Source organism: Sphingobium abikonense NBRC 16140, from assembly GCF_001598335.1.
Taxonomy (GTDB): Bacteria; Pseudomonadota; Alphaproteobacteria; order Sphingomonadales; family Sphingomonadaceae; genus Sphingobium; species Sphingobium abikonense.
Genome location: NZ_BCYT01000004.1, coordinates 1 through 57016, shown reverse-complemented (window position 1 = coordinate 57016; position 57016 = coordinate 1). Strand labels below are relative to the sequence as shown.

The 57016-nt window shown below is 64.5% G+C and carries 53 protein-coding genes and 1 riboswitch (1 of these 54 cut by a window edge); of the genes, 18 read left to right on the top strand and 35 right to left on the bottom strand.

Features of this window, described 5'->3' with window-relative positions; genetic code table 11:
- The 6 genes from SAB01S_RS05830 to SAB01S_RS05805 form a co-directional block, all read left to right on the top strand.
- On the top strand, positions 1-184 hold the 3' portion of the coding sequence (locus SAB01S_RS05830) for a CpaD family pilus assembly protein (protein ID WP_062732168.1). The gene continues 464 nt to the left of window position 1, outside the view; 184 of the gene's 648 nt are visible here — the last part of the coding sequence; the start codon falls outside the window, past its left edge; its stop codon occupies positions 182-184.
- A 1-nt stretch (position 185) separates the two neighbouring features.
- Positions 186-1460, top strand: coding sequence for a pilus assembly protein CpaE (locus tag SAB01S_RS05825; protein WP_062732167.1), 1275 nt, complete (start codon positions 186-188; stop codon positions 1458-1460).
- Between the two features lie 53 nt (positions 1461-1513).
- Positions 1514-2512 carry a type II secretion system F family protein gene (locus SAB01S_RS05820; RefSeq protein WP_062732166.1) on the top strand — a complete coding sequence of 333 codons (999 nt, stop codon included), beginning with the start codon at positions 1514-1516 and terminating at the stop codon, positions 2510-2512.
- A 17-nt stretch (positions 2513-2529) separates the two neighbouring features.
- A complete protein-coding gene (locus SAB01S_RS05815) occupies positions 2530-3519 on the top strand; it encodes a type II secretion system F family protein (RefSeq protein WP_021227026.1) in 990 nt (329 codons plus the stop codon).
- Between the two features lie 130 nt (positions 3520-3649).
- Positions 3650-4078 carry a DUF2147 domain-containing protein gene (locus SAB01S_RS05810; protein ID WP_062732165.1) on the top strand — a complete coding sequence of 143 codons (429 nt, stop codon included), beginning with the start codon at positions 3650-3652 and terminating at the stop codon, positions 4076-4078.
- An 86-nt stretch (positions 4079-4164) separates the two neighbouring features.
- A complete protein-coding gene (locus SAB01S_RS05805; protein ID WP_062732164.1) occupies positions 4165-5070 on the top strand; it encodes a DMT family transporter in 906 nt (301 codons plus the stop codon).
- 34 nt (positions 5071-5104) lie between these two features.
- Here the strand turns inward: SAB01S_RS05805 and SAB01S_RS05800 are convergent, their stop codons facing one another.
- Positions 5105-5383 carry a chorismate mutase gene (locus tag SAB01S_RS05800; protein WP_021227030.1) on the bottom strand — a complete coding sequence of 93 codons (279 nt, stop codon included), beginning with the start codon at positions 5381-5383 and terminating at the stop codon, positions 5105-5107.
- A gap of 106 nt (positions 5384-5489) precedes the next feature.
- On the opposite strand from SAB01S_RS05800, the gene SAB01S_RS05795 reads away from it, so the two are divergent.
- Both SAB01S_RS05795 and SAB01S_RS05790 read left to right on the top strand, forming a co-directional pair.
- On the top strand, positions 5490-6518 hold the full coding sequence (locus tag SAB01S_RS05795) for a polyprenyl synthetase family protein (RefSeq protein WP_062732356.1): 1029 nt from the start codon (positions 5490-5492) through the stop codon (positions 6516-6518).
- Positions 6519-6646: 128 nt separating this feature from the next.
- Positions 6647-7426 (top strand): TSUP family transporter, encoded by a 780-nt coding sequence (locus SAB01S_RS05790; RefSeq protein ID WP_062732163.1) that lies wholly within the window; start codon positions 6647-6649, stop codon positions 7424-7426.
- Positions 7427-7435: 9 nt separating this feature from the next.
- Here SAB01S_RS05790 and SAB01S_RS05785 read toward each other — a convergent pair whose 3' ends face one another.
- Positions 7436-9046 (bottom strand): ATP-binding protein, encoded by a 1611-nt coding sequence (locus SAB01S_RS05785; RefSeq protein WP_062732355.1) that lies wholly within the window; start codon positions 9044-9046, stop codon positions 7436-7438.
- 154 nt (positions 9047-9200) lie between these two features.
- Between SAB01S_RS05785 and hrpB the strand changes: the two genes are divergently transcribed.
- From hrpB to SAB01S_RS05760, 5 genes are all read left to right on the top strand, one after another.
- Positions 9201-11693: an ATP-dependent helicase HrpB gene (gene hrpB, locus SAB01S_RS05780; RefSeq protein WP_062732162.1), complete on the top strand. Its 2493-nt coding sequence runs from the start codon at positions 9201-9203 to the stop codon at positions 11691-11693.
- Between the two features lie 55 nt (positions 11694-11748).
- Positions 11749-12027 (top strand): ETC complex I subunit, encoded by a 279-nt coding sequence (locus SAB01S_RS05775; RefSeq protein ID WP_021227035.1) that lies wholly within the window; start codon positions 11749-11751, stop codon positions 12025-12027.
- Between the two features lie 119 nt (positions 12028-12146).
- Positions 12147-12392 (top strand): acyl carrier protein, encoded by a 246-nt coding sequence (locus tag SAB01S_RS05770; RefSeq protein WP_021227036.1) that lies wholly within the window; start codon positions 12147-12149, stop codon positions 12390-12392.
- 160 nt (positions 12393-12552) lie between these two features.
- Positions 12553-13815 carry a serine palmitoyltransferase gene (spt, locus tag SAB01S_RS05765; protein WP_062732161.1) on the top strand — a complete coding sequence of 421 codons (1263 nt, stop codon included), beginning with the start codon at positions 12553-12555 and terminating at the stop codon, positions 13813-13815.
- Positions 13816-13926: 111 nt separating this feature from the next.
- Positions 13927-15930 (top strand): ATP-binding protein, encoded by a 2004-nt coding sequence (locus SAB01S_RS05760; protein WP_062732160.1) that lies wholly within the window; start codon positions 13927-13929, stop codon positions 15928-15930.
- On the opposite strand, the gene SAB01S_RS05755 is transcribed toward SAB01S_RS05760, so the two are convergent.
- From SAB01S_RS05755 to SAB01S_RS05615, 29 genes are all read right to left on the bottom strand, one after another.
- Complete coding sequence (locus SAB01S_RS05755; RefSeq protein WP_062732159.1) at positions 15887-16765, bottom strand: hypothetical protein; 879 nt, start codon at positions 16763-16765, stop codon at positions 15887-15889. The genes SAB01S_RS05760 and SAB01S_RS05755 overlap by 44 nt on opposite strands.
- Positions 16766-16807: 42 nt before the next feature.
- Positions 16808-18010 carry a cytochrome P450 gene (locus SAB01S_RS05750; protein ID WP_062732158.1) on the bottom strand — a complete coding sequence of 401 codons (1203 nt, stop codon included), beginning with the start codon at positions 18008-18010 and terminating at the stop codon, positions 16808-16810.
- 62 nt (positions 18011-18072) lie between these two features.
- Positions 18073-18744 (bottom strand): DUF938 domain-containing protein, encoded by a 672-nt coding sequence (locus SAB01S_RS05745; protein ID WP_062732157.1) that lies wholly within the window; start codon positions 18742-18744, stop codon positions 18073-18075.
- On the bottom strand, positions 18741-20315 hold the full coding sequence (gene gcvPB / locus SAB01S_RS05740; RefSeq protein WP_062732156.1) for an aminomethyl-transferring glycine dehydrogenase subunit GcvPB: 1575 nt from the start codon (positions 20313-20315) through the stop codon (positions 18741-18743). Before gcvPB ends, SAB01S_RS05745 begins: the two co-directional genes overlap by 4 nt.
- Entirely contained in the window at positions 20312-21670 is a 1359-nt protein-coding gene (gene gcvPA / locus SAB01S_RS05735; RefSeq protein ID WP_062732155.1) for an aminomethyl-transferring glycine dehydrogenase subunit GcvPA, read from the bottom strand. The genes gcvPB and gcvPA overlap by 4 nt, the downstream gene beginning before the upstream one ends.
- Positions 21671-21827: 157 nt before the next feature.
- Positions 21828-22199: a glycine cleavage system protein GcvH gene (gcvH, locus tag SAB01S_RS05730; protein ID WP_037543450.1), complete on the bottom strand. Its 372-nt coding sequence runs from the start codon at positions 22197-22199 to the stop codon at positions 21828-21830.
- A gap of 31 nt (positions 22200-22230) precedes the next feature.
- Positions 22231-23379, bottom strand: coding sequence for a glycine cleavage system aminomethyltransferase GcvT (gcvT, locus tag SAB01S_RS05725; protein WP_062732154.1), 1149 nt, complete (start codon positions 23377-23379; stop codon positions 22231-22233).
- 175 nt (positions 23380-23554) lie between these two features.
- A riboswitch (glycine riboswitch) is annotated at positions 23555-23655 on the bottom strand.
- A gap of 54 nt (positions 23656-23709) precedes the next feature.
- Positions 23710-24870 carry a deoxyguanosinetriphosphate triphosphohydrolase gene (locus SAB01S_RS05720; protein ID WP_062732153.1) on the bottom strand — a complete coding sequence of 387 codons (1161 nt, stop codon included), beginning with the start codon at positions 24868-24870 and terminating at the stop codon, positions 23710-23712.
- Between the two features lie 10 nt (positions 24871-24880).
- Positions 24881-26761 (bottom strand): SPOR domain-containing protein, encoded by a 1881-nt coding sequence (locus SAB01S_RS05715; protein ID WP_062732152.1) that lies wholly within the window; start codon positions 26759-26761, stop codon positions 24881-24883.
- A 124-nt stretch (positions 26762-26885) separates the two neighbouring features.
- Positions 26886-28358 carry a cell division protein FtsZ gene (gene ftsZ / locus SAB01S_RS05710; protein ID WP_062732354.1) on the bottom strand — a complete coding sequence of 491 codons (1473 nt, stop codon included), beginning with the start codon at positions 28356-28358 and terminating at the stop codon, positions 26886-26888.
- A gap of 106 nt (positions 28359-28464) precedes the next feature.
- Positions 28465-29748 (bottom strand): cell division protein FtsA, encoded by a 1284-nt coding sequence (gene ftsA / locus SAB01S_RS05705; protein ID WP_021227049.1) that lies wholly within the window; start codon positions 29746-29748, stop codon positions 28465-28467.
- Positions 29749-29753: 5 nt separating this feature from the next.
- Entirely contained in the window at positions 29754-30695 is a 942-nt protein-coding gene (locus SAB01S_RS05700; protein WP_062732151.1) for a cell division protein FtsQ/DivIB, read from the bottom strand.
- Positions 30688-31653, bottom strand: coding sequence for a D-alanine--D-alanine ligase (locus SAB01S_RS05695; RefSeq protein ID WP_062732150.1), 966 nt, complete (start codon positions 31651-31653; stop codon positions 30688-30690). Before SAB01S_RS05695 ends, SAB01S_RS05700 begins: the two co-directional genes overlap by 8 nt.
- On the bottom strand, positions 31650-32546 hold the full coding sequence (murB, locus tag SAB01S_RS05690; RefSeq protein ID WP_174525623.1) for a UDP-N-acetylmuramate dehydrogenase: 897 nt from the start codon (positions 32544-32546) through the stop codon (positions 31650-31652). The genes SAB01S_RS05695 and murB overlap by 4 nt, the downstream gene beginning before the upstream one ends.
- Positions 32546-32743 (bottom strand): hypothetical protein, encoded by a 198-nt coding sequence (locus SAB01S_RS05685; protein WP_062732148.1) that lies wholly within the window; start codon positions 32741-32743, stop codon positions 32546-32548. Before SAB01S_RS05685 ends, murB begins: the two co-directional genes overlap by 1 nt.
- Positions 32743-34170 carry a UDP-N-acetylmuramate--L-alanine ligase gene (gene murC / locus SAB01S_RS05680; protein ID WP_062732147.1) on the bottom strand — a complete coding sequence of 476 codons (1428 nt, stop codon included), beginning with the start codon at positions 34168-34170 and terminating at the stop codon, positions 32743-32745. The genes SAB01S_RS05685 and murC overlap by 1 nt, the downstream gene beginning before the upstream one ends.
- Entirely contained in the window at positions 34167-35333 is a 1167-nt protein-coding gene (gene murG / locus SAB01S_RS05675; RefSeq protein WP_062732146.1) for an undecaprenyldiphospho-muramoylpentapeptide beta-N-acetylglucosaminyltransferase, read from the bottom strand. Before murG ends, murC begins: the two co-directional genes overlap by 4 nt.
- Positions 35330-36532, bottom strand: a complete 1203-nt coding sequence (locus tag SAB01S_RS05670) for an FtsW/RodA/SpoVE family cell cycle protein (protein WP_062732145.1) — start codon at positions 36530-36532, stop codon at positions 35330-35332. Before SAB01S_RS05670 ends, murG begins: the two co-directional genes overlap by 4 nt.
- A 39-nt stretch (positions 36533-36571) precedes the next feature.
- Positions 36572-37906 (bottom strand): UDP-N-acetylmuramoyl-L-alanine--D-glutamate ligase, encoded by a 1335-nt coding sequence (gene murD / locus SAB01S_RS05665; protein ID WP_062732144.1) that lies wholly within the window; start codon positions 37904-37906, stop codon positions 36572-36574.
- 4 nt (positions 37907-37910) lie between these two features.
- Positions 37911-38984: a phospho-N-acetylmuramoyl-pentapeptide-transferase gene (gene mraY / locus SAB01S_RS05660; RefSeq protein ID WP_062732143.1), complete on the bottom strand. Its 1074-nt coding sequence runs from the start codon at positions 38982-38984 to the stop codon at positions 37911-37913.
- A complete protein-coding gene (locus SAB01S_RS05655; RefSeq protein WP_062732142.1) occupies positions 38984-40375 on the bottom strand; it encodes a UDP-N-acetylmuramoyl-tripeptide--D-alanyl-D-alanine ligase in 1392 nt (463 codons plus the stop codon). Before SAB01S_RS05655 ends, mraY begins: the two co-directional genes overlap by 1 nt.
- Positions 40372-41826, bottom strand: a complete 1455-nt coding sequence (locus tag SAB01S_RS05650) for a UDP-N-acetylmuramoyl-L-alanyl-D-glutamate--2,6-diaminopimelate ligase (RefSeq protein ID WP_062732141.1) — start codon at positions 41824-41826, stop codon at positions 40372-40374. Before SAB01S_RS05650 ends, SAB01S_RS05655 begins: the two co-directional genes overlap by 4 nt.
- Positions 41826-43529 carry a peptidoglycan D,D-transpeptidase FtsI family protein gene (locus SAB01S_RS05645; RefSeq protein ID WP_062732140.1) on the bottom strand — a complete coding sequence of 568 codons (1704 nt, stop codon included), beginning with the start codon at positions 43527-43529 and terminating at the stop codon, positions 41826-41828. Before SAB01S_RS05645 ends, SAB01S_RS05650 begins: the two co-directional genes overlap by 1 nt.
- Positions 43529-44179, bottom strand: coding sequence for a hypothetical protein (locus SAB01S_RS05640; protein WP_062732139.1), 651 nt, complete (start codon positions 44177-44179; stop codon positions 43529-43531). The genes SAB01S_RS05645 and SAB01S_RS05640 overlap by 1 nt, the downstream gene beginning before the upstream one ends.
- Complete coding sequence (gene rsmH / locus SAB01S_RS05635; protein ID WP_062732138.1) at positions 44176-45138, bottom strand: 16S rRNA (cytosine(1402)-N(4))-methyltransferase RsmH; 963 nt, start codon at positions 45136-45138, stop codon at positions 44176-44178. Before rsmH ends, SAB01S_RS05640 begins: the two co-directional genes overlap by 4 nt.
- Complete coding sequence (locus tag SAB01S_RS05630) at positions 45135-45632, bottom strand: division/cell wall cluster transcriptional repressor MraZ (RefSeq protein WP_062732137.1); 498 nt, start codon at positions 45630-45632, stop codon at positions 45135-45137. The genes rsmH and SAB01S_RS05630 overlap by 4 nt, the downstream gene beginning before the upstream one ends.
- A gap of 183 nt (positions 45633-45815) precedes the next feature.
- Positions 45816-46985, bottom strand: coding sequence for a Gldg family protein (locus tag SAB01S_RS05625; RefSeq protein WP_245646417.1), 1170 nt, complete (start codon positions 46983-46985; stop codon positions 45816-45818).
- Between the two features lie 76 nt (positions 46986-47061).
- Positions 47062-47391: a hypothetical protein gene (locus tag SAB01S_RS05620; protein WP_052034156.1), complete on the bottom strand. Its 330-nt coding sequence runs from the start codon at positions 47389-47391 to the stop codon at positions 47062-47064.
- A 44-nt stretch (positions 47392-47435) separates the two neighbouring features.
- Positions 47436-48431, bottom strand: coding sequence for a cysteine synthase A (locus tag SAB01S_RS05615; protein ID WP_062732135.1), 996 nt, complete (start codon positions 48429-48431; stop codon positions 47436-47438).
- A 215-nt stretch (positions 48432-48646) separates the two neighbouring features.
- Between SAB01S_RS05615 and SAB01S_RS05610 the strand changes: the two genes are divergently transcribed.
- A complete protein-coding gene (locus SAB01S_RS05610; protein ID WP_245646416.1) occupies positions 48647-49594 on the top strand; it encodes a cell wall hydrolase in 948 nt (315 codons plus the stop codon).
- Positions 49595-49930: 336 nt separating this feature from the next.
- Positions 49931-50059, top strand: a complete 129-nt coding sequence (locus SAB01S_RS05605; RefSeq protein ID WP_009822535.1) for an entericidin A/B family lipoprotein — start codon at positions 49931-49933, stop codon at positions 50057-50059.
- Positions 50060-50204: 145 nt separating this feature from the next.
- On the opposite strand, the gene SAB01S_RS05600 is transcribed toward SAB01S_RS05605, so the two are convergent.
- The gene (locus tag SAB01S_RS05600; protein ID WP_062732133.1) at positions 50205-50846 is read right to left on the bottom strand and encodes a DUF4136 domain-containing protein; all 642 of its coding nucleotides are present in this window, start codon (positions 50844-50846) and stop codon (positions 50205-50207) included.
- A 197-nt stretch (positions 50847-51043) separates the two neighbouring features.
- Here SAB01S_RS05600 and SAB01S_RS05595 point away from each other — a divergent pair, with 197 nt between their 5' ends.
- Positions 51044-51646: an energy transducer TonB gene (locus SAB01S_RS05595; RefSeq protein ID WP_062732132.1), complete on the top strand. Its 603-nt coding sequence runs from the start codon at positions 51044-51046 to the stop codon at positions 51644-51646.
- Between the two features lie 28 nt (positions 51647-51674).
- Here SAB01S_RS05595 and trpS read toward each other — a convergent pair whose 3' ends face one another.
- From trpS to secB, 3 genes are all read right to left on the bottom strand, one after another.
- Positions 51675-52679: a tryptophan--tRNA ligase gene (gene trpS / locus SAB01S_RS05590; protein ID WP_062732131.1), complete on the bottom strand. Its 1005-nt coding sequence runs from the start codon at positions 52677-52679 to the stop codon at positions 51675-51677.
- 19 nt (positions 52680-52698) lie between these two features.
- The gene (gene murJ / locus SAB01S_RS05585; RefSeq protein WP_062732130.1) at positions 52699-54273 is read right to left on the bottom strand and encodes a murein biosynthesis integral membrane protein MurJ; all 1575 of its coding nucleotides are present in this window, start codon (positions 54271-54273) and stop codon (positions 52699-52701) included.
- A gap of 120 nt (positions 54274-54393) precedes the next feature.
- Positions 54394-54900: a protein-export chaperone SecB gene (gene secB, locus SAB01S_RS05580; RefSeq protein WP_021227074.1), complete on the bottom strand. Its 507-nt coding sequence runs from the start codon at positions 54898-54900 to the stop codon at positions 54394-54396.
- A gap of 181 nt (positions 54901-55081) precedes the next feature.
- On the opposite strand from secB, the gene SAB01S_RS05575 reads away from it, so the two are divergent.
- Both SAB01S_RS05575 and mltA read left to right on the top strand, forming a co-directional pair.
- A complete protein-coding gene (locus SAB01S_RS05575; RefSeq protein ID WP_062732129.1) occupies positions 55082-55735 on the top strand; it encodes a Tim44/TimA family putative adaptor protein in 654 nt (217 codons plus the stop codon).
- A 19-nt stretch (positions 55736-55754) separates the two neighbouring features.
- On the top strand, positions 55755-57016 hold a 1262-nt coding region (gene mltA / locus SAB01S_RS05570), incomplete at its 3' end, for a murein transglycosylase A (RefSeq protein ID WP_062732128.1).

Here is a 57016-nt window from a genome sequence, read left to right as displayed (position 1 = left end):
CGGCTGCGGCGTGAACAGCAATCTGGCCGCCATGGTCGCCAATCCGGAAGATCTGGTGCGCGGCCAGTCGAGCGACAGCGATCTGCGGACCGCGACGTCCAACCGCGCCATTTCCACCTATCGCGAAAAGGCGCCCACGGGCGCGGGTGATCTCAAGCAGCTTCAGGCGGGAGGCCAGCAATAACATGAACGCACCCTGGAAACCGGGCGGCGCCCTGCGCGATCCGTTTCATGCCTTTGTCTGCGACGATCACAGCTTCGACGTGCTGCGCGCTGTCGCCGCCGAAATGGGCTGGGCGCCTGAAAAGGTGAACAAGGGCGGCATGCGCAATGCCGTCCAGACATTGTCCATCACCGCCTCGCCGCAAATCCTGTTCGTCGACATGTCAGAGAGCGGCGATCCGCTCAATGACATCAACAGCCTGGCGGAAGTATGTGAACCCGGCACCGTAGTGATCGCGGCCGGTCAGGTGAACGACGTCCGCCTCTATCGCGATCTCGTCGCCAGCGGCATTCAGGATTATCTGCTGAAACCCTTTGGCGCTGACCAGCTGCGCGATGCGCTGGCACAAGCACAGGCCGTCTTCATGGCGCCGCGTGACACTGGCCCGGAACGGCCGCACTGCACCATGGCGGTCATCGGCACGCGCGGCGGCGTCGGCGCGTCCAGCATCGCCACCTCGCTCGCCTGGATGCTGTCGGACAAGAAGAAGCGGGCGACCGCCCTCTTGGACCTGGACGTGCATTTCGGCACCAACGCGCTGGCGCTGGACCTGGAACCGGGTCGCGGGCTGACCGACGCGATCGAAAATCCCAGCCGCATCGACGGCCTGTTCATTGAACGCGCGATGGTCCGTGCCAGCGACACGCTGGCGATCCTGTCCGCCGAGGCGCCGATCAGCCAGCCGATGCTGACCGATGGCGGCGCTTTCTATCAATTGCTGGAAGAATTCCACACCGCTTTTGAATGCAGCGTCATCGACCTGCCACGCGGCATGCTCATTCAGCATCCGCACCTGATGGGTGATGTGAACACCGCGCTGGTCGTGACCGAACTGACGCTGGCGGCCGCGCGCGATACTATTCGCATCCTGTCCTGGCTCAAGACCAATGCGCCCCAGGCGCGCGCGGTCGTCGTCGCCAACAAAGTGCAGACCGGATCGCCGGAAATCAGCCGCAAGGATTTCGAGCAGTCGATCGAGCGCAAGGTCGATATCCTGATCCCGTTCGACCTGCGCGTCGCATCGCAGGCGGCAAAGCTGGGCAAGACGCTGGCCGAAGTCGCCAAGGGTAGCAAGGTGGGCGCGGCCTGCACCGCATTGCTCAACGAAGCGCTGGGTTCCGAAGACAAGGACGGCGATGCGCGTCCGTCGGGCAAGGGCGAATCCCTGCTGAACAAGATCGACCTCAAGGGCATGTTGGCTGCGCGCCGCAAGGACAAGGTCGCGAGCGAAAACTGAGGAATGCGCGCCGCCCTTAGCCAAGGGCGGCCGATAGCGGACGGGGCGAATGCATGGACGGCAATGTCATCTTGATCGCGGTGCTGCTGGCAGCGATGCTGGGGATGGTGGCGATGGCCTTTGCCGGTCCGTCGCCCGAAAAGGCGCGCAAGCGCCGCGTCGCGACGATCCGCGGCCGCTATGGCGAATCAGCGGAAGCCTTGCTGGAGGCGCGCATGCGCCGGGCGATTTCCAATCGCCCTACCGGCGGCGAGGCCAAGATGCTGGTGTCCCTGGTTCCGAACCCGGACAATCTGGCCAAGCGCATCAAGATGACCGGCAAGAAGTGGACGCTCAGTCAGTATATGACGGCGTGCGCGATCATCTTCCTGCTGATTACCGCCCTGCTGGCACTGCGCGGATTTCCGTTTTTCTTCGCCCTGCTGGTGGGCGCGGCGGCTGGCCTGGGCTTGCCGCACTGGTGGGTCGGACGGCTGATCACCAAGCGAGTCAGCCAGTTCAATGCGAAATTTCCCGATGCGCTGGAATTGCTCACGCGCGGTCTGCGCTCGGGCCTGCCGATCGCCGAGACGCTGGGCGTGGTGTCGAATGAAATTCCCGGCCCGGTGGGCGAGGAATTCAAGCTTATCACCGAACGCATCAAGATCGGCCGGACAATGGAGCAGGCGCTTCAGGAAACCGCCGATCGGCTGGGCACGGCGGAATTCCAGTTTTTCGTCATCACCTTGTCGATCCAGCGCGAAACGGGCGGCAACCTGGCCGAAACCCTGTCGAACTTGGCCACCGTGCTGCGCCAGCGGTCGCAGATGAAGCTGAAGATCCGCGCCATGTCATCGGAGTCCAAGGCGTCGGCCTATATTATCGGCGTGCTGCCATTCCTGGTGTTCGGCATGATCTGCTACATCAACTTTGAATATATGAAGCCCTTTTTCACGCCTGATCCGGCAGGGATTTTCGGGCTGAGCACGATGCAGGTCATTGGCATCGGCGGCATGTGCTGGATGGGCATCGGCGCATTCATCATGGCCCAGATGATCAATTTCGAAATTTGATGGCGAGGCATTAGGATATGGAAGCCCCGACCCCCGCCGGCACATTGTTCGGCATGACCGCCACCGATTTCGGAACGCTGCTGGCTGGCCTGGCGACGCTCGCGGTATTGTTCGCGCTCTATGCCGTGATGACGGTGCGCGATCCCATGGCCAAGCGCGTCAAGGCGCTGAACGAACGGCGCGAACAGCTGAAGGCCGGCATCACAGCCTCAACCGCCAAGCGCCGCGCCAAGCTGGTCAAGACCAACCAGACGACGGACCATATGCGGTCCTTCCTCTCCAGCCTCAAGGTGCTGCAGGACGACCAGCTCAAGGATGTGCAGGTGCGCCTGGCGCAGGCCGGCATCCGGTCGAAGGATCTGGCGGTCGCGGTGATTTTCGGCCGGATGATCCTGCCGATCGTGATTGGCGGCATGGCGGCGATCCTGCTCTATGGCGTGGGCATCCTGCCTGAATGGGGCCCGATGAAGCGCTTCTTCGCCTTCGCGGTCGCGCTTCTCCTGTCTTACAAGGCGCCGGACCTGTTCATCGACAACAAGGTGCAGAAACGGTCGGCCGCCATCCGCAAGGGGCTGCCCGACGCGCTCGACCTGCTGGTCATCTGCGCCGAAGCGGGCCTGACCGTGGACGCCGCCTTCGCCCGCGTCGCCCGCGAACTGGGCAAGGCATACCCGGAACTGGGCGACGAATTTCACCTGACGGCGATTGAGCTCAGTTTCCTGACCGAACGGCGCATGGCGTTCGAAAATCTGGCGTCGCGCGTGAAGCTTGACGCCGTGAAGGGCGTCGTCACGACGATGATCCAGACGGAAAAATACGGGACGCCGCTTGCATCTGCGCTGCGCGTGCTGTCGGCCGAATTCCGCCATGAACGCATGATGCGGGCGGAGGAAAAGGCCGCGCGCCTGCCGGCCATCATGACCGTCCCGCTGATTCTCTTCATTCTGCCGACCCTGTTCGTCGTCATCCTGGGCCCGGCCGCCTGCTCGATCAGCGCCGCCTTCTAAGGCGCGCCGGTCGTGGCCGGATTGCCGTAGCGTCAGGCCGCGCCGTCGCCGGCTCACGGATAAAGCGCTGGCGCGACGCGATTTCCTCCCCTATTTTCCGCTAACGTAAAAGGAAAGAAGAGAGGATCGCATGTCCATCATTCGCACCATTGCCCCCCTCGCCGCACTGACGCTGGGCGCCTTCGCCGCGCTGCCCGCCCAGGCGGCGCAGCCGATCACGGGCCGCTGGTCCACCGTGGATGGCAAGGCGATCGTGGCCATCGCACCCTGCGGCAAGCAGATGTGCGGCCGGATCGAAAAGATCGTAAAGCCAACGCCCGGCCGCCCGCAAACCGATATCAAGAATCCCGACCCGGCGCTCCGGTCGAAGCCATTGGTGGGTCTGGCGCTGTTGTCCGGCTTTACGGATGAGGGCGACCTTTGGAAGGGTACGATCTACGACCCGGAAAGCGGCAAGAGCTACAGCAGCAAGGTCAGCCGCAACAAGGACGGCACGCTCAAGGTGCAGGGTTGCATCGCCTTCTTCTGCAAGACGCAGACCTGGACGCCCGTGCGCTGACAGCAGCGATCAGGAAAAGACGTTAGGCGCGATCAGCTGAGCCGGTCCGCCTCGACAGGAACGGTCTGTTGCGTCAAGGGCGACGGATGATCGGCCTTGTCGCTTCGCTTCTGTTCGTCCTCATCTGGTCCACCGGATTCATCGTCGCGCGGGCGGTCGTGCCCCATGGCGCGCCCGAACTGGTGCTGGCGATCCGGCTTGCCGCGACGACACTGCTGCTCGCCGGAGCGGCCGCCCTTGCCGGGCAAAGCTGGCCGCGCGGCCGGCGGCTGGGCCTGCATCTGGCCGCTGGCGCGATGCTGCACGGCCTCTATCTGACCGTCAGCTGGTGGGCGGTCAGCCGGGGTATGCCGGCCGGGATCATGTCGCTTCTTGGCGCGACCCAGCCGCTGATGGTCGCGGTAGCGAGCGTCGCGTTGCTGGGCGATCGCCTGCCGATGCGCAGCTGGCTTGGCCTTTTCATTGCCATCGTCGGTGTAGCCTGCGTCCTGATGCCCGCGATCGAGCGCAGCGGCGCGACCGCCGTTCCAGTGATTCCCGTGCTGGCCGGGCTGTTCGCCATCATCGCCATGACCGGGGGCACGCTCATCCAGCGCGGCCAGATTGCGGGGGACCCGATCCTGATGTCGGGTGCTGCGCAAAATCTGGGCGGGGCTATCGTCGCGGCCGCGGCAACGCTGATCGTTGGCGAATGGCGATGGGATAATGACCCGGTTCTGTGGATCGGCCTGGGGTGGTCCATATTCGGTCTGTCCGCCGCGGGCCTGAGCCTGCTGGTCTGGCTGGTCCGGCATCAGGGACCGACCGCCATGTCCATGCTCCTCCTCCTCGTTCCGCCGCTCGCCGCGATCGAGGCATGGGCCTTATTCGGCGAAAGACTCGGTCCCGTGCAGCTAGTCGGGTTCGTGCTGGCGCTGGGCGGCGTGCTACTCGGTCGATCACGCGCTCGGTCCAAGCCGAAAACGCCTGCCGCCTTGGTTGAACCGGCCTGACCGTCAACTTTGCGGTCGGGCTGGGAGCGGCTCATCAGCCTTCGCGCAGGCGTTCGTGATGGCGGATCACTTCGTCGATGATGAAACGCAGGAATTTCTCGGTGAAATCAGGATCCAGATTGGCGTCCGCCGCCAATTGCCGCAACCGCGCAATCTGCCGCTCCTCCCGGCCCGGATCGGCCGGCGGCAGGTCATGGGTCGCCTTATACTCGCCTACCGCCTGCGTCACCTTGAACCGTTCGGCGAGCATGAACACCAGCGCCGCGTCGATATTATCGATGCTTTCGCGATAGCGTTTCAACGTCTCGTCCATCTGGCGGCTCCTCCTGTCGGTCGCGGCGCTTTTTGCCGCTTGCGGGCCGGCGTGCAAGCTATTCCCGCTTGCCTTTGCGCTTTTGCACCGCCACATGATCGCGGTCATGACAGCACCTGCCCCCGGTAACGTCCATCCGATCGGCCGCGCGTCCAGCGCGCCGTCGCTCGACCCCATCATGAATCTGGTCGCCGATGGCATGAACCAGGTCAATGCCGTGATCCTGGATCGGATGCAGTCCCGCATCCCGTTGATCCCGGAACTGGCGGGGCATCTGATCGCCGGTGGCGGCAAGCGGCTGCGGCCGATGCTGACGCTCGCCTGCGCCGACCTTGTCGGCTATGCCGGTGCGCGTCATTACAAGCTGGCCGCCGCCGTCGAGTTCATTCACACCGCCACGCTTCTCCACGACGATGTCGTCGATGGGTCTGGTATGCGCCGGGGCCGCAAGACCGCCAATATCATCTGGGGCAACAGCGCCAGCGTGCTGGTCGGCGACTTTCTCTTTTCCCGTTCCTTCGAGCTGATGGTCGAAGCGGAATCGCTCAAGGTGCTCAAGATCCTGTCCGGCGCATCGGCCGTGATCGCCGAGGGAGAAGTCAATCAGCTGACGGCACAGCGCAAGATCGACACGAGCGAAGAGCAATATCTCGACATTATCGGCGCCAAGACCGCGGCCTTGTTCGCTGCCGCCTGTCGCATTTCCGCTGTCGTTGCCGACCGCAGCGAAGCCGAGGAGCAGGCGCTGGACGTCTATGGCCGTAACCTTGGCATCGCCTTCCAGCTGATCGACGATGCGATCGACTATGAATCGGACGAAGCGACGATGGGCAAGGATGCCGGCGACGATTTCCGCGACGGCAAGGTGACGTTGCCCGTCATCCTCGCCTATGCGCGGGGCAGCGAGGAGGATCGCACTTTCTGGAAAGCGGCGATCGCCGGGCATCGCGTCAGCGACGCCGATCTCGCTCACGCCACCGGCTTGCTGCGCCAGACCGGCGCTATTGCCGACACGCTGGCGCGCGCCCGTCACTATGGCCAGCGGGCGATCGACGCGCTGGGGATGTTCGATGCCGGCCGGGCCAAAGCGGCCCTTACCGAAGCCGTGGAATTTGCGATAGCAAGGGCCTATTGAACGGGCGCATTGCCGTTCGTTTCTTCCACCCTTCACGCGGATTCGTCCATCCATTTGGCCTGTCCGTCCCCGACAATCCCGTGCGACATGCTTGGCCCCTCCGAGCAATTTGCTGAACCGGACATGCCATGATCCTCTCCCCCGAAACGATAGCCTTCCTGGTCGCGGCCGCGTCGATGGCAGGGTGTATTGACGCCATGGCGGGCGGCGGAGGGCTCATCACCCTGCCCGCGCTGATGGCGGCCGGCATCCCACCGGTGCAGGCCGTGGCGACCAACAAGCTGCAAAGCTGCTTTGGCACGTTCGGCGCCTGCGTCGCCTATGCCCGGCGCGGGCATATGGACCTCAAAAGCTTCAAGGGGCCGGTGATCGCCGCATTCATCGGGTCGGTAGGCGGCGCGTGGCTGTTGCAACGGGTCGATCCGTCCATATTGGCCGGGCTGATGCCTGCACTGCTGGTCGCGATGGCGGCCTATTTCACCTTTTCGCCCAAACTGGGCGACGCCGACCGCCACGCCCGGATCGGCATAGCGGGATTGTCCGGCCTGATCGGCGTAATCGGCTTTTACGACGGCTTTTTCGGTCCCGGCGCTGGGGCGTTCTACACAACCATTTTCCTGGCGCTGGGCGGCCTGTCGATATTGCGCGCCACCGCGCAGACGAAGGCGGCGAATTTCGCCAGCAATATTGCTGGCCTGCTGACGATGCTGGCGGGCGGCCATGTCATCTGGATCGCCGGCCTTGCCATGGCATGCGGCAGCATCGTCGGCGGGCAGATCGGATCGCATCTGGCGATGCGCTTCGGATCGCGCCTCATCAAGCCGCTGCTTGTCCTGATGTCGCTCGCCCTGACGGCCAAGATGCTGCTCGACCCCAAAAACCCGATCCATCTCTATCTGTTCAGCTAAGCCTGCGCCTCACTGCACCTGCAATAGCGTAGCGACGCGCCGGCGAAGGTCGTCCACCGCGAAGGGCTTGGTCAGCACTTCCATGCCCGGCTCGATATGGCCGTGGTTCAGCACGGCATTTTCGGCATAGCCCGTGATGAACAGGATGCGCAGGTCGCCGCGCAATCGCCGCGCGGCGTCCGCCACCTGACGCCCATTGAGGCCGCCAGGAAGCCCGACGTCCGTCACCAACAGGTCGATCCGCGTCTCCGATTCCAGCAAGCGCAGGCCCGCCGGGCCATCGCCCGCCTCCAGGCAGCAAAAGCCCAACTCCGTCAGCGCATCGCTGACCAGCATCCGCACCGATGGCTCGTCATCGATAATGAGTACCGTTTCCCCGGCATCGACGGTCGCCGGCATATCCGCCGGCAGGATGACCTCTGCCTCTTCATCACCCAGATGGCGGGGCAAGTAGATGCACACCATCGTGCCCTGCCCGACTTCGGAATAGATGCGGACATGGCCATTGCTCTGGCGCGCGAAGCCATACACCATGGACAGGCCAAGGCCCGTCCCCTGTCCGATCGGCTTGGTGGTGAAGAAGGGGTCGAACACCCGGTCCAGCAGAGCTTTGTCGATGCCGGTGCCCGTATCGCTGACGCAGACCGTCACATATTGGCCGGCGGTCAGATTATGCTCCCGCGCGGTGCGGTCATCCAGCCAGCGGTTAGCGGTTTCGATCGTGATCTTGCCGCCATCGGGCATCGCGTCGCGCGCGTTGATGCACAGGTTAAGCAGCGCATTTTCGAGCTGATTGACGTCCACCATCGCCGGCCACAGGCCGCCGGCGGCAATCGTCTGCACCTCGATCTGCGGGCCGACCGTGCGCCGCACCAGTTCGGACAGGTCGCCCAGCATCCGGTTCACGACAATCGGCTTGGGTGACAATGTCTGCCGCCGCGAAAAGGCGAGTAGCCGATGGGTCAGTGCGGCCGCGCGCCGGGCCGCCCCCTGTCCCGCCGCCAGATATTTTTCGACGTCGCCCACCCGCCCCTGCGCCAGGCGCACGCTGATCATTTCGAACGCGCCGGTGATGCCGGCTAACAAATTGTTGAAATCATGGGCCAGCCCGCCGGTCAATTGACCCACCGCCTCCATTTTCTGCGCCTGCCGCAAGGCGAGTTCCACTTCTTCGCGCTCGGCCAGCGCCTCGGCGATGCGCGCTTCCAACGTCTCCTGCAATTCGCGCTGCGCGCGCTCCACTTGGATGCGATCGGTTATGTCCTTGAACAGCACGGCCACCTGCCGGCTTTCGAAAGGGCCAATGCGATAGCTGTGCACCTCCAGATGATGACCGGTCGCGACCAGCTCACGCTGAAACCGGATCGGCTTTCCGCTGTGGAGAACGCCGCCATAAAGCTCCACCCAGCCATCCGCCTCGTCCGGCACCATGTCGCGGACTTTCTGGCCCACGACATTGGCGATGCCGGCATGCCGTTCATAGGCGGCGTTGGCTTCGACATGAATATAGTCGCTCAAGGGACCATGTGGCCCGTCCAGAAATTCGATGATGCAAAAACCTTCATCCATCGATTCGAACAGGGTGCGATAGCGTTCCGCATTCCCCGTCAAATTGGGCATCGTCTCCACCACCTGTTCACTATCATATGCCGACTGATCGCGCGTTCAATTGAACCCGTGCCGCTGCAACGTTCCCGCACGCAACTCTTTCCTTGGCCTCCGGATTTTTTGCGCCGCTTGCGCTGACGCCATTTCGGCGCGAGAGGCTGAAGCGATGACGATGCTGCCCATCCACGCCGTGCTGCCCGACCTGCTCGCCGCCCTGCGGGCCGGCAGCAGCGCGGTGCTGGTGGCGCCGCCTGGCGCGGGCAAGACGACGGCCGTTGCACCGGCCCTGTTGACCGAAACATGGTGCTCGGGCCAGGTTCTGCTATTGTCGCCGCGCCGGCTGGCGGCGCGGGCAGCGGCAGAGCGCATTGCCGAGATGATGGGCGAGCAGCCTGGCGGCACGGTCGGCTATGCCACGCGCATGGACAGCCGGCAGTCGGCCCGCACCCGCCTGCTGGTACTGACCGAAGGCATATTCGTCCGCCGCATTCAGGATGACCCGGAACTGACGGGCATATCCGCGGTCTTGTTCGACGAGGTGCACGAGCGTAGTCTCGATAGTGATTTCGGCCTTGCCCTCGCGCTCGACGCGCAGGCTGCGTTGCGACCCGACCTGCGCATCGTGCCGATGTCGGCGACGTTGGACGGCGCGCGCTTCGCCGACATGTTGGGCGGCGCGCCGGTGATCGAGAGCGAAGGCCGCATCCAGCCGCTTGATCTGCGCCATATCGGCCGCTCGTCTGAGAAACGGATCGAGGACGATATGGCCGCCGCCATTCGCCGCGCTTTGGCGGAGGAGGAAGAAGGCGATCTGCTCGCCTTTCTGCCGGGCGTTGCGGAAATCGAACGCACGGCCGAGCGGGTGGAGGGCGTGCCGGCGGAGGTGCACAAGCTGCATGGTTCGCTTGATCCGGCAGCCCAGCGCGCCGCCATCCGTCCATCGCGCGAGGGACGGCGCAAGGTGATCCTGTCGACGTCCATCGCTGAAACCAGCCTGACCATCGACGGAGTCCGCATTGTCGTGGACAGCGGCCTGGCCCGCCGCCCGCGTTACGATCGGGCAGCGGGCGTGACACGCCTTGTCACCGAACGGGCCAGCCAGGCGTCAGCGACCCAGCGCGCTGGCCGCGCGGCGCGGCAGCGGCCGGGGGTCGCCTATCGCCTGTGGGAAGCGGCCGCGACTGCCGGCATGCCGCCATTCGATCCGCCCGAAATCCTGGAAAGCGACCTCTCCAGTCTGATACTCGATTGCGCGCTCTGGGGCGTGACCGATCCCGCCTCGCTCCGCTGGCTCGATCCGCCGCCGACTGCAGCGGTTGGCGAAGCCCGCCGGCGGCTCTTCACGCTCGATGCGCTGGATGGCGATGGCCGCATCACCGCACATGGCAAGACGCTGGCGAAATTGCCGCTGTCGCCCCGCATCGCGCATATGCTCGTGCGCGCGGGCGACATGGGGCTGGCCGACATCGCCGCCGATGTGGCCGTGCTTCTGGGCGAGCGCGGCATTGGCGGGCAGGACATCGACCTGACGCTTCGGCGGCAACGCTGGCGACGGGAAAGCGGCAAACGGGCGGACGCCGCCCGCGCGATGGCGCGCCGCTGGGCCAGGCTCGTCCCGGCCGACGAGGACGAAAGAGGTTCCAACACGCGTGTTTCGGACGGTCACCGCCCATCCTTTCCCGCCGCATCCGACCATCAGGTCGGTCTGTGTCTCGCCCTCGCCTTCCCCGATCGCGTGGCACGACGCCGCTCCGCCGACGGCGCGGACTGGGCCAGTGTAGGCGGGCGCGGCTTTCGGCTCGATCCGCTCTCCCCGCTTGCACGTGAGGAATGGCTGGCGGTGGGCGAAGTGCAGGGCAGCGCCGCGGGCGCACGCATCCTGTCGGCAGCGCCGATCGCGGAAGCCGATATCCTGACGCTGTTCGGCCAACGCGTGCAAGAACATCGCACCGTGCGCTTCCGCAGCGCCAATGGCGGTATCGAGGCGCTCCGGGAACGGCGGCTGGGCTCCGTGCGCCTGTCTTCGGGGTCGGATGATCGGCCCGATCCTGACGCTGTTGCCGCCGCCTTGACTGATGGCGTCCGGCAAGGCGGCCTGTCGCTGCTCCCCTGGTCCGATGCGGCAATATCCCTGCGGACGCGCGCCGCCTTTGCCGGCATCGAGGCGCTGTCGGACGCGGCGCTGATGGCGACGCTGGATGACTGGTTGCCGCCACTGCTCCAGGGCAAGCGCCGCCTGTCGGACATAGACCGGTCTTCATTGTCCGGCGTGCTCGACGGGCTGATCGGCTGGGACGGCAAGCAACAGCTGGACCGGCTTGCCCCCGCCGACTTTCGCTCTCCTGCCGGTTCGACCCATGCCATCGACTATGCGGCCGACGGCGGCCCGCGCGTCGAATTGCGCGTGCAGGCGCTATTCGGCCTGGCGACGCATCCGACGATCGGCAGCCAGCATATTCCGCTTGTCCTCTCGCTCACCTCGCCTGCCGGACGACCGATCCAGACGACCCGCGACCTGCCCGGTTTCTGGGCGGGCAACTGGCGCGACGTGGCCAAGGAAATGCGCGGCCGCTACCCCCGCCACCCCTGGCCCGACGATCCCGCCGCCGCCAGTGCGACTTTGCGCACCAAAAGGGCCGATGCCCGCGCCAAGTCTTGACTTGAACCGCGCGGCTGGTGCAACGCAGCACGGTCTTGAACGGAGTTTCCACGCGATGAGCGCGCGCATTTATCAGATCCAGAAAAACGCCATGCAGTCGGGCAAGGCGCTGACCCATAAATGGGTGCTGGAATTCGCGCAGGCCGAAGCCAAGACGCCCGATCCGCTGACCGGCTGGGCAGGGTCTGGCGATACGCAAAGCCAGGTCAAGCTGACCTTCGCCACGCAGGACGCCGCCATCGCCTATGCCGACAAATATGGCATTGCCTACACGCTCATCCCCACCCCGCCCAAGACGCTGAAAATTCAGGCCTACGCCGACAATTTCCGCTGAGCCATCGCATTTTGCTTGCACAATCGGGCGCGATGCTGCCCGATTGACGCCTTATTCGCTTGCCAAGGGGCGGACATAGGCGGCACAAGCCGCGTTTTGACGGAAAGATTTTCACGATAATGACGGATCGCACCGCAATTTTCGACAGCGTCGCTGCGCAGATCGAACCCTTCAACAAAAAGGGTATCGCGCTGACCGAGACAACCAGCTTTGCCGGCGATCTGGAATGGGACAGCCTGACCGTAATGGATTTCGTCGCGGCGATCGAAGATGAATTCGACATCATCATCACCATGAACATGCAGGCCGAGATCGAAACCGTGGGCCAGTTGGTCGACGCGGTGCAGAAACTCAAGGCCGCCTGAAACTTTGAACCTCCGTTCGTCCTGAGTAGTCGTTGAAAGTCCTGAGCTTGCCGAAGGACGAAACGGCGTATCGAAGGATCGGGCACAGCGGGATGCTTCGATATGGGCCTTCGACTGCGCTCAGTCCCTACTCAGCACGAACGGATTGAGGGATAGACATATGACCGACGCAGCCGCAACCGCGAACGACGCGCGCACTCCGGTGGAAACACCCGCCGCGCGCGACCTGTTTTCCAAATTCGATCCCCTAATTGCGGAGCGCGAGGCGCTGCTGGCAACCGGCGTGCGCGATCCCTTCGCCATCGTAATGGACGAGGTGAAATCCCCGACGCAAGCGGTCATCAAGGGCAAGGACACGATCCTGCTTGGCACCTATAACTATATGGGCATGACCTTCGATCCCGATGTGGTTGCAGCGGGCAAGAAGGCGCTCGATGAATTCGGCGCAGGCACGACCGGCAGCCGTGTACTGAACGGCACCTATCAGGGGCACAAGCAGGTCGAGGACGCGCTCAAGGACTTTTACGGCACCAGCGGCGCCATGGTTTTTTCGACCGGCTATCAGGCGAATCTTGGCATCATTTCTACGCTCGCGGGCAAGGGCGACTATGTCGTGCTCGATGCCGACAGCCATGCGTCCATCTATGACGGTTGTTTCCTGGGTGACGCAGACATCGTCCGGTTCCGGCACAACAGCGTCGAGGATCTGGACAAGCGGCTGGGCCGCCTGCCCGCCGATGCGCTGAAGCTCGTGGTGCTGGAGGGCGTCTATTCCATGCTGGGCGACGTCGCACCCCTGCCCGACATGGTCGCTGCGATCCGCAAGCATCCCAACTGCATGATCCTGGTCGACGAAGCCCATGGCATGGGCTTTTTTGGCGCCAATGGCCGCGGGGTCTATGAGGAACAGGGTGTCGAGCAGGACGTCGATTTCGTCGTCGGCACCTTTTCCAAGTCGGTCGGCACAGTGGGCGGCTTCTGCGTGTCCAATCACCCCAAGTTCGAAGTGCTGCGCCTCGTTTGCCGACCCTATGTCTTCACCGCGTCGCTGCCGCCCAGCGTCGTCGCCACCGCCGCGACCAGCATCCGCAAGCTGATGCATGCGGGCGAAAAGCGCGCGCATCTGTGGAAGAACAGCCAGCGCCTGCACAAGGGGCTGACCGACCTTGGCTTTACGCTGGGGACCAAGACGCCCCAATCGGCGATCATCGCGGTCATCCTGACCGATCAGGCCCAGGCCGTCTCCATGTGGCAAGCGCTGCTGGAGCTGGGCCTCTACGTCAACATGGCCCGTCCGCCGGCCACGCCCGCCGGCACCTTCCTGCTGCGCTGCTCGCTGTGCGCCGACCATAGCGACGATCAGGTTGAACAGATCATCGCCATGTTCGATGCCGCGGGCAAGGCGACGGGCGCGATCGGCTGACCCGGCCCGGCACCTGACACTGCGCCTCCGGCCAATAGGTGAGACGCTAACGGCCGGAAATGCAGCGCAGGATATTTCGCCTTCGATTCTGTTGGGCTAAGGTCGGCAGCCATGGCGGACGGCATTTTCGACAACCAGCAACCCGATCAGCGCGGCATGGACTGGCCTGCCGCGCTGCGTCGCATCGTGCCGTGGCTGCTCGTCATCCTGCTTGTCGGCTCGCTGGGCGCGCTGCTCTATACCGCCCGGACGGCCTCGCGCGATCACGCGCTGGCGCTGGCGGAGCAACAGCGTAGTTTCGAGGTCATCGCGCTGGCGCGTGGGTTCGAAGCGCGCATCGCACGGGCGGAAGTGACGCTGGCCCGCTATGTCATCAGCCTTGAACCCGACACCGGCCGCCTGTTCCAGGAACAATGGCGCAACGCCAACAGCCAGCTTCGCGCGCTGTTTTACGCGACCCGGGGCGCCGACTGGCAAAGGGGCAATGTCGAAGCGCTGCGGCGCGCCTTTGCGGACCGGGGCAAAAGGCTGAGCGAGATCGGCCTTCGCACCACCTACGACCAGAAGATGACGGCGCTCGCCAAATTTCACGAAGCGGGCAAGAGCGAGGATTTGCAGCGCATCACCAGCCTGCTCGACCGGGTGATTGCGGCGGAGAATGCACGATTGCGCGAACGCAGCCTAGCCGTGTCGCTGGCCGGCGATCGCACCGAATGGATCGGCAAGACGTGGCGGCTGTTCGGCCTTGTGCTGCTGGTCTGCGTGCTGTTCGCCGCCTGGTTCGCGCATATCGCCATCACCGACAGGCGCAAGGCCAGGCGACAGGCCGAACTGGAATCCGAACGCGCCGATTCACTCGACGCGGCGGTGCGCGCGCGCACCGCCGAACTGTCCGCCGCCTATGAGCAGCTGAAACGCGAGGCGAGCGAGCGCGCAGCCGCTGAGGACAGCCTGCGCCAGATGCAGAAAATGGACGCCATCGGCCAGCTTACAGGCGGCATCGCCCATGATTTCAACAATATGCTGGCGGTTGTCGTGGGCGGTCTGGAACTGGCGCGGCGCAAGATGCAGGCGCAGCCCGAGGAAGCGCTACGCCATCTCGACAATGCGACCGAAGGCGCCAACCGCGCCGCTGCGCTGACCCGCCGGTTGCTGGCTTTCGCCCGGTCAGAACCGCTGCTGCCCAGCGCCGTGGACCCTGACGCCCTGATCGCGGGCATGGCGGACCTCATCGACCGCACGATCGGCGATCAGATCACCGTTACCTTTCAACATGAAGCACAGGGCTGGCAGATTTTCGTCGATCAGCATCAGATGGAAAATGCGATCCTCAACCTGTGCGTCAATGCCCGTGACGCCATGGAAGGGCGCGGCCGCCTGATGCTCGCCACCAGGCGCAGCTCTCTGGCGCAAGGCGACGTCGGCGAATGCGCGGCGGGCGACTATGTCTGCCTGAGCGTGACGGACGACGGCTGTGGGATGACGCCCGAAATCATGGCGCGTGTGTTCGAACCCTTTTTCACGACCAAGCCCGTAGGCAAAGGCACTGGACTTGGCCTCAGCCAGATTTTCGGCCTGGTTCGACAAAGCGATGGCGACATTCGCATCGAATCCGAACCGGGACGCGGCAGTACCGTGACCCTCTATCTGCCGCGTTGCATCACGCAGGCAGAGCCTCTGGCGGACGATAGCCTGTCACTGGCGCGCGCGCCCGTCGAGCATCCGCCCACGCGCATCCTGGTGGTGGAGGATGATCCACGCGTTCTGCGGCAGACGATGGCGGCGCTCAGCGAATTGGGCCATCTGCCCATCGCCTGCGACCACCCGACCAAGGCGGCCCGGCTGCTCGGCAACAATAGTGACATTGGCCTGATCCTGAGCGATGTCCTGATGCCGGAGATGACCGGGCCGGAAATGGTCCGCGCGCTGCCGGCGGCATTCCATCATCTGCCGGTTCTGTTCGTCACCGGCTTCACCGGCGATGGCAATGACCAGGCCGACTTCGGCGGCCATGCCGTGCTCCGCAAGCCCTATACCCTCGCTGCCCTCGCACAGGCCGTTGGCACCGCGCTCAACGGATCGCACCGCCCCGTAACAGCCGCGGCAGCAGAGTGATCGCGCCCAAAAGCGGCCAGCGCCGTTGCCAGGGCTTGATCATGATCTTCGTGCCGGCATGGCGGTTGATCTTCCAGGCGAGATAATCGATCCCGCCGGCATAGGTGAAACTCGCCTTGACCAGGCGGATGACGGACAGGCGCTTTCCTCGGCGTTGCAGGTGCTTCCAGCGGTCAGGCGCATCGGCCGGCGCTGGCGGGAGTCCATCGGCAAGCGCGGCTTCGCCAAAGCGCCGATAGCGTTCGGGGTCGGCGTCCACGATGGACAGGGACCGCCCTTTCCTCTCGGCTCTCAGTTCCGCACCATAGGTCAGGGCAAAACCGGTACGCCACAGGCCCAATATGCCTTCCCCGGCTGACGCGATCGGCTGCGCCAGCGACAGCAAGGTCGGCGCCGCCTGCGCAACCGCCGCGACGGTGCGCTGCCGCGCCAGATCGTCCGATGCCCAGAGCAGCCGCGCGGGCTGGGCAAAGCGCGCCCATACCGACACATTGTCGGCGGCCGGACTATTCAGGCGCGCGAAATCCGCTTCCGACAGCACGGCATATTTGGCGACCAGACCATGATGTTCGAAGGGAAAGACATTAGGCGGCACCAGGGAATTTGCATGCGCGAGCCAACCTTTCCCATAGGCCGCCCGATAGTCGGATACGATCAGATAGAAATCGAGCATCAGCCCATCGAGATTGGCCTCCCGCAAACAGGAGCCGTAAAAGAGCACGGCGCGAGACGCGTCGGGATAGCGCGCAGCCAGTGCACCCGCCATCGCAGCGGCGCGCGGATCGGCGGGCTGGAGCAATTCGTCACGCACAAGGTCGATAAGGCGGCGGGTCATGATGCCGGCCCTATCGCGGCCGATGCGGAAAATGAAGCGCGTTCAGTCCCACTGGAGCGGCAGATGGGTACAGGCCCCGACATTGCCGCCCTTCATCCGCACAGGATGCGCCGGGTCCAAGCGGAAGGACGGAATGCCCGCCAGCCATTCCTCCAGAAAGACGATCATTTCCATGCGCGCCAGCCCCGCGCCGACGCAGCGATGCGCACCCGCGCCCATCGTGCTGTGGCGGGTGGCGTTCAAGCGCCGGTCGAACCGCACCTCATCGGGCGCATCGAACGCCGTCGCATCCAGATTATGGAACAGGCTGGGCAGATAGATGATGTCGCCTTGTTTGAGCGTCACGCCGTCCACGTCGACATCTTCGACCAGATTGCGGCTGACCGACACCGTGGGATAGCGGCGCAGCAATTCGTCAGCGGCGTCGGGAATCAGCGCGGGATCGGCACGCAACGCCGCCTGATCGTCAGGATGGCGTGCCAGATGTAGTGCCGCCATGCCGACGGCGGCGACCACCGTGTCCAGCCCGCCGAAGAGCAGGTTGCGGCACATCCGCTGCGCCTCGTCCAGCGTCCAGGGACGACCCGCGACCGGCTCTGACAGGATGCGGCTGAACAGGTCTTCGCCCGGCGCAGCCATGCGCTCGGCGATATAGGGGGCCAGATAGGCGTCGGCCGCGTCGCGCAGTTGCTCGACGCTCATCGACCCGTCCGGGCGAGTCAGCTGCGCACCCAGCGCGCGCAGGCGGGGGCGATCCTCCAGCGGCACGTCGATCAATGTCAGAAAGATATGGAGCGGGAGGATTTCGGCAAATTGCTCGGTAAATTCGCATTGTCCCAGCGGCGCGAGATCGCGCACCAATTCGCGCGCGACCGCGCGCACCTGGGGTTCCAGCGCGACAATATGGCGGGATGCAAACCCCTTCATCACGGCCATGCGGAATGGCTGATGCTCGGGCGGGTCCTGCTGCAACGGGATGAAGCGCATGACATCCCCCAAGCCCGGCGTCACGGCCAGCACCGCGCTCGACAAGCGTCGATTATCGGCCCAGAGGTCACGAACGATGGGTCCAGCCGTCGCGATCCAGTGGCCGCCATTGGCGATCGTCCAGACGATGCCCGGCCAACCCGGGCGCGCCAGCGCCTGCCAGGCGGCGAAATAATCCTCCTCCGCGCCCGGCGGATTGAAAATGTCGAAATCGACCACTCGATCCGCTGGCACATGCGCCGGTATCGCAGCGTCCATGCTCCTCTCCCTCGCGACGAAGGCAGAGCCTATCGCCCGCCCAGCCACGCGGAAGCTGCGACTTATGGCAGGTCGTTGGCGCTGGCAGTCGTCCGGCGATAGAGCAGCATGACATTATTGGCGGGCATGGCAGACAGCTGACATGCGCCAAAGCCGTGGCGCTGCGCGAGAAGGTCGGCATCCTCGACCCTGCGCAGCCCCCAGCGGGAATCACGCGCGCGCAAGTCGGCATCGAACGCCAGATTGCTGGGCGCGGTCGGCGCGTCGGTGCGGACCCAGGGGCCGTACAGGATTAACGCCGCGCCGGGCGGCAACAGACGCGCGGCGTGCGTGAACAGCCCGACCGTCGCGTCCCACGGGCTGATATGCGCCATGTTGATGCACAGGACCGCGTCCGCCCTGTCGATTGGCCAGTTGGCCCCGCTTGCATCCAGTTGCAGAGGCAGGCGTAGATTGGGAAGCGCCGCGTCCGCTCGCCAGGCCGCGATGGACGCCAGCGCGGTGGGATCAGGGTCTGTCGGTTGCCAGTCAAGATCGGGAAAGGTGGCAGCGAAGTGGACAGCATGCTCGCCACTACCGCTGGCGACTTCCAGCACAAGGCCGGAGGGCGGCAGCATATCGCGCAATTTCGTTACGATATCGTTACGGTTCCGCAGCGTGGCGGGGGCATGACGGCGAGGATCGGGTGGTTCAGCGCCCCCCGCCCCCGCCTCACCGGGAACCCAGATCGTCACTCGGCGGCAGCCGCCAAATCCGGCTCGCTCCAGCTCAGCACCGGTTTGCGCGCGGCCAGCGTCTCGTCCAGGCGACGGCGCGGCGCATGATAGGGCGCGCCCTTCAGCGCCTCGTCCCCCGCCTTCGCCCGCTCTGCCAGGCTGCGCAGCGCCAGGATGAACTGGTCGAGCGCCGCCTTGCTCTCCGTCTCGGTCGGTTCGACCAGCATCGCGCCATGGACGACCAGCGGGAAATACATGGTCATCGGATGGAAGCCTTCGTCGATCAGCCCCTTGGCAATGTCGAGCGTGGTGAAACCCTCTGCCAGCCCCTTGTCGCTGAACAACGCCTCATGCATGCACGGGCCGCTGCCACCGAAGGGCGCGTCGAGCACATCGTCGAGGCTGCGGAGCACATAGTTGGCGTTGAGCACCGCGTCCTCCGCCACTTGGCGCAGACCGTCGGCACCGTGGGACAGGATATAGGCCAGCGCGCGGGTGAACATGCCCATCTGGCCGTGGAAGGCGGACATGCGACCGAAGCTCTGCGGCATTTCCTCGCCGACATTCTCCTCCTCGATAAGGTGGATCGAGCCGTCTTCCATGCGCGCAGTGTATGGGAGCGGGCCGAAGGGCGCGAGCGCTTCGGAGAGCACGACCGGGCCGGACCCCGGACCGCCACCGCCATGCGGGGTGGAAAAGGTCTTGTGCAGGTTTATGTGCATCGCGTCGACGCCAAGGTCGCCGGGGCGGACGCGGCCGACGATGGCGTTGAAGTTCGCGCCGTCGCAATAGACGAACGCACCGGCGGCATGGACCGCATCGGAAATCACCTTCATGTCGCGCTCGAACAGGCCGCAGGTGTTGGGGTTGGTGATCATCACCGCCGCAACATCGGGGCCGAGCCGGGCTTTCAACGCTTCAAGGTCGACGCGGCCATCGGGGGTCGCGGGAATATCCTCAACCTTGTAGCCGCAGAAAGCAGCCGTGGCGGGATTGGTGCCATGCGCGCTTTCGGGCACGAGTACGACTTGGCGCGCATCGCCGCGCGCTTCGAGCGCGGCGCGGATGCATAGCAGCCCGCACAATTCGCCATGCGCACCGGCCTTGGGCGTCATGGCGACGCCGTGCATGCCGGTGAGCTTGATGAGCCAGACGGCGAGTTCATTGATGACACCGAGCGCGCCCTGCACCGTCGATTGCGGCTGGAGCGGATGAATGTCGGCAAAACCGGGCATCCGCGCGACCTTTTCATTGAGGCGCGGGTTGTGCTTCATCGTGCAGGAGCCGAGCGGGAACAGGCCGAGGTCGATGGCGTAATTCTGGCGGCTGAGGCGCGTATAATGGCGCACCGTTTCCTGTTCGGAAAGGCCCGGCAGGCCGATCGCATCTGCGCGGGCAAGGTCGCCCAGGCGATTTTCGCCCGTGGGAGCGACAGCGAAGTCGACGCCTGTGGTGTCAGTCGAGCCGATCTCGAAGATCAGCTTTTCCTCCAGCATCAGCGCGCGGTTTCCGGTGGCGGTGGCGGGGGCCATATGGGCTTCCTCAACGGGCGTGGGGGCGGTGGGGCGGCCTTCCTTGAGCATGGTCATGCCAGTTCCTCCTCAAGCGCCTTGGCAAAGATGTCGATATCCTCCGCCGTGACGGTTTCGGTCACGGCGACGACCAGACCGTTCCCGATCTGTGGCGCGGTCGGGAAAAGACGGCCGAGCGATACGCCGCCCAGCACGCCCCGGTCGGCCAGACGGCGGACAACATCCCGGGCATCCTTGGGCAGGACAAGTGTGAATTCGTTGAAAAAACTGTCGTTCATCAGCGTCACACCGGGCAGCGCGGCAAGGCGGCCGGCAGCCTGAACCGCCATCGCGTGATTAAGGCCGGCCAAGGCACGCAGCCCCTTTTCGCCGAGCAGCGTCATATGGATGCTGAACGCCAAGGCACAGAGGCCTGAATTAGTGCAGATGTTCGATGTCGCCTTTTCGCGGCGAATATGCTGTTCGCGGGTGGAGAGCGTCAGCACGAAGCCGCGCTTGCCGGCCGCATCGACCGTCTCGCCGCACAGGCGGCCGGGCATCTGGCGCACATATTTCTGCTTGCACGCGAACAGGCCAAGATAGGGCCCGCCAAATTGCAGCCCGACGCCGATCGACTGGCCTTCGCCAACGACGATGTCCGCGCCCATGGCACCGGGCGCCTTGATCGCGCCAAGAGCGACCGGTTCGGTGACGACGGCAACCAACAGCGCGCCGGTGGCGTGCGCCGCGTCCGCCAATGCGGTAAGATCCTCAATTCGGCCGAGAATATCGGGATATTGGACAACAACGCAGCTTGTGTCCTTGTCGATCGCCGCGATCAACTTCTGGCTGTCGGTTTTGCTGTCGAGTTCGGGCGTTTCATAGGCCAGATGGTCGCCCGTGAACTTGGCCATCGTCTGTGCGACCGAGACATAATGGGGGTGGAGCCCGGACGAGAGCAGAGCCTTGCCCCGCCTCGTGATGCGCCGCGCCATGACGATCGCCTCCCAGCAGGCGGTCGATCCATCATACATGGACGCATTGGCAACGTCGCAGCCCAGCAGTCGCGCGACCTGCGTCTGGAATTCGAACAGCACCTGGAGCGTGCCCTGCGCAATTTCCGGCTGATAGGGGGTGTAGGCGGTCAGGAACTCGCCGCGCTGGATCAGATGATCGACGCTGGCGGGCACATGATGCTTATACGCGCCCGCGCCCAGAAAGAAGGGCGCTTCCCCGGCCGACAGATTTTTCCGGGCCAGGGCGGCCATGTGCCGCTCGACCGCCATTTCGCTGGCATGGTCGGGAAGGTCGGGAATCGTGCCGGACAAGCGCGCTTCGGCGGGTACATCGACGAAGAGATCGTCAATGGACGCGGCGCCGATCGTCGCCAGCATCGCCTGCCGGTCGCTGTCGGTAAGGGGTAGGTAGCGCATGTCATTCTCCACTCCCCTCCCTTTTTCGGGGAGGGGCCGGGGGTGGGTGCGATTGCCCGGCAATCGCTGGCATTGCCTGTAAGGTCAAGTCGCAAGGCTTGCCTCGCTTGCCACCCACCCCTTCCCCCTCCCTGACAGGGAGGGGCTTATCCAGGCATCAAAGGCTGGCCACGAACTTCTTGTAGGCGGCTTCGTTCATCAGGCCTTCCAGCTCGCTGGCGTCGGTCAGCCGCAGCTTGAAGAACCAGCCATCTTCTTCGGCGTCGCTGTTGACCAGCGCGGGTTCGTCCTCCAGCGCGCTGTTGGTTTCCACGACTTCGCCCGAGATCGGCGCATAGACGTCCGACGCGGCCTTCACCGATTCGACGACGGCGGCATCATCGCCCTTCTCGAACGTCGTGCCTTCGGCGGGCAGTTCGACGAAGACGATGTCGCCCAGCTGTTCCTGCGCATAGTCGGTGATGCCGACCGTGGCGATTTCGCCCTCTACGTCGATCCATTCATGTTCGTCGGTAAAATAACGGCTCATATGCATGTTCCCCTTCGCAAAGGTGATGAAATCAGGGCTTGCGGCGATACCGGTGCGGAACGAACGGCATCGGTGCGACCACAGCGGCAATACGCTTGCCGCGCACATCTATTTCCAACGCCGTGTCGATTGCCGAATAAGGCGTACTGACCCAGCCCATGGCAATCGGCGCGCCGATCGTAGGGGCAAAACCGCCCGACGTGACTTCGCCGACCTCGACCGACCCGGCAAATATCCTGGCGCCTTCGCGCGCGGGTAGACGACCATCGATCCGCAGCCCCACCCGGCGCGCGCCCGGTCCATCGGCCAGTTCCTTCATCACGCGGGCATGGCCGATAAAGCCGCCTTCCTCACGCCTGCGCTTCTGGATGGCAAAGCCCAGATCCGCCGCGATCGTGCTGACGGCGGGCGTCAGATCATGGCCGTATAGCGGCAGACCCGCCTCCAGCCTCAGCGAATCGCGCGCGCCAAGACCGATCGGCTTGACCTGGGGCAGCGCGCAGAGCGCGTCGGCCAGCAACCTGGCATCCTCGCCCGGTATGCTGATTTCAAAGCCGTCCTCGCCGGTATAGCCGGACCGGCTGATCCACAGCGACACGCCGCGCCAGGTGAACAGGCCCGATTGCATGAACAGCAGGTCGGCCGTTTCCGGGATCAGGCTGGCCAGCGCTTCGCCGGCTTGCGGCCCCTGAAGCGCCAGCAAGGCCTGCTCGTCCATATGGTTCATGGTGACTTCGTCAGGCAGATGCTCGATCATCCAGCCGATATCGTCATATTTGGTCGCACCATTGACGACCATGTAGATGTCCGCCCCGTCGAACGCGCCGTCACCCAGGCGCGACACCATCAGGTCGTCCAATATGCCGCCTTCGTCGTCCAGCAGCATCGAGTAACGCTGGCGAAAGGGCTTCAATCCCTTGATGTCGCTGGGCAGCAGATGCTCCAGCGCGGCATCGACGCCCTCGCCGGTAAAGGTTAGCTGGCCCATGTGGCTGACATCGAACAGGCCGGCATGTTCACGGGTCCAGCCATGTTCGGCCATGATGCCTTCATACTGGATCGGCATGTGATAGCCGGCAAAGCCGACCATGCGCGCGCCCTTGTCGCGATGCCAGGCATCGAGCGGCAATGTCTGCAACGGCAGCTCTTCGATATGGGTGACGTCGTCAGTGCCGGACATGGATGCGGCCTCCGTGCATGAGGATATGGCGACAGCGTCATCCTGCCCGATAGGCCGGATTGCTGCCACCCCCTCTGTCACGGAACCTGAGAGCTTTGACCAGCGGCCTTGTGGCCGACCAGCTTACCCCTTCGGTGGGACGGGCGAGAAGCGCGTCCGCTTTCCAGAGTGCCTTGCGCGCGATGCGGTCCTTTGGCCTGAGAGATTCCGGGGCGGTTGCTCCTTCGGCGACGGGCTATGCCTCAAAGGCCGCCCATGCTCTCCCGCATCATGCCCGGCGGACGAATCCGCCGGAGACAAACAGCGCATTGCGACAAAGGAGGGGGCGCGTCAATCGGCGAGCGCGAGCGCCCCGAAGATTTCCCGATGCCGCTTTTCCGCATAGCGATCCGTCATGCCCGCGATGAAATCGGCGATATGGCGGCTGCGGGTCGGTTCTTCCAGCGCGCACTCGTCGCGCCATTCGGCCGGCATCAGCGCAGGATCATCCTGATAGGCCCGGAACAGGTCGGTGACGATCACCCGCGCCCGATCAGCGGCGGCCAATTGGTCGGGATGATGATAGAGCGTTGCATACATGAACCGCTTGAGCGCGCGTTCCTGCGCGGCGAGGTCAGGCGAAAAACCAACGAGCGTGCGGTCGAGCGCGCGCACATCGTCGACGGTTTCAACCCGCGACTCCGCGATGTTCCGCCGGGTCGTTTCCAGCAGATCATTGGCCATCACGCCAATCTGTTCGCGCACCAGTTCGCGCAGCAACCGGTCCTGCGGCACGTCGGGATAGCGGGCGCGGACACGGTCCCAGCAAAGCTGGACGAACGGCACCTCCAGCAACTGCTCCAGCGTCAAAAGCCCGGCGCGCAGGCCGTCGTCGATATCGTGATTGTCATAGGCGATGTCGTCGGAAATCGCCGCAAGCTGCGCCTCCAAGGAGGCGTGGCTTGTGAGGTCAAGTGGAAAAAGCGCAGTCAATTCCCGCATCGCCCAGCCTGGATGCATAACCGGCCCATTATGCTTGGCCAGGCCCTCCAGCATTTCCCAGCTGAGGTTCAGCCCGCGAAAGCGCGGATAGGGACTTTCCAGCAGCACCAGCGTGCGCAGTGTATGGGCATTATGGTCGAACCCGCCATGCTGCTCCAGCGCAGCCTCCAGCGCATCCTCGCCGGCGTGGCCGAAGGGCGGATGGCCGATGTCATGCGCCAGGCACAACGCCTCCGTCAGATCCTCGTTAAGGCCCAATGTCCGCGCGGTGGTGCGCCCGATCTGCGCGACCTCCAGACTGTGAGTCAGGCGGACCCGATAATGGTCACCATCGGGCGACACGAACACTTGGGTCTTATGGCGCAGGCGGCGAAAAGCGATCGAATGAATGATGCGGTCGCGGTCGCGCTGGAAAATGTCGCGCGGCCCGCGCATCTCCCCGCCCGGCTCGGCGTGAAGGCGGCCGCGACTGGCGGCGGGGTGGCAGGCATAGGGGGCGAGCATCGTCATGCCCTGCGCCTTACTCGCCCGCCAGCTTCTCGACTACCTCTCCCGCATCGCTTTTCCACGCGAACACGTCGGCACCTGCGGCCTTGAGCTTGGTTTCCAGTTCCTTGGCGCGAGCAAAACTGGGGAATGGCCCGACGAGCAGCCGGTTAGTCTGGCCCCAGCCGGCCGTCCACGCATCCTGCGGTGCGATGCTATCATATTTGCCGCGCAGCCGCTTCATCGTGAAGGCGAGCGCGGACTTGCTCTGCCCTACCCCCACCTGCAACCAGTTGCGCGACGGATTGGCGGCAAGGCGCTTTTTCTCCTCGGCCTCTTTCTTGGCCTTGGCGTCGGCTTCGGCTTTTGCCTTGGCGGCCGCTTCCTTCTTCGCCTTGGCCGCGGCAGCCGCGGCTGCAGCCTGTCGTTCGGCGCGCTGGGCCGCCTGCATGGCCGCGATCTCGTTCAGATCCACCGCCGCCACGGTCGGCTGCCGTTCCGCATCGGGCACATCGATCGCGCGAATGATGTCAGCAAGCGTGCGCGTGGCTTGCGGGTCGGGCGCGGGAGGCGCGGACGGCGTGGATGCCGCAGCAGGCGGCGGCGACGCCTGGGCGAGTGCGGCGGAATCGCCTTGCGCGCCGGTTGCGGGGGGCAGCGTTGCGGCAGCGGGCGTTCTGCCGTCGATCGTGTCCAAGCCCGGCGCAGGCGGCCCCTGCACCGCCGAAGCAGCAACGCGCGCCGTCGGCTGCGGCGGCGGCGGCGTGGATGCGGATGCGGATGCGGATTTTTGCGCCTGAGGCAAGGGCTGCACCAGGGGCTGCGCGGCGCGGGTCGGCAAGGGCTGGACAGTCTGCGCCTGCGCAACTTGCGTCGGCGCGTCAGGTGCAGGGGCGTTGTTCGTCGCGCTGGCGACAGCGGTAGAGGCTGGTTGGGTGGCGGTTGAGAAGCCGGGCGTCGGCGCAGGCGTCAGCGTTCTCTGTCCTCCGGCGCGCGCCAGACGCGCCGCCTCCCGGCGCTGCCGCCGCTGCTCGGCCCGGCTGAGCGGACGAGAGCGCGTCGGCGCGGTCTGCGCGGGCGCTTGCGCGACTTGGGTGGCGGGCTTGGTCGCGGGTACTACCGATGCCGTCGCGGGTGGCGGCGCAGTCGGCGTGACGGCTGCGACAGCGGTGCCGACCTGCGAGGGGAACTGCCCGAAATGCACCGCCGCCGCCTTCTGCTGCGCGGTCAGATAGGGCATTTTCTGCATATAGGGGGTGATCGCTGCGGCAAGTTGCGCGGGCATGGCCTGCTCAGCCACTTTCTGGGCATCGGCCTGACGATTGTTCATGGCATAGATGAACGCGCGGTATCGCCATGCGGCGCGGTCGCTCTTGTAGAGCAGCGGCTCCAGCATCTTTTCCGCCGCATCCACCTGCCCGGAAATGCCGAGGGAGGCGGCATAACGGCGGCGCAATTCGGCATTGTCGGGCGACCGCGCCAGGGCGGCCTGATAATCCCGCTGCGCGCCCGCCTGATCGCCAGTCAGATCGCGCGCAAGGCCGCGTTCCGTCAAAATACTCGCCTCAGGAAAGCCGAGCCGCTGCGCCTGATCGAACAAGCGGACGGCTTCTGTCGGATTTTGGAGCTTAAGCATGACCCGCGCCAGCCCTGCCTTGATGCGGCCGTTTCCGCTCGCAATCGCATCGGCGCGGGCAAAGAAACCGGCGGCCCCGTGCGGATCATCCAGCGCGAGCGCGGCCTCGCCCGCGCCGATCAGCGCATCGACATCGCGCGGGTTGGAGGCCAGCCGCGCAAGATTGCTGTTGAGGTCGGCAGCGCCCAACGGCCGGACGAGGTCGGCCTGATCGGTCTGAGCAATGGCGGAGGGCGCAAACAGAAGCGCGCAGAGAATCCAGGGAAGAGACTTAGTCACATCCCCCCCTTAACCGATGCCATGCTGAATGGGAAATCAACGCGAACAAAAAGCGCGCCGGGCCGCACTGGTTGGCCGACGACGCGCTTTCCTGCACAGTAGGCGGACGTCGCCGCCCCTGGCGTTACTGGTTGTTCTGGCGGTTGAGGAACCGGGGAATATCGACACCGGGTGCAGCATCGTCCGAACCGGCGCCAGCCGACTTTTCCGACCCGCGCGTCAGGCCCGCCATCCGCTCGAACAGCGTGCCGCCGGTGGCCACACGCGGCGCAGGTTGCGTCGGGGCAGGCGCGGGTGCCGGTGCAGGCGGTTCGGCATTATCGGCGCCCAGCACCAGCTCGTCCTCCTCCGAATTGTCGTCGGAGAATATAGCGGCCGGCTTGGGCGGCGAAAAAGGCGTAGCAGCGGGTGTGGGCGCAGGCTGAGGCGCGACAGGCGCAGGGGTCGGTGCTGCCGGCACGTCCAGCTCCAGCGTCTCCGGCTCGGCCGGTGGCGTAGGCGCAGCCTGCTGCGGCGCGGACGTCGGGGCCGGAGCGGCAGTTGCCGGGCGCGCCGTCTGTTGCGGGACGGAGACCGACGGACGGCTCGCGAAGCTGAACGGCTGGGTCAGCGGCGCGGCCTGGCTCCCCACCTCATTGTCGATGCCGGTGGCGACCACCGACACGCGAATCTTGCCGTTGAGATTGTCGTTGAAGGCGCTGCCCCAAATGATGTTCGCATCGGGATCGACCAGTTCGCGGATATGGTTCGCGGCTTCGTCCACTTCCATCAGGCGCATGTCGTCGCCACCGACGATGGAGACGATGACGCCCTTTGCGCCGCGCATCGACACGCCGTCGAGCAGCGGATTGGCGATCGCCTTTTCCGCCGCCTGAAGCGCACGGCCGTCGCCTTCGGCTTCACCCGTACCCATCATCGCCTTGCCCATTTCGCCCATCACCGACCGCACGTCGGCGAAGTCGAGGTTGATGAGGCCCGGCATGATCATGAGGTCGGTGATCGACCGCACGCCCTGTTGCAGCACCTCGTCCGCCATCTGGAACGCTTCCTTGAAGGTCGTGTTCGGATTGGCGATTAGGAACAGATTCTGGTTCGGAATGACGATCAGCGTGTCGACATGCTTCTGCAATTCCTCGATACCGCTTTCCGCCGACTTCATCCGGCGATTACCCTCGAAGGTGAAGGGCTTGGTCACGACGCCAACGGTCAGGATACCGCGATCGCGCGCCGCCTTCGCGATAACCGGGGCAGCGCCGGTGCCGGTGCCGCCGCCCATGCCGGCCGTGATGAAGCACATATGCGCGCCATTGAGCGCCTCTTCGACCGAGGCGATGGTTTCTTCCGCGGCCGCCTTGCCGATTTCCGGACGCGACCCCGCGCCCAGGCCTTCGGTGATCTGCGGGCCAAGCTGAATGCGGCGTTCGGCGGGCGAGCTGTTAAGCGCCTGCGCGTCGGTATTGGCGACGATGAAATCGACACCTTCGACCGAAGCGGCAATCATGTTGGCGATGGCATTGCCACCCGCGCCGCCGACACCGATTACCGCGATGCGCGGCTTCAGTTCGTCCACATGGGGCGGGCTGATTTCAATGCTCATATATTCTGCTCCCTCAGCTTCCTCGTCAGGAAGCGACATCGTCATCATTCGTTAACACCAGAAAATAGGGGATTCACCACCTAATTTCGTCTTCGCCAAAAATCGTTCAGTAGTTCGCCTTGATCGCGCGCATCATGCGTTGCCACCAGAGCGGCGTTCCCAGCCGATGCACGGTCTGCGGCGCGGGCGCCATCGTGCGGAGATCAACCGGGTTGGAATGACCGTAAAGCGCCAGCCCCGCCAAGGTTGCAAAGGCCGGACCACTATGCGCTTCGGGCATGGCGGACAGACCGCGGGGGCGACCAATCCGCACCGCGCGCCCCAGCGCGCCCTGCGCATAATCGGCAATGCCCTTCATTTCCGCGCCGCCGCCGGTCAGCACCACCTGCCGGCCGGTCGAATTGAAGCCCATGCCGGCCAATGCCGCATTCACTTCGGTCATGATCTGGTTCAGTCGTTCGCAAATAACGCCGACCAGCGCCGCGCGGGTAATCTTGCCGCCTTCCGCATTGGGACCGGCCGCCTGACCCGGAACGGCGACGTCGCCATGGGGCGGCGCGATCTCGATCATCTCGCGAAAATCGCGCGGATTCTGCATCGCCGAGCCGTAGAAACATTTGATCCGTTCCGCCTGGCTACGGCGAATGCCGAAAGAGGACGCAATATCGTCGGTAATGTCCGATGCACCCATGGGGATCGAATGAAGCCCGACCAGCATGCCCCCTGCGTAAAGCGAGACATTGGTCACGCCCGCGCCCATTTCCACCAGCGCGACGCCCAGGTCGCGTTCTTCCTCGGACAGGCAGGCAAGGCCCGTCGCAATGGGCGAGGCGACGATGGAATTGACGTTGAGATACGCCCCGCGCACGCACAGGTCGAGATTGGCGAGAGGCGCGCCATCGGCCAGCACGACGTGGATATCGACGCCCAGCAGGTCGGCATGCATGCCCAGCGGCTTCTTGACCGGCACCTTGCCATTGATGGTGAAGCAGGTCGGCTGCGCATGGAGGACGATACGGCCATCGGGGTCGATGCCCTGTTGCCCGGTTGTCAGCAGATCGTCGATATCGGGCTGCTCGATACGATAGCCGCCCATGTCGCGTTCGACCGTGACGACATCGCTGACCAGGCTGCCACCCGAAAAGCTGACCCACACATCCTCGATATTGGTGCCCGCCACGCGCTCGGCCTGCTCGACGGTTTCGCGCACGGCCAGTTCGGTGCGCTCCATATCCGCGATGAAACCCCGCCGAACGCCGCGACTTTCCCGCTGGCCCGTGCCCAATATCGCCAGTTCACCCGTATCGGTGCGCCCTGCGATCAGCGCGGACACTTTCCAGGAACCGATGTCGACGGCGGTGATAAGCTTTTCGACCTTGGGCTGCGGCATGGCGCTCAGCCCTCCTCGCCGCTCGACGGTGCGGCGGCGCTGGTGGCACCCTCCATCGGCTTTTCCTCCACGCGGCCCTGCGGCAGGCGCAGGACGAACCGATCGGGATCGCGCATGTCGAAGCGGACAATGCCGCGGCCGAGCAGCCGATTGACCCCGTCCATCCGGGCGAAGTTGACCAGCGCGGACGCCGATTGCGTGTCACCTTCCGGCAGGGACAGCGTCTCGCCCGACTGGAAGCGCAGGTCCCAGCGGCGATTGCCGACCCAGGTCGCGCCAGCCAGCATGGGTTTGAGCGCGGGCGCATTTTCCATCAGCTTGTTGAGGCCGGCGGTCTGCCGGTTCGCGTTTGGCCCAACGACCAGCGGCAGGTCCGGCATCGCGCTGGCGGAAACCGATTGCAGCACCACGCCCGACACGTCGATCAGGTGCAACTGCCCGTCATGCTGCCACACGGCGACCGGATCACGCTCGACGATATCGACTACCAATGTGTCGGGCAGGCGACGCGAAATGCGCGCATCCTTGACCCAGCCGAGTTTCAGCATCTGCTGGCGCACATGGGGCAGGTCGAGCGACAGCATGGATCGGTCCACCTGGCCCAGCGCAATATTATAGACCGGCAGTTCGTCCATGCGCTCGACCCCGCGCACCTCGACCTTCTCCACCTCGAACCCGGCGCGCGCGGCCATATCGGCCGCCTGCTGACGCGCGACCTCCGGTAGGCCTAGATAGACGGCGATGGCGACCAGGATCGCGCCGAAAATGCCCACGATGGTCCAGCTCGCCATGCGCTGGAGCGTCGCTTCGCTGACCGGAAGATGCTCGATCAGCTTGTCGACCCAGCTCTGCCGCTTGAGCGACCGCCCGCGGCCACCACGGCCGGCGGTACTGCCCTTGCTGCTCATGCGGGCAGTGCCGCCGCGCCTTATCCGTGCTTCAGCCATGCCCCTGCCCCGTCCTGCTTGCCGCCCCGGCGCGGTTCAGCGCCTCCTCCACAATCGTTTCGACCAGTGTCGCATAGTCGATGCCCAGCTTGGCCGCCTGTTCAGGCACCAGGCTGAGCGGCGTCATCCCCGGCTGCGTATTCACTTCCAGCAGATAGAGGCCGTCCAGCCCGCGTTCATCATCCCAGCGGAAATCCGCGCGCGACGCGCCCTTGCAGCCAAGCAACTGGTGGGCGCGCAGCGCAATCGCCTTGCAGACTTCGCTGATCTCGGCGGGAATATCGGCCGGGCAGACATGCTCCGTCATGCCATCGGTATATTTGGCGTCAAAGTCGTAAAAGCCGCTTTTGGGACGCAATTCGGTGACGAGCAACGCTTCATCGCCCAGCACGGCAGTGGTCAGCTCGCGACCGCGAATATAGGGTTCGGCCAAGAGTTCGGGAAAATCCTGCCACGGTCCCACAGCATCGCGGGCGATCGGATTGCCATAATTGCCTTCGTTCGTGACGATGGCGACACCGACGGAGCTACCTTCGTTGACGGGTTTGAGCACATAGGGACGCGGCAGCGGATCGGCGGTGAAAAGGCTTTCGCTCTCCACGATATGGCCGCCGGGCATGGGAATACCGTGCGGCACCAGCGCCTGCTTGGTCAATTGCTTGTCGATCGCGATGACGGAGGTAGCAAGGCCGCTATGGGTGTAGATGAGGCCCATAAGGTCCATCATGCCCTGCACCGTGCCATCTTCACCGGGAACGCCGTGCAGCGCGTTGAAAATCACGTCCGCCTGCGTTTCCGCGAGCCGCTGCGCCACATTGCGGTCCATGTCGATCCGCGTGACCCGATGGCCGCGCGATTCCAGCGCCTTGGCGACGCCTTCCCCGCTCGACAGCGACACCGGCCGCTCCGCCGACCAGCCACCCATCAGGACGGCGACATGCCATGGGCCGCGCGTCATTGTGCCCTCCCCACGCGCTGGATTTCCCATTCCAGCTCGATCCCGCTCTTGTCCCTGACGCGGCGGCGGACCTCCTCACCCAGCGCCTCGATATCGCTGCTGGTGGCGTCGCCGCTGTTGAGCAGGAAATTGGTGTGCTTCTCGCTCACCTGCGCGCCGCCGATCTGGAGCCCGCGACAGCCGGCCTCGTCCACCAGTTGCCAGGCCTTGTGACCATCGGGATTCTTGAAGGTCGAGCCGCCTGTTTTGCTGCGCAGCGGCTGGCTTTCCTCGCGCGCGGCGGCGATGCGGTCCATTTCTGTTTGGATCGCGGCCGGTTCGCCGGGATGGCCGCGGAAGGTCGCGCTGACCACGATCGCGCCGTCGGTGAGGTTGGAGTGGCGGTAGCTATAGGCAAGGTCGCGGTTCAGCAGCGTCACCTGCTCTCCCGAGCGGAGCACGACCTCACATTCCAGCAGGATATCGGCCGTCTCGCGCCCATAGGCGCCGCCATTCATGCGGACGAAGCCTCCCACCGTGCCGGGAATGGAGCGCAGAAATTCAAGGCCCGCAATGCCCGCATCGCGCGCGGTCGACGACACGAGGATGCCCGACGCGCCCGCACCGCAGACCAGGCTCGTTTCGTCCTGCCGATCGACCTTCGCGAAAGCTTTGCCGAGGCGCACGACGACGCCCGGCACGCCGCCGTCCCGCACGATCAGGTTGGAGCCAAGGCCCAGCGCCATGACCGGCATGTCGGGGTCAAGCTGAGCCAGAAAATCGGACAGGTCGTCGGCATCCTGCGGCTCGAACAGCCACTGCGCCGTGCCACCCGTCTTGAACCAGACGAGCGGCGCAAGCGGCGCATCGGGCTTGAGCACGCCGCGGACAGCAGGAAGGGCAAGCGCCGTCATCAAGACCGCATGCCCCACAGGCTCATCCATTTTTTCATGGCGCTGAGGCCGGCTTCATTCGTCTGGGCTGCGGCGATATTTCCTTCGACCTGGCGCTGCGCGGCCTCCACCATGTCGCGCGCGGCTTCCACGCCCCGCATCTGCGCGTCGATCATGCGCTTCTGCATTTCCAGGCCCACGGCAAAAAGCTCGAACATCAGGCGGTTTCCTTGCTCTTGGCCGCAATGGCGGAGGCGAGGCCCGCCGCCCATTTGGTGATATCGCCCGCCCCCAGGCAGACGATCATATCATCGGGCTGAAGATCGGCGGCCAGCTGCATGGCAAGGTCATCCGCATCGGCAACGGTCGCGGCATGGCGATGCCCGCGCCGCTTCAGCCCCGCGACCAGCGCGGCGCTGTCGACGCCCTCTATCGGCGGCTCACCCGCGGCATAGACGGGCGCGGCATAGACGATGTCGGCGTCATTGAACGCCTGCTGAAACTCATCCATCAGGTCGCGCAATCGGGTGAAGCGATGCGGCTGGACGACCGCGACGACGCGGCCCAGCGCCCCTTCGCGCGCGGCGGCGAGCACGGCCTTGATCTCGACCGGATGGTGGCCATAATCGTCGATCACGGTCGCGACGCCATCGCCGACCGGGGCCTCCCCCACCTTGGTAAAGCGCCGTTTCACGCCGCCAAATTTTTCAAATCCGGTGCAGATGACGTCATGGGTGATGCCCAATTGCAGGGCGACCCCGATCGCGGCCAGACTGTTCGACACATTATGCTTGCCCGGCATTGGCAACAATATGTCGCTGATCTTTTCGACATGGCCGTCGCGGTCGCGGATCAGCACGTCGAACAGGTTGCCGCCGGGCACCGGCCGCACATTCTCCCCGCGAATATCGGCCTGGGCCGAAAATCCATAGGTGACGATGCGCCGGTCCTGCACGCGCGGCAGGATCGCCTGCACTTCGGGATGATCGAGGCATAGCAGCGCCGCACCATAGAAGGGCACATTGCCGACAAATTCGACGAAGGCGTCCTTTACGCGATCGAAGCTGCCATAATGGTCGAGATGTTCAGGATCGATATTGGTGACGACCGCGATGGTGCCGTCCAGCCGCAGGAAGCTGCCGTCGCTTTCGTCGGCTTCCACAACCATCCAGTCACTATTGCCCAGACGCGCGTTGGAGCCATAGCTGTTGATAATGCCGCCGTTGATGACGGTCGGATCGACGCCGCCGGCATCCAGCAACGCCGCGATCATCGACGTGGTCGTGGTCTTACCGTGCGTGCCGGCAACCGCGACGGTGGATTTGAGGCGCATCAATTCGGCCAGCATTTCCGCGCGGCGGATGACGGGCACGCGGGTTTCGAGCGCCAGTTCCACTTCGGGATTGCCGCGCTTGATCGCGGTCGAGGTCACGACCACGGCGGCATCGCCCAGATTTTCGGCCTTGTGGCCGATCATCACCTTGATGCCCTTGGCCCGCAGCCCTTCCACGACATAGCCTTCGGCAACGTCAGACCCCTGCACGCTGTAGCCCAGATTATGCATGACTTCGGCAATGCCGGACATGCCGATGCCGCCGATGCCGATGAAATGGATCGTGCCGATGTCGGTGCCGACACCCTTCATGCGGGAACTCCCTGAAGATTGAGCGAAGTAGGGGTGGGACCGACCTTGACCGGATCATTCATGATCGGCGCGCGGCCGATGCTTTCCAGCAGGTCCGCCATATCGCGCGCAGCGTCGGGGCGGCCGCAATTCCAGGCGCGCTTGGCCGCGTTCTGGAGCGCGCCCGGCTCCATCGCCATTTTCTGCATCTGCTTGGCCAGCTCGATGGCGGTGAAGCGGCTTTGCGGGATCGTCCGCGCACCGCCGGCCTGAGTCATTTCACGGGCGTTGGCGGTCTGATGATCGTCCATGGCGCTGGGCAGCGGGACAAGGATGGCAGGCCTGCCCGCGCAGGTCAGTTCCGCCAGCGTGGACGCGCCAGCGCGCGCGATCACCAGATGCGACCAGCCCAGCTTTTCGGGCACATCGTTGAAATAGGTGGCGAGGTCGGCGGGGATTTCCATCTCCGCATAGGTCTTGCGCACGCGCTCAATATCCTCGGCGCGGCATTGCTGCGTCACCTGCAAGCGGCGGCGCAGCGCGACTGGCAGCATCGACAGGCCTTCGGGCACCACGCTGGACAGGATGGATGCGCCCTGGCTGCCGCCGATGACGAGCACGCGAAACACGCTTTCGTCGGTCAGCGCGGGAAACTCCTCCTCGCGCAACTGCTTGACTTCCTCGCGCACGGGATTGCCGATCAGATGCACCTTGCCGGCGTACCGGAATTTCAAGCGCGCAACATCAGGATAGGCAGTGGCGATGGCATCCACTCGGCAGGCAAGCAGACGATTGACCCGGCCCAGCACGGCATTTTGTTCATGGATGGCGGTCGGAATGCCGTCGGCCAAGGCTCCCAGCAGCGCGGGCATGGCGGGATAGCCGCCAAAGCCGACCACGGCGGTCGGGCGGAATGTTTCGTTGAGGCGGCGCGCCATGGCGCGTCCGGCGAGGATCGCCTTCACCGCGCCCGGCCAGCTTGCCGGGTTCTTCGTCATCCGGCCCGCCGGCATGACATGGACCTGCGCGCTTTCGAAAATGCCGGGTATCTTCGCCCCGCGCTCATCGGTGACGAGGGCGACATGATGGCCGCGCGCCATCAGTTCCTGCGCCACCGCATGGGCGGGTATCATGTGACCCCCCGTCCCGCCGGCGGCGAGGACGAAGTGACGGGAAATGCTCATCGACCACTCCATTTGACCACCGTATGCCGGCCCATGAAGGGATTGCGCCGCGTGAAGGCGAGCAGCAGGCCGACCCCGGTGCAAAGCGCCAGCATAGAGGAGCCGCCATAGCTGATAAAGGGCAGCGTCATGCCCTTTGACGGAAATATCTGCGCATTGACGCCCATGTTGATGATCGCCTGCAAACCGAACTGGGTGGTGAGGCCGGCCGCGGCCAGGATGGTGAAGACGTCCTCCTCATCCAGAAGGCGCAGCAGCACGCGCACGATGATGGCGAGGTACACGCAGGCGATGGCGATGCAGGCGAGCAGACCGAATTCTTCGCCGATGACGGAAAAGATATAGTCGGTATGCGCTTCGGGCAGGCGGAACTTGTTGAGGCCACCGCCCGGCCCAACACCGGTGAAACCGCCATGGGTAATGGTGCGGAAGGCCAGATCGGTCTGATCCGGGCCGGTGTCCATCTGCACCCCGATGCCCAGAAAGTCGTTGATGCGCTGGCGGCCATTTTCATAGAACATATAGACAGCGACCAGGCCTGCGAGGCCCGCGCCGCCCAGCATCGCGATCCAACGCATTTCCAGGCCCGACAGCAGCAGGAGCGCGCCCCAGCAGGCCATGAAGATCACCGTCTGCCCGAAGTCGGGCTGGCGCATCAGGACGGCGGAAATCAGAAGGGTCAGGGCGCCGGTCAGTTGAATGACGGGAAGCTTCGGGTCCTTCGCCCGCAGCGACAGCAGCCAGGCAAGCGTAACGACATAGGCTGGCTTCAGGAATTCTGACGGCTGGAAGCGAAAACCTGGCAGGTCGATCCAGCGCCGCGCGCCGTTCACGGTCGACCCCAGGATCGGCACGAACAACAGCATCAGGAAGAAGAAGGCGCACAGGAAGATCGCGAGCCGCCGCGCCTGCGGCCGCGGCAGCATGGAGATGACCAGCATGATCGGCAGGCCGATCATCACCCACATCAGCTGGCGATAGAAATAGAGAAGCGGATTGACCGCGATGTCGGCCGTCGACCGGTCGATCGCGGCGACGGGGGACGCGGCGGCGACCGCCACCAGCCCGATCGCCATCAGCGTCACGATCAACGACAGGAGAACGCGGTCGATCTCCCAGAACCAGATGGCAAGCGCGGTGCGTTCGCGCGGAACCGTGCGGGTGCGAAAACCCTTCACCAGTTCACCGGCCTTCGACATCCCTGTTCCCCTCTTGCTCATCGCCCCTTAGGTCTTTCCTTATTCCAGCGCCGCGACCGCTGCGGCGAAGGCATCGCCGCGCGCTTCGAAATCGCGAAACTGGTCGAAACTGGCGCAGGCCGGCGACAACAGCACGACGTCGCCCGGCTGCGCGATGCGGGCTGCGCGGCGGACGGCGGCGCTTAGCATTTCGCTATCGTCGACCGCCATATGTGGGCGCAGCAGATCGGCGAACATATGCCCCGCTTCGCCGATGGTATAGGCATGGGCGACGTTGCCGAAATGGGGGGCGCATTCGTCCAGATTGTCGGACTTGGCGACCCCGCCCAAGATCCAGTGGATGCGAGGCTTTCCGTCTTTGGCCGGCCATGCCGCTAGCGCCGGGGCGGTGGAGGCGGCGTTGGTCGCCTTGCTGTCATTGACGTAGAGGACGCCGTTGAGGGTACGGACCGCCTGCATTCGATGGGGGAGCGAGGCGTAGCTGGCGAGGGCGTTCTGACGCTGATCCCAGTGGATGCCAAGCTCCAGTGCAACAGCGTCAGCAACCGCAGCATTCTGCGCGTTGTGCGGCCCCTGCAAAGAGGGCCATAGATGCTGATAGTGTTCGGCAAATTCAGTCGATCCGACACGGGTTCTGCTACCCGCATTTATCCGGAACTCGTCATTGGCCGGATCGAACAGCCGCGCTACAAGCGGATCATCGCTGGAAGCTACGGCGACATGATCAAACGACTGCATTTCAAAAAGGCGCATCTTCGACGCGACATAGCCCTCAAACCCATCGTAGCGATCCAGATGATCGGGCGTGATGTTGAGCAGCACGGCGACGTTGCAGTCCAGGCTGTGGGTCAGGTCGATCTGGTAACTGGACAATTCCAGCACATAGACACCCACGCCATGGAGGTTGGGTTCCAGCGGCGGCTGGCTGAGGATCGGCAGCCCGATATTGCCGCCCATGACCGTGGGATAGCCCGCCTGTTCGATGATGTGATGGATCAGCGCCGTGGTGGTCGACTTGCCGTTGGTGCCGGTGATACCGACCACCTTGTGCGGCGGCAGCGTCGGGCGGGCGAGCGCGAACAGTTCGATGTCGCCGATGATCGGCACGCCGGCCAGTCTGGCCCGCATGGCGATGGGATGACGGTTGAGCGGCACGCCCGGCGACACGACGATGCCATCGAAACCGGCGAGGTCGATCTCCATCGGGTCGCCGAGTTCCGCCTTCCCTTCGACCAGCGCGCGCGCCTCTTCGCGGCTGTCCCAGGCGACGACGCGCGCGCCGCTTGCGACCAGCGTGTCCACTGTGGCGAGGCCTGAGCGGGCAAGGCCGAGGACGGCGTAGGTCTTCCCTGCAAAGGCGCTGGAAACGATCATCCGCTTACCTCAGCTTCAATGTCGCAAGACCGGCGAGCGCCAACACAAAGGCGATGATCCAGAATCGGATCACAACGGTCGGCTCGGCCCAGCCCAGCTGCTCGAAATGATGGTGGATCGGGGCCATGCGGAAGATGCGCTTGCCGGTCCGCTTGTAGAAGAAGACCTGGATGATGACGCTCATCGCTTCCACCACGAAAAGCCCGCCGATGATGCCCAGCACGATTTCATGATGCGCGGTGACGGCGATCACGCCGATCGTGCCGCCCAATGCCAGGCTGCCGGTGTCGCCCATGAACACGGCGGCGGGCGGCGCATTGAACCAGAGGAAAGCAAGGCCCGCGCCGATGATCGCACCGCACAATATGGTGAGGTTGCCCGCGCCCGGAACATGGGGGATGCCCAGATATTCGGCAAAGTCCGCCCGGCCGACCAGATAGACGATCAACAGGAAAGCGAGGCAGGCGATGATGACAGGCATGGTCGCCAGGCCATCCAGGCCATCGGTCAGGTTCACCGCATTGCCGAATGCGACGATGACGAAAGCGGCAAAACAGAAATAGAAGGGACCAAGCTCGATCGCGGGGCCATTGTAGAAAGGCACATAGAGCGCGGTGTTGCCATGCTGGTTGACGATCATCCAGGCCGCGACGCCCGCGATCAGAAATTCGAAGATCAGGCGCATCTTGCCCGACAGCCCCTTGTGACTGGCCTTCGTCACCTTGTCATAATCGTCCAGAAAGCCGATCGCGCCGAACCCCAATGTCACGAACAGGCACGCCCAGACATAGATGGACGACAGGTCCATCCACAGCAGCACGGATGCCACCATCGACGTCAGAATCATGAGCCCGCCCATGGTCGGCGTGCCCCGCTTGGCGAGGTGCGTCTGCGGCCCGTCGTCGCGGATCGGCTGCCCCTTGCCCTGGCGCACGCGCAGCCAGCCGATGAATTTGGGACCGATCAGCAGGCCGATGACAAGCGCGGTCGCGATCGCCGCGCCCGCGCGAAAGGACAGGTAGCGGATCAGATTGAATATACCCGCAAAATCTAGGGTCTGGGCGAGCCAGTAGAGCATCAGTTCGTTTCTCCGTCGCGGACGGCCTGACCCAGGGCGGCGACCAGGCGCGACAGCCCGATGCCATTAGACCCCTTGACCAATATCGCGTCGCCCGCACGCATTTCTTTTTCAATGAGAGGGATGGCGCTCGCAGCGTCAGGCACATGGGCATAGGCCATAGTGCCTTCGAGCGCGTCGGCCAGCGGCGCCATCTCCGCGCCTACCAGCACCGCAAAATCAACCGCGCCATCGGCCAGAGGCTTGGCCAGCCCGGCATGAAGATCGGCGCTGGCGCTGCCCAGTTCGCGCATGCCGCCCAGCACCGCGATGCGCCGATCGGCGGCTTCGCGGCCCAGTTGCTTCAACGTCGCGGCCATGGACAGCGGATTGGCGTTATAGCTTTCGTCGATCAGCAAGGCTTCGCCGCCCGCGACCGGCAGGATGCGGCGCTCCCCCCGGCCCGGCAGCCCCGGCATTTCGGCGAGCGCAAGCCCGGCCGCCGCCAGATCGCCGCCCACCGCCTCGACCGCCGCCAGCACGGCAAGCGCATTGGACACCCAATGATCGCCGGGCGCAGCGACGGTAAAGCACAACTCCGCGTCTGGCAGGCGCGCCGTCACCAGCGTGCCGCCATTGGGCGCAGGCACCGTTTCAAGCGCATGCACATCGGCCTGCGGGCTCATGCCGAAGGTCAGGATGCGCGCCGCGTGGCGCTCCGCCTTGTTATAGAGCGTCGCGACATGCGGGCTGTCATAGGGGATGATGGCGGTGCCGCCCGGCTCCAGTCCCTCGAAAATCTCGGACTTGGCCTCCGCAATTTTCGCCTCGGTCCCGAAAAACTCGATATGGGCAGGCGCGATCGCCGTGACGATCGCGGCATTGGGCCGCACCTGCCGGGTCAGCGCGGACAATTCGCCGGCATGGTTCATGCCCATCTCGAATATGCCATAGGCGCTTTCGCGTGGCATGCGCGCCAGGCTGAGCGGCACGCCGACATGGTTGTTATAGCTTTTTACCGACCGATGCGCCTGCCCCGGCGCGGCACGATCCAGCGCGAGATACAGCGCCTCCTTCGTGCCGGTCTTGCCGACCGATCCGGTGACTCCAATGACCTTGCCGTCCATGCGCCTGCGCGACGCGATTCCGAGTGCCTGAAGCGCGGCTGTGCTGTCGGTCACGCGAATATGGGGATGGCCGATCGCGTCGCTGACGATCGCGCCCGCCGCCCCTTGCAAGAACGCCTGGTCGACGAAGCGATGACCGTCGGTCGCCTCCCCCTTCATCGCGACGAACAGGTCGCCCGGCTTCACTTCGCGGCTGTCGAACGCGACTCCCGAAACGACGAACGGCGCCGACGCGGCGCCGCCTGTGGCCTCGGCAATCTCAGCAGAGGTCCAGAGGTCGCTCACCCCGCGCACTCCCGCGCGACGGTGACGTCGTCGAACGGCAGGACGCGGTCGCCGATAATCTGGCCCTGCTCATGGCCCTTGCCGGCCAATAGCACGATGTCGTCCGCGCCCGCCTGCGCGATGGCGGCGGCAATGGCGTCGCGGCGGCCGCCAATTTCTTGCGCATGCGGCGCACCGGCCAGCACGGCGGCGCGAATGGCGCTCGGCTCTTCGGACCGGGGATTGTCGTCGGTGACGATCACATGATCGGACAGGTCGGCCGCGACCTTGCCCATTTGCGGGCGCTTGCCGGCGTCGCGATCACCGCCCGCGCCGAACAGGGTGATAAGCCGCCCCCTTGTATGCGGGCGGAGCGCCTCGATCGCGGCGCGCAGCCCATCGGGCGTATGCGCATAGTCGACATAGACGGGCGCGCCTGTCCGGCTGATCACCGCACGCTCCAGCCGGCCGCGCACGGGCTGCACCCGGCCGAGCAGTTCCATGACCCTGGCGGTATCGCCGCCGGTCGCAACGACGAGGCCAGCCGCGGTCAGGGCATTTGCGGCCTGATAGGCGCCGATCAGCGGAAGGTTCACCTTGTAAAGCGTGCCGTCTGCATGCACCTCCAGCGTCTGGCCCAACTGGGTCGGGGTGCGGTTGGCAAGCTGCAAAGCACGCCCCTGCACCCCGACACTCAGCACACGAAGCCCCCGCTTCGTAGCCCGCGCGATCGCCTTGTCCGACCAGTCGTCGTCCGCCCAGATGACGGCGCTGCCCTGCTGTGCGACGACCTCGTCAAACAGCCGCATCTTGGCGTCAAAATAGCTGTCCATGTCGCCATGATAGTCGAGATGATCGCGCGACAGGTTGGTGAAAGCGCCGGCGAGCACCGGCAGCCCTTCGGTACGATACTGGTCGAGGCCGTGGCTCGATGCCTCGAACGCGGCATGCGTGATGCCTTCGCGGCGCAAGCCGGCCATATTGGCGAGGAAGGTGACGATGTCGGGCGTGGTAAGGCCGGTCGACACCTGATCGACCGAGGTGGTGACGCCCAATGTCCCGATCGAGGCCGCATTATGGCCCATCATGCGCCAGATCTGGCGGGCGAGTTCGACCGTGCTGGTCTTGCCGTTGGTGCCGGTGACGGCGACCGTCACATCAGGGAACGGCGCAAAGAAACGCGCGGCAAGCTGCGCGAAGAGCTGACGGGGATTGGCGGCGGCGATATGGATCGCTCCGTCGACATAGGCTTCAGGCCGCGCGACGATGGCGATGGCGCCGGCCCGCACGGCGTCGGGAATATAGTCTTCACCGTTGACACGCTGGCCCTGGAAAGCGCCAAAGATGGTCCCCGGTGCGACCTTCCGATTGTCGATGGCAAAACCCGTCACGGACGTGTCGAGGCCGCCAACGGCGCTTACCGCATTGGCGACCTCGGCATCCAGCTCCTCGATAAGCGACCCGAGGCGCATTATTCCTTCTCCTTCTGACCGTGAAGCAGCGGCATCAGATCGGAAATATCGACGTCGCGCCGCTCGTCCGGCATGATACCCAGCATCGGCCCCGTCCGCTCGATCACGCGCTTTACCACCGGGGCGGCGGTCCAGGCAGCCGTGCGCAGGCCGAACTGGCCCGTCGCCTCATCCATGATGGCGACGACGACATAGCGGGGATTGTCCATCGGGAAGGCAGAAGCAAAAGTCGTCACCAGCGAAGTCTTGTTATAGCGGCCTTCCTGGGGCTTTTCGGCCGAACCCGTCTTGCCGCCCACCCGGAATCCCTTGGCGTCCGCGCTTCGCCCCGTACCGGCTGACACGATCATCCGCAACAGTTGCCGCATCCGCGCGCTGGTGGCGGCGGAAAAGACGCGGCGACCCTGCGGCACGTCCTGCGGTCGCAGTTTGCGCACGGTGGCGGGGCGCCACATGCCGCCATTGACCAGCGCCGCATAGGCGGTGGCAAGGTGCAGCGGCGTCACAGCGATGCCATGGCCATAGGACACAGTCATGCTGGTGATGCGCCCCCAGTTGGACGGCCAAAGCCCGGCCGCGCGTTCATTGAATTCGATCGGTGCGCGCTGATCAAAGTCGAGGCTGCGGAACAGCTTCTGCAGCGGCGCGGCGCCCATTTTGTCGGCGATGCGCGCGGTGCCGATGTTGGAGCTGTGCACCAAAATTTCCGGCACGTTGATCCAGCGGCCGAGCGGATGGTCGTCCTTGATTCGGAAGCCGGCGACGGCAAGCGGCGCGGTGGCGTCATACCGCTCGCTCATAGAGGTGACGACGCCGGCATCCATGGCCGCCGCGATGGAAAGCGGCTTGAAGGCGGAACCAAGCTCGTAGCGCGCCTGAACCATATGGTTGCAGAGCGGCGATTCGGAACAGCGCTTGCCCGCGTAATTTTGCAGCTTGTTGGGATCGAACACGGGGATCGACGCCATGGCGATGACTTCGCCGGTGTTGACGTCCAGGATGATGCCCCCCGCGCCCTTGGCGCGGGTCTGGACCAGCTGGGTGTAGAGCTCGCTTTCGAGCGCGCCTTGAACCCGACTGTCGATGGAAAGGGCAAAGGGCTTGCCACGCAGCGCCGGGTCGATCAGCCGATCGTTGAAGGCGGCCTCCGCGCCCATGCCGCCTACGCCCTTGCTGTTGGGGGCGAAGCCGAGGATGTGAGCAGCCAAGGTGCGCTGCGGGTAGAGCCGTTCCTTCTCACGCGGAAATTCGATGCCGATCTCCCCCAGCGCGTTCACAGCCGCCACCTGTTCAGGTAGAGCCCGGCGACGCAGATAGGCCCAGCCCTTGCCCGTCAGCTTCTTGTAAAAGGTCGCTTCGGCTTCATCGGGGAAGATTTCGTGCAATTTGCGGGCAAGTTCGGCGGGTTCGCCGATCAGCTTCGAGGGCCGCACCGAAACGGAATAGGCGTCCATGGTTCGCGCCAGCGGCACGCCATTACGATCCACGATGTCGGCGCGCGCAGGCACGAAAGGCCCGAGCGACCCGTCCCCGCCCGTCCCATGCGCAAAAATGCCGACCCAGAAGAGCCGGCCGATCAGGATGGTGGTGATGGCGAGGAACAGGATGAGCAACAGCATCAACCGGTTATGCGCCATGGCGGTGAGGTTGACCCTCTGCCGCCCTGCGCGCGGGCCGCCGGGCTGAACGATGATCGTCGCCATCAGCGCGCGCCTTTGCGTTTTTCGCGGTCGGCCCGCGCCGTCAGATCCCCCAAAGTGCTGTCGTCCAGCAGCTTGGCGTCCAGCATCGCCATCCGCTCCGCCTTGCGCGCGATCGGATTGGGCTTCGACACATCGGCGTCCGCCTTCGCCTGAACCACGGCGGGCTTTGGCGCAGGCTTGGGCAACTTGTCGACATTATCGGCCGCATGGGCTTCGCGAATGATCGCGATGTCGCTGCGAATCTGGGTCGCCGCCGGGCTCTCGGGCGCCTTTTGCGGAGCGGAAGGAAGATCGGCCGGGGTTTCGACCATCGCCACCATCACCGGAGGCGCGACATAGTCCGGCCCATTGGGCTGCACGCCGTCCAGCTGCGCCAGTGCCCTTTCCCCCTCCAGATATTGCTGCGCAGTCGGCGTGGCATAAAGGAAGTCATGCTGGTTCCAGCTCTCGAGCTGACGCATGGAAGCGCGCGCGCTGAATTCCGTTTCCAGATAGCGAATGTCGGCTTTCGTAGCTGCGATCTGCGACCGCACGCGCATCAATTCGTTGCGTTCAGTCGCGACCTTGAGCGACACCATATATGCGCCCAGCGCGCCGAGCGCGACCAGGATCACCCAGATGAGGCTCTGCAATCTCTTAACGGCGATCATGCGCGGCTACTCCGGGGCGACGAGGGGGCGGGTGAAAGCCGGGATGGTGCGGCGGTGCGGACGGCGCTGCGCAACGTAGCGGAACGGGCGCGGGGGTTGCGCGCCAGTTCCGCGTCGCCAGCGCGCACGGGCTTGGCCGGCTTGGCGAAGGTCGGCTGCGGCCCGGCGGTGCGTTCAGGCAGATGTCGCGATCCCGCACCCTCGCCACCGCTGCGATTGCGCAGGAACTGCTTGACGATGCGGTCTTCTAGGCTGTGGAAGGTCACGATCGCAAGGCGCCCACCCTCCTCCAACAGCTCTTCAGCCGCCTCAAGTCCGCGCTCCAGCTCCTCCAGCTCGCGATTCACGTGAATACGGATCGCCTGAAAGGTGCGGGTCGCCGGGTCCTTCTTGTCATGCGGCTTGTGCCCCAGCGCCTTGCGCACCACCGCGGCCAGCTGCGCCGTGCGCTCCAGGGGACGGGCCTCCACGATGGCGCGCGCGACCCGGCGCGAACGCGGCTCTTCGCCATAGCGATAGATGACGTCGGCAATATCCTCTTCCGGGGCGGTGTTGAGGAAATCGGCCGCGCTCATGCCGCCTTGGCTCATCGTCATGTCGAGCGGACCGTCGGCCTGGAAGGAAAAGCCGCGTTCGGGCCGGTCGAGCTGCATGGAGGATACGCCGATGTCGAGTGTAACGCCCGCCACGCGATCGACATCGCGCTCCGCCAGCAATTGCGCCATGCGTGAAAATTCGCCGGGAATGAGCGTGATACCATGTGCGTCGGCCAGCGCCTGCCCCTCGCGGATCGCGTCGGGATCGCGGTCGAAGGCAAAGACCCGCGCCCCGGCCTTGGCCATGGCGCTGCTATAGCCGCCCGCGCCGAAGGTGCCGTCGACATGAATTTCCCCCGGCGCAATCGCCAGCGCGTCCAGCACCTCGTCGAGCAGTACGGGGATATGGGGCGCGACGCTCACTTGCCGCCTCCGGCCGCGCGCTGGTCCAGCCAGCGGCAGACCTTGTTGCGGATCAGCGCAGGACGATCGGGGCTTTCGACCAGAGCCTCGGGCTTCCAGATCTGGAAATAGCGACCCACGCCGTAGAAAAACACTGCGTCTGTGATGCCGGCCTCTTCCTTGATATCGGGGTGCAGGAAGAAACGGCCGCCATCGTCGAAATTCACGTCCTCGATCGTGCCGAGTCGGTTTTCGCGCTCCAGGTCGGCATTGAAATCGCGACCGGCCTCATAGGCCTGACGCTCCAGCTTCTCGACCTCGTCGAACAGGAATTGCTTGTGCGACAGGCCAAAGCCAGTGGCGCAGCCATTGTCGAGGTGGATGGACAGGCACAGGCGGTTCTGCCCGCCGCTGGCCTGGGCCACCAGCTTGCGCATCTCCAGGGGCAGCACGAAACGGCCTTTGCCGTCCGCGACGCTGAACGCGTTGCCCGAATAGAGAATGACGTCAGACACCCTGAAATTGGCCCCTTTTCACTGGGACGCAGGCCGCCCTTTGCCGGAATCGCGAACAGACAATCCGACACCACAGGACTGCACAAAGCCTGACGAACCCCAATGCCGGTTTTCCTACCAAGCATGGGGCCGACTGAAAAGGGAAAAGTCGGGAAGAGATGGGAAAAGCTGGTCAAAAATGGGTTAGACTGATTTTGCTCGCTTTCCTGACCAAATTTTCACTTTTTGTTCCTGACCTCTACGCCGAAAATGCTGGCGCAGCAATGCCCCACCCAGCATTGCCCAGCCTGTCCCAACCAGAATCGCCCATCGCAACGCAACCATCACGTCGGCTGGCCCACGCATCCAGGGACGGGCCTCAGGAGCGGAGGCGCCGAGCCAGTGGAGCATGACGGCCGGTGTATCGGCCGACCAGAAGCGGGGATTGAGGGGCTGCGCCGGGTCGGCCAGCCAGAGCCGGTCGTCGATCATATCAGCATCGCCCATGATCCGCACCCACCCGCGGCCCACTGGCTGTGGCGGTACTGCTTGACCATGCGGTAACCAGGCGCTCGAAACCGTCATCAGCCGACTGTCGGCCAGGAAATTACGCACCTCCAGCGGATGCAACCGGCCAGGAACAAAGCCCCAGCGGGTCAGCAATGGCGCAAGCAGGGTCGTCGTCGGTGCCCGGCGGCGATCGCCGAGTGGCAGAGCGGAGGACCAACGCAACAGCGGGTCGGCAAGGACCAACGCCCTGCCCCCGTCCCGCACCCAGCCATCAAGCGCCACAAGCTGTTCGGGCGAAAGTGCGCGCGGCTGCGCGATCAAAATCTGGCGCGCGCCCGTGCCAGGCAGATCGCGGGGATCGTCAAGCGGCAGGATCGTGAAGCGGGTGCGCAGGACCGTGATGATGGGTGCATCGCGCGGCCCTTTCCCGACCGCTCCCCGCTCTTCCCAGAACAAGGGCAGCCCCGTCAGTACGGCAAGCCTGGGCCTGGCATCGACCGGCGTCAGGGGCTGCGCAGAGCCGAAGCTGAAAATCAGTCCCGCGACGGCGATCATGCCCAGGGCGGCGACCCGCCCCCGCCTGATAGGCGCATGGCGCACCCAAGCGGCCGCTAACACGAGTAGCAGCGCAATGACCGTCACGCCCAACGCCGACCAAAGCTCTAGCCGCCCTGCGGCCAGCGCACAAAAGATGAGGATCGGCGCAGAGGCTCCGATAGCCGCCCATAGCAGTACGATGATGCCGCGATGCGCCAACAGAAAGCCGGCTGCCGCCATCAATGCGGCAACAGCGATGCTCCAATCCCATGGATCGGCCTGTCCGGTCTGCCAGGCTCGCCATAATCCCGCGACCAGCACGGCCATGGCCGGAAGCCATAACTCAAGAAATGCCTTCGCGGCCGCTGCCATGGCGTGACCCGTCCTGCCCCCGGACATGGGATCAGTTGGGCTGACCGTCGGAATCCGAATTAAGCGGCTGCGCCGGGTCCTGATCCATCGGTTTTTTGAGATTGGGATCGGGCTGAAGATCCGGCACTACGGGGGCCTGCTCTGCGGCGGGCTGAACGCCGAGTTCGGCCAGCGGCTCTTTGGGCGCGACGGCGTTGGTTTCCAGCGTCGGCACCGTCGGCGGCGCTAACGCCGCGTCGTCCACCCGCGCCTTTTCTATGACGATATTGGCCAGGCCTACGAGCAGGACGACGCCGGCCAAGCCGGTCAATCCGATCTGGACGCGCTGCAACCCTTCCTGACGGCGGGGCGTATCGGCCATGTTCGTGCTCTTGGTCCCATCATCGCCGCGACCCGTGTCGGCGATCATGCAGTGTGCGCGAGCCAGGGGAAGACCGTCAAGCCCTTCGATTCGAGCCACTGGCGATTATAGAGGGTCGACAGATAGCGGAATCCGGTGTCGCACAATATGGTGGCGACGCGCTTGCCCGGCCCCAGTTGCTTGGCCAGCGCGACGGCGCCGGCCACGTTGATGCCGGACGACAGGCCCAGGCACAGACCTTCCTCACTCAGCAAGCGCCGGACCCAATACAGCCCTTCTTCGTCCGAGATGCGAAATTGGGTGTCGATCGGCGCGCCGTCCAGATTAGCGGTGATGCGCCCCTGCCCGATGCCTTCGGCGACCGAAGACCCTTCCGCCTTCAATTCGCCATGGGCGTAATAATTGTACAGCGCCGCGCCATGCGGGTCACTGAGCGCGATCGTGACATTCTCGTCCCGCGCCTTAAGGCCGAGGCCCACGCCCGCGATCGTGCCGCCTGTACCCGCCGCGCAGGTGAAGCCGTCGACCCGCCCCTCCATCTGCGCCCAGATTTCCTCAGCTGTCCCGACGATATGCGCCTTGCGATTGGCGATATTGTCGAACTGGTTGGCCCATATCGCATTGTCGGTTTCTTCCGCGATCCGGCGGGAGGTGTGAACGAAATGGCCGGGGTTCGAATAGGGCGCGGCCGGCACCGTCACCAGATCCGCGCCCAGGGCGCGCAGCGTGTCCATCTTCTCGCGGCTTTGCGTCTCAGGCATCACGATGATCGTGTTATAGCCCTTGGCATTGGCGACGAGGGCAAGGCCGATGCCGGTGTTGCCCGCCGTCCCTTCGACGATCGTGCCGCCCGGTTTCAGCAGCCCCTTTTCCTCAGCATCGTTGACGATGAAAAGCGCCGCCCGGTCCTTGACCGAAGCGCCGGGATTGGCAAATTCGCATTTGGCGAAAATGTCGCAGCCCGTCTCATCAGAAGGGCCGGCAAGGCGCACGAGCGGCGTGTTGCCGATCAGCGCGAGACTATTGGGAGAAAGCAGCATGGCGCAACGCATAGCGGAGCCGGCGCGGCTTTGCCAAGCAAGCGAATGATGCGCAGGCCAAAGGTAGTGTTTTCGCCGCGCCGTTAACGTCTCGATCGCCCTTCGTCTCATTCCGGCACGCGCCAAAATGAAGGAAGCCAAGCGCCGGGATTTCGCGTATGGGCGCGTCTTCGCGGCATGACGCGCGCAGCTTGGGAACGAATGACGTGCAGGCAATGGGCAGACGAGCAAAGGGCGGCATGGCCCTGCTGGCGCTATGCGCGCTGGTCGCCCCCCGCCTGATTACGGCCGCGCCGCTTGATTTGCTGGAAGGCAGTGCTGCACAGGTCGATCCCGCCGAGCAGCCTGGCGATAATTTCCCCGGCTCCGCCTTTTTCTACGCGGAAGGCGCGTTCGACCCGGTGCCCGGAGTGGAAATCGTTCAGAGCCGCCATGTGCTTGGGCTTGATGCAGTCAAGGCGGCGCCGGCCGCCGTCTTTCGCGGCCTCACAGCGCTGGACGGCTATCGGGCTGCCAATTGCCTCACCAACGCCATATATTATGAGGCCGGCAACGAACCCGAGGAAGGGCAGCGGGCCGTCGCGCAGGTCGTCTTGAACCGCGTGCGCAGCCCCCTGTGGCCCGACAGCGTATGTGGCGTCGTCTACCAGGGGTCCGAGCGCATCGACGCCAAATGCCAGTTCACCTTCAGCTGTGACGGCTCCATGATGCGGGCACCCGCGCCAGGCGCCTGGGCGCGCGCGCGGCGAATCGCGCAGGAGGCACTGGCCGGGTCGGTCTATGCTCCCGTCGGCCTCGCCACCCATTATCATACGCTCGCCGTTCGCCCGGACTGGTCAGCATCCTTGCAGGCTGTCGCCGTCGTGGGCGCGCATATCTTCTACCGCAATCCCGGCTTCAACGGCACGGTGGCGGCGTTCAATGCCCCTTATGCCGGCCGCGAACTGATTTCCGGTCCGGCGCGCACCAGTTGGCCGACGAAGCCGGTCGCCCCGGTCGAGGCGCAGGCAATGCCGATACCTTTGCCAAATGGCGCGCTGCCCCAAGCCACTGCGCCGTCATGGCCGGCACCGGGCAGTCCGGGCGACGCGTCAGCGGACAGTCGGCTGCCACAATCGACGATCAAGCCCGAATATCGCAACAGCGGCCGACCGCTTATCTGATTTTCTTGCGGTTAATAACTGGGCCACCATCCACCCAATTGAAATGACGGAAAAATAAAATTTTCAAGGCGTGATGGATCGCTGGAACCGAATGGCATTTTGAGTGGTTCTCTACCTCGGATAGCAAATCTTTTGCCCCCCCGCTCTTGCTATCCACAAAATATGAGCCCGGAACGTTTCTCCCCCCGACGCGTTCCGGGCTCTACTTTTTTGGCCGGTTTGTCGCTTGAAATCTTTATTGTTTGGCCCCCGGAACGGATTTTCGGAATGCGGGTTTTTCCCATCGTCGCTGCCCTGAACGATCAGGCGGCAACCGTTTCTTGAGGAGATTTTTCGATGGCGAAGAAAATCATTACCGCCTTGCTGCTCACCGGTTCGTTGATGGTTGCCGCGTGCAACACCGTCGAAGGCGCTGGCCGCGACGTGCAGAGCGCGGGCAAGGCCGTAGAAGATGCCGCGGACTAAATCCTCCGCTATTTGACGACCCCTCCCTAGCATGGGCTCGCCGGGCAGACGGCGAGCCCTTTTTTTCATGCCATGTCCCGTAGACAGCAAAAAGCCCGGCGCTCGCAAGGGAACGCCGGGCTTTTTAGGCTCTAGGGGCCGTGTATCAGCCGCGACCTTCGGGCGGCAATGTGATCTTCACATTCTCGCCATTCTGGCCCGGGAAGTTCGTGAACATCGCGTCGATCAGATTGGGCACCAGATAGGTCATTTTGTTCGACAGGGATTGCGCGCTGGCAGTTCCCTCGAACAAACGGCGATTGTCAGCCGCACGGTCGATCTTCATCCTCAGATCGCTGGTGTAGACCGTATAGCTCGACACATCGGTATAGCCGCTAGGCCCGAACAGCCACGGATCGTAAAAGCCATAGCCCCATGGCCGGCCCCAGCGGCCGCGCCAGCCCCACCCACCGTAAAAGGGGTCGCCAAAGCCGGTCGAGCGGACCTTTTCACGGCCATTGTCGACATCATAGGCAACCCGAACGATCAGATCGGCGCTGGCCGGGTCACTGGCTGGCACATAGCCGGTCTGCGCCAGCCGCTGGCCGACGAGATCCGCATAATGCGCGAACTCCAGCCCCCCAGCGAGTTTAGGATCATCTGCAACAATCGTGAAGCTCTGCCCCGCCGGCGCGGGAAGTTGCTGGAAACGGGCGACATCGGCCTTGAACGACGTGGCGCAGCCCGACAGCGCCACCAGCGCCAGAGCAGGCGCCGCGAACAGACCGAACTTCTTGATACGGGTCATTTTTCTGCGTCCTGTGACAGGCATGAAGCCTGGGTTCATTCTTGCGCCCTGCATTAGCAAAAGGCAACTGAACATCGTTTGAACGCTTGAAGAGACCGAATGGGCGCAAACCATGTTCTCATAGCCTTGGACGACAAAGGAGGCGTAAACCCGTCATCGCACTGGCAAATATCCGGAGCTTGCGGCAAGGATGACCGATGGTACGTTTCTTCTGCATCTTCGCTCCGCTCGCCATTCCGGTGGCAGCCAGCGCCTCCGAACCAGCACAGCGGGCAACGCCCGTTGGCAATCCCGGAACCTGGGTGACCAGTGACGATTATCCAATGGAAGCGATGCGGCAGGAAATCGAGGGGTCCACGAGCTTTCGGCTGGACATCAATCGCGATGGCATACCTACAAATTGCACAACAACATCCAGCAGTGGATCGGCCCTTCTGGACGATACAGCCTGTGCGAAAGTCATGGAACGGGCGCGGTTCAACCCCGCCAAGGACGCCGGCGGACGCCTAGTCGGCGATGTTTATTCGACACGCGTCAACTGGCGACTGCCCGATACCGACGGCGTCGTCAGCCTGCCGCCCCTTCCGATGCATGTCGTGACGACCTTCTACATCGAAACGGACGGATCGGTGTCGGACTGCGAGACACTGATGAACGGAAAGCCTGCGCCGGTCGAGGGGCATTGCGCGCAGCAGATTTTGGGCCGCCGCTATCCCATCCAGAAGGATGCAGCCGGCAAGCCCATCCGCCAGAAAATGCGCACGAGCTTGCGATACGAAAAGATCGACGCTGACGACTAGAGACGAACCGCCGGCGTTCCGTCCCGTTTCAGCGCATAAGGCCCATGGCGTCATAAGCGGCCCGCAACGTGGGCTCGGCCGCCGCGGCTGCCCGCGCCGCGCCCTTGTTCAAAATCGCGTCGAGCGCGGCGTCGTCGGTGCGCAGAGCTAGAAACCGCTCGCGGATGGGGCGCAGCGTTTCGACCAGCACGTCGCCCAGCGCGGGCTTAAAAGCGCCAAACCCCTTGCCGGCAAAGTCGGCGCAGACAGCATCTGGCGTCCTGCCGGTCAGCGTCGCGAATATGCCGACCAGATTATTTGCCTCCGGCCGGCCCGCCAGACCCTCGGCGGTTTCAGGAAGCGGTTCGGGATCGGTCTTTGCCTTCTTCACCTTCTGCATGATGGCATCGTCGTCGTCGGTCAGGTTGATCCGGCTCAAGTCGGACGGGTCGGACTTCGACATTTTCGCGCTGCCATCGCGCAATGACATGATGCGCGCCGATTCCTTGGGGATGATCGGCGCGGGCATGGTGAACAGGTCGACGTCGAAATCGGTATTGAACTTGGTCGCGATGTCGCGCGCCAGCTCCAGATGCTGCTTCTGGTCCTCGCCCACGGGGACATGGGTCGCGTTATAGAGCAGGATATCGGCCGCCTGGAGCACGGGATAGACGAACAGCCCGATCGAGGCACCCTCGCGATCCTTGCCGACCTTGTCCTTGAACTGGGTCATGCGGTTCAGCCAGCCGATCCGTGCGGTGCCGTTCAGCAACCAGCACAGTTCCGCATGTGCCGGCACGCGCGCCTGGTTGAACAGGACGGAGCGATCCGGATCGATGCCAGCCGCGACCAGGGCTGCAGCCATGTCGCGAACATTACGGATGCGCGCCTCCCGCCCTTCATGGACGGTGATGGAATGCATATCGGCCAGGAAGAAGAAGCACTGGCTATCACTGTCCATATCATCCTGCATCCACACCCAGTTGCGGATCGCGCCCAGATAATTGCCAAGGTGCAGATTGCCGGTGGGCTGGATGCCGGAAAGGACGCGCATGGTTGATCCGTTCTTGTCTTCAGTGTGCATGTTTGCGGCGCATCAGCGCCTGGATGTCGGACAGCCGATAAGCCCCCGTGACGAAGGACGCCAGCCCGTAAAGCGCCACGCCTGCGCCAACCAGCAACGCCAGCGCGACGTAACGCTGGAACATAGCGCCGGTCAGCCATGGGTCGAGCAAATCCTCCCCCGACCACAGAGCGCCCCCCATGATGAGCGCGGCCAGCGCAAGCCGGGGGATACGACGCCGCAAGCCCGCGTCCGCCGCGAAATGCCCGCGCTTGACCAGCGTGGTGTAAAGCATCGCGACATTGACGGTCGAGGACAGCGCTGTGGCCAGCGGCGGGCCGACGTGGCCGAGCGTCGGAATCATCGCCAGATTGCCGATAATATTAATGAGGATCGACAGCATCGCGTAGCGGACTGGCGTCTTCGTGTCGCCGCGCGCATAATAGCCGGGCGTCAGCACCTTCACCAGCACATAGCTGGGCAGGCCGATCGAGAAGGCCGACAGCGCCCATCCGCACCGCATCGCATCCTCGGCGGTGAAGCGGCCATATTGGAACAGGCCGCGCACGATCGGCTCCGCCACGACCAGGAAGGCGACAGTGGCCGGGAGCGTCAGGAACAGCGCCAGTTCGATACCGCGATTCTGTGTTTCCATCGCCTGCGCGTCCTGCCCTTTCGAAAGCATGCGCGAAATGGTGGGCAGCAGAATGGTGCCCAGGCCGATGCCGATCAGGCCCAAAGGCAGCTGGTTCAGCCGGTCGGCATAATAGATATAGGTGATCGACCCGGAGGCGAGCAGCCAGCCCGACAGAGCGGTGGAAATGAGCAGATTGATCTGCGACGCGCCCGCGCCCGCAGCAGCGGGGATGACCCGGCGCAATAATTCGCGCACGTCGCTGTCGAAGCGCGGCCGCCTGAGCCGGATCGTGACGCCGGCCCGGCGGCAGGCCAGGATCAGCCACAGCAGTTGCAACGCGCCGCCGATCGTCACGGAGATGGCCTGGACGCGGGCAGTTTCATATTCGTCGGCGCCATGGAAAAACCACAGGCCGACGATCATCGCGACATTGAGCAGGATCGGCGCGGCTGCATTGACCCAGAATTTGTCGAGCGAATTGAGGATGCCGCCCAACAGTGACGCGAGCGAGATCAGCGCCAGATAGGGAATGGTGATCCGCGACAGGGTGACGGCATAGGCGAACTGACCCGCCGTCGGGTTCTGCCGCGCAAAACCGCCTGACAGCGCCCATGTGATCGGCCAGGCCGCCGCCAGCAGGATCAGGGTGAAGAGAATGAGCACCGGCAGCAGCACGGCCAGCGCGCGCTCGGCAAAATCATAGCCGGCGGGAAGCCCGCCCTCCCCCGCCGCCTTCTTGTTGAAGAGGGGAATGAAGGCTGCGGAAAACGCCCCTTCGGCAAAGAGCGCGCGAAACATGTTGGGCAGGCGGAAGGCGACGCCGTTGAAGGCGTCGGACGCGAAACCCGCGCCGACATAGCGCGCCGCCAGCGTATCGCGTACCAGCGCCAGCACCCGGCTGGCGAGCGTCAGCCCACCGACCGATCCCAGAGCGCGGACAAGTTTCATATCATATAACCCCGCCCCGCCGGACGCGCCCCTGTCGCCGGCCCATCCCTGTCCGCGACAGACAGGGGCAGGACTGCAAAGAGTTCAGCCCGAACGGGAGCGAGGCTCATCGCCCGATGGTCAGGCGTGACCGGCCGGTTCGCCCGCGGTCGTCTGCATCTGCTGCGCCTGCTGCATATAGAGCGAGCCGAAATCGATCGGGTCCAGCAGCAAAGGCGGGAAACCACCGTCGCGGATCGCGTCGGCCAGTACGCGGCGCGCGAAGGGGAAGATGAGGCGCGGCGCTTCGGCCAGCATGAAGGGCTGGATCTGGTCTTCTGGCACGTTGCGCATGCCGAAAATGGCGGCATAGAGCAGTTCGACGGCGAAAGCCGTGCCCTGCGGGGCGATTGCCTTCACCTCGATCTTGAGCGACACTTCCAGCACTTCCTCGCCCACCTTGTCGGCGCCGATGTTGAACTGGACGTCGATCTGCGGCTGGTCGGGCCATTGATAGACCGCCGGCGCATTAGGGTTTTCGAAGGACAGGTCCTTCACATATTGGCTGATGAGCGCGATCTGCGGCCCGGTGTCCGCGCCATTGGGCTGGACGTTGATGGTGCTGTTGATGTCGGCTTCGTCGGCCATATCCCTACCTTGACTTTCCCAGTTGGCCGGCGGCCGCGGGCCCCCGGAATATCAGTGCCCGCGCGCTTAGCAGGGGCGCGGAACAAGGGCAATGCCGCGCCGGCCACAGTCTATTTGAAGTTGGGGGGAAACATGCCTATGTTGTCGGGAACATCATCCCGAACAAAGGGTATTTGCTTCCGTGTATGTGATCGTCATCCTCGCCATGATCGCCGGCTTCCTGGCGCTTCGGCTCTATTCCGTGCTCGGCAAGCGCACGGGTCACGAGCAGGAGCCCGCGCTGCGTCCTGCCGAGGATCGCGCGAAGGTCACGGTGTTGCAGCCCGGCCCCATGAGCCAGGGGGGTAGCGATACGGTCCGCCTTGCCGAAGGGCTGATTGCACCCGGTGCGGAAACCGGCGTTCGGACGTTGATTTCCGCTGATCGCAATTTCGACTTTCCCCAGTTCGTCGAGGGCGCCAAGAGCGCCTACAAGATGGTGCTGGAAGCGTTCTGGCGCGGCGATCGTGAAGAACTGGCTTGGCTGTGCGACGCTGATGTGCTGGCGTCGTTCGAAGAAGCGATCGCGGCGCGCGAGGCCGAAGGGCATGTGCTCGACAACCGCCTGGTCCGCATCGAGAAGGCACAGATTGTCGAGGCGACCGTCCGCGATCGCGTCGCTGAGATCGCGATGCGTTTCGAAGCGGATATTGCGGCTGTCACTCGCGACCGTGACGGCAATGTGATTGCCGGATCGATGACGGATGCGATCGATACGAAGGATATCTGGACCTTCACGCGCGATATTCGCAGCGCCGATCCCAACTGGAAACTCAGCGAAACCGACGAAGCGTGATTGCGGGCCTGACCGGCGCATGAGCGGGCATCGCAAGGGGGGCGTCGTGGCGGCGGCATTGCTGCTGTCTGCCTGTGCCGGCAGCGTCATTCCGCCATCCGCAGGTGGCCCGGCGCCTGGCCGTCCCGCGCCCACGACAACAAATCCTTCGCCCGCGGCTGAAGTCGCCGCGCGCCCCACCCCGGCTACGCCCCGCCCCACTTTGTCCGTCGACGCGCCGACGCCGCCGGGGATCGACACGACCACGGCGGCGGGCCTGGGCGTGACGCGCGGTCCGGCCATCGCCGACTTACTGCCGTCTGGCGCGCGCTCGCGGCAGGCGCTCATTGCGTTTCGCCTGTCCTGCCCCAGCTTGACGCGGCGCACCGACCAGAGCGGCCTGACGCGCGGATCGGACTGGAACACCGCCTGCTCGGCCGCTTCGAGCTGGCCCGATTCATCAGCGAGCGAATTTTTCTCCCGCTATTTCGAAGCTGTTCAGATCGGGGACGGCGCAGCCTTCGTCACAGGCTATTATGAGCCTGAAATCGCCGGGTCGCGCAGCCCTCAGCCGGGCTATGCCGTGCCGATCTATCGTCGTCCACCCGACCTTGTCGACGTGGATCTGGGCCTGTTCAGCGACAGCCTGAAAGGTCGCTCGATTCGCGGCAAGGTGCAGGGCACCAAATTCATCCCCTATGACGAGCGCAGCCAGATCGTCGCGGGCTCGCTTGCCGGACGGGGACTGGAACTTGCCTGGGCGGCGGATCCGGTGGAATTTTTCTTTCTTCAAATTCAGGGAAGCGGCCGCCTGCGGCTGCCTGACGGCGGCGTCATGCGCATCGGCTATGATGGGCAGAATGGCCGCGACTATACCGGCATCGGCAAGCTGATGAAGGATCGCGGACTGATCCAGGCCGGGTCGATGCAGGACATTATGGGATATTTGCGCGCCAACCCGGAAAAGGGCGCCGCAATCATGAATGAGAATAAGAGTTTCGTCTTTTTTCGTGAGATCACCGGCCCAGGGCCGCTGGGCGCGATGGGCGTGCCGGTGACGCCGGAAGCTACCGTCGCCGCCGATCCCAAATATATCCCCATGGGCGCGCCGGTGCTGTTGTCGCTCGATCGCGCTGAACCGAACGGCATCTGGATCGCCCAGGACACAGGTGGTGCGATCAAGGGGGCGAATCGCTTCGACAGTTTCTGGGGTGCGGGCGCGCGGGCGCGGGCGATTGCCGGGGGCATGTCGGCGCGGGGCAGCGCCCTCATCCTGCTGCCGATCGGATCGGCGGCCCGCCT

Coding starts and splice junctions, on each gene's coding strand:
- SAB01S_RS05825 (WP_062732167.1), top strand. CDS start 186: ATGAACGCACCCTGGAAACCGGGCGGCGCCCTGCGCGATCCGTTTCAT.
- SAB01S_RS05820 (WP_062732166.1), top strand. CDS start 1,514: ATGGACGGCAATGTCATCTTGATCGCGGTGCTGCTGGCAGCGATGCTG.
- SAB01S_RS05815 (WP_021227026.1), top strand. CDS start 2,530: ATGGAAGCCCCGACCCCCGCCGGCACATTGTTCGGCATGACCGCCACC.
- SAB01S_RS05810 (WP_062732165.1), top strand. CDS start 3,650: ATGTCCATCATTCGCACCATTGCCCCCCTCGCCGCACTGACGCTGGGC.
- SAB01S_RS05805 (WP_062732164.1), top strand. CDS start 4,165: ATGATCGGCCTTGTCGCTTCGCTTCTGTTCGTCCTCATCTGGTCCACC.
- SAB01S_RS05800 (WP_021227030.1), bottom strand. CDS start 5,383: ATGGACGAGACGTTGAAACGCTATCGCGAAAGCATCGATAATATCGAC.
- SAB01S_RS05795 (WP_062732356.1), top strand. CDS start 5,490: ATGACAGCACCTGCCCCCGGTAACGTCCATCCGATCGGCCGCGCGTCC.
- SAB01S_RS05790 (WP_062732163.1), top strand. CDS start 6,647: ATGATCCTCTCCCCCGAAACGATAGCCTTCCTGGTCGCGGCCGCGTCG.
- SAB01S_RS05785 (WP_062732355.1), bottom strand. CDS start 9,046: ATGCCCAATTTGACGGGGAATGCGGAACGCTATCGCACCCTGTTCGAA.
- hrpB (WP_062732162.1), top strand. CDS start 9,201: ATGACGATGCTGCCCATCCACGCCGTGCTGCCCGACCTGCTCGCCGCC.
- SAB01S_RS05775 (WP_021227035.1), top strand. CDS start 11,749: ATGAGCGCGCGCATTTATCAGATCCAGAAAAACGCCATGCAGTCGGGC.
- SAB01S_RS05770 (WP_021227036.1), top strand. CDS start 12,147: ATGACGGATCGCACCGCAATTTTCGACAGCGTCGCTGCGCAGATCGAA.
- spt (WP_062732161.1), top strand. CDS start 12,553: ATGACCGACGCAGCCGCAACCGCGAACGACGCGCGCACTCCGGTGGAA.
- SAB01S_RS05760 (WP_062732160.1), top strand. CDS start 13,927: ATGGCGGACGGCATTTTCGACAACCAGCAACCCGATCAGCGCGGCATG.
- SAB01S_RS05755 (WP_062732159.1), bottom strand. CDS start 16,765: ATGACCCGCCGCCTTATCGACCTTGTGCGTGACGAATTGCTCCAGCCC.
- SAB01S_RS05750 (WP_062732158.1), bottom strand. CDS start 18,010: ATGGACGCTGCGATACCGGCGCATGTGCCAGCGGATCGAGTGGTCGAT.
- gcvPB (WP_062732156.1), bottom strand. CDS start 20,315: ATGACCATGCTCAAGGAAGGCCGCCCCACCGCCCCCACGCCCGTTGAG.
- gcvPA (WP_062732155.1), bottom strand. CDS start 21,670: ATGCGCTACCTACCCCTTACCGACAGCGACCGGCAGGCGATGCTGGCG.
- gcvH (WP_037543450.1), bottom strand. CDS start 22,199: ATGAGCCGTTATTTTACCGACGAACATGAATGGATCGACGTAGAGGGC.
- gcvT (WP_062732154.1), bottom strand. CDS start 23,379: ATGTCCGGCACTGACGACGTCACCCATATCGAAGAGCTGCCGTTGCAG.
- SAB01S_RS05720 (WP_062732153.1), bottom strand. CDS start 24,870: ATGACGATGCTCGCCCCCTATGCCTGCCACCCCGCCGCCAGTCGCGGC.
- ftsZ (WP_062732354.1), bottom strand. CDS start 28,358: ATGAGCATTGAAATCAGCCCGCCCCATGTGGACGAACTGAAGCCGCGC.
- ftsA (WP_021227049.1), bottom strand. CDS start 29,748: ATGCCGCAGCCCAAGGTCGAAAAGCTTATCACCGCCGTCGACATCGGT.
- SAB01S_RS05700 (WP_062732151.1), bottom strand. CDS start 30,695: ATGGCTGAAGCACGGATAAGGCGCGGCGGCACTGCCCGCATGAGCAGC.
- SAB01S_RS05695 (WP_062732150.1), bottom strand. CDS start 31,653: ATGACGCGCGGCCCATGGCATGTCGCCGTCCTGATGGGTGGCTGGTCG.
- murB (WP_174525623.1), bottom strand. CDS start 32,546: ATGACGGCGCTTGCCCTTCCTGCTGTCCGCGGCGTGCTCAAGCCCGAT.
- SAB01S_RS05685 (WP_062732148.1), bottom strand. CDS start 32,743: ATGTTCGAGCTTTTTGCCGTGGGCCTGGAAATGCAGAAGCGCATGATC.
- murC (WP_062732147.1), bottom strand. CDS start 34,170: ATGAAGGGTGTCGGCACCGACATCGGCACGATCCATTTCATCGGCATC.
- murG (WP_062732146.1), bottom strand. CDS start 35,333: ATGAGCATTTCCCGTCACTTCGTCCTCGCCGCCGGCGGGACGGGGGGT.
- SAB01S_RS05670 (WP_062732145.1), bottom strand. CDS start 36,532: ATGTCGAAGGCCGGTGAACTGGTGAAGGGTTTTCGCACCCGCACGGTT.
- murD (WP_062732144.1), bottom strand. CDS start 37,906: ATGATCGTTTCCAGCGCCTTTGCAGGGAAGACCTACGCCGTCCTCGGC.
- mraY (WP_062732143.1), bottom strand. CDS start 38,984: ATGCTCTACTGGCTCGCCCAGACCCTAGATTTTGCGGGTATATTCAAT.
- SAB01S_RS05650 (WP_062732141.1), bottom strand. CDS start 41,826: ATGCGCCTCGGGTCGCTTATCGAGGAGCTGGATGCCGAGGTCGCCAAT.
- SAB01S_RS05645 (WP_062732140.1), bottom strand. CDS start 43,529: ATGGCGACGATCATCGTTCAGCCCGGCGGCCCGCGCGCAGGGCGGCAG.
- SAB01S_RS05640 (WP_062732139.1), bottom strand. CDS start 44,179: ATGATCGCCGTTAAGAGATTGCAGAGCCTCATCTGGGTGATCCTGGTC.
- SAB01S_RS05625 (WP_245646417.1), bottom strand. CDS start 46,985: ATGGCCGTGCTGGTCGCGGGATTATGGCGAGCCTGGCAGACCGGACAG.
- SAB01S_RS05620 (WP_052034156.1), bottom strand. CDS start 47,391: ATGGCCGATACGCCCCGCCGTCAGGAAGGGTTGCAGCGCGTCCAGATC.
- SAB01S_RS05615 (WP_062732135.1), bottom strand. CDS start 48,431: ATGCTGCTTTCTCCCAATAGTCTCGCGCTGATCGGCAACACGCCGCTC.
- SAB01S_RS05610 (WP_245646416.1), top strand. CDS start 48,647: ATGGGCAGACGAGCAAAGGGCGGCATGGCCCTGCTGGCGCTATGCGCG.
- SAB01S_RS05605 (WP_009822535.1), top strand. CDS start 49,931: ATGGCGAAGAAAATCATTACCGCCTTGCTGCTCACCGGTTCGTTGATG.
- SAB01S_RS05600 (WP_062732133.1), bottom strand. CDS start 50,846: ATGACCCGTATCAAGAAGTTCGGTCTGTTCGCGGCGCCTGCTCTGGCG.
- SAB01S_RS05595 (WP_062732132.1), top strand. CDS start 51,044: ATGGTACGTTTCTTCTGCATCTTCGCTCCGCTCGCCATTCCGGTGGCA.
- trpS (WP_062732131.1), bottom strand. CDS start 52,679: ATGCGCGTCCTTTCCGGCATCCAGCCCACCGGCAATCTGCACCTTGGC.
- murJ (WP_062732130.1), bottom strand. CDS start 54,273: ATGAAACTTGTCCGCGCTCTGGGATCGGTCGGTGGGCTGACGCTCGCC.
- secB (WP_021227074.1), bottom strand. CDS start 54,900: ATGGCCGACGAAGCCGACATCAACAGCACCATCAACGTCCAGCCCAAT.